Below are 57,671 nucleotides of genomic sequence, written 5' to 3'. Positions count from 1 at the left end.
GAATTCTACGGCGTTGCGTTGGACAATCAGGAATGGACGTCCCTCGGTGAAAAGCAAATGCTTGTTGGAACGGCATCAAATGCAAATGGCGTCGTCATGAAATTGGCGGCCGTCAAGGACTTGGCGCACTGGAACTACAAGCCGGAAGCCGCATTCATCTGGGATTTCTTCCAGAATTATCAAAGAAATACCGAGAACGGCGAACTGATCATCAACAGTTCTGAAGAATGAGCGGTTGAAATAACAGCTTCACTGATTTAAATTGAAAAACAATGGGCAAGCCCTTGAAGTTAGAGTTGGAAAATCCACTCTCTTCAAGGGTTTTTGTCATATTCAAATAACAATTATCGAATATATTGCTGCTTCAGAAATAAAATTCTGTATATATTTTGAAAAGAAGGGTATAATGAAAGCGTTACCTGAACAATGCGGAAGTAACATTACCTTATCCGATCGCTCAGGCTAACAACGACATAGGAGGCGGTTGCGATGACAATGAAGAAATTCCAAGTGGAGCTACCCGAAGACATGCTTGAAAAAATGAGAAAAGGGTATGCCGCTAAAAGAAAACAGGGCGGATACGATGTAAAAGATATCAGCGATGAAGATCTGGCTGAATATTTCATGGGTATGGGCTTAAATTATGTCGACAGAAAAATATCCGAAATCCTTGATAAAGAAAAAAAATAAAGCAATAGAGAAGCGATCCCGCAAAGGATTGCTTCTCTATTTATTTAGTGGTTTTTGATAGTTTATGTTTTTATATTTTATATTTGGAATCACAAGAAAAGAGGATAGGGCTTGCACAATCAAAAAATCCATGGTACAATGACTTTAACATTTTGTGAAGCGCAGAAAAGAATTGTTTCAAAACATTCCGATTCGTAACGTTAGCAACAATGTATCATAAAGTGCAAAACGCACGAGGAGGATTTTCAATTATGGAACAAGGTACAGTTAAATGGTTTAACGCAGAAAAAGGTTTTGGTTTTATCGAACGCGAAAACGGAGACGATGTATTCGTACATTTCTCAGCTATCCAATCTGAAGGTTTCAAATCTTTAGAAGAAGGCCAAGCAGTAACTTTCAGCGTAGAAGAAGGTAACCGTGGACCTCAAGCAACAAACGTTACTAAAGCTTAATTCAAATTAAACTTATAGGAACCTGATCTTCGGATCAGGTTCTTTTTTTCGTTCAACAGAAGTCCGCAGCGCAATCAGCCATTCGTGTCCACTTTGTGAAATGGGAGAGGCGTCCGTAACCACATATTATTCATTGTGATATGATGGCAGTAAGCGCTTGTTAGAATTACCGTTCGTTGCGGATAATAAAATACTGTAAATGAGGAGTGTGTACAAGGATTGGTAAAAGAAACGTTTTATTCCAGATTGGACAAACAAGAGAGGTATATCTTGCTTTGTTGCTTCTTTGTGTTTGCGGTGAATGGGTTGTATGCGATGATTTTGGGATCATTCTTGCCGCTGATAAGCGATGAGTATGGTTTGAGTGACACCATGAGTGGTACCTTGCTCTCAGCCCATTCTTTGGGAAACCTCACTGCAGGCTTCTTAGCCGGGATTATTCCTGTCTATTTGGGCAGAAAAAAAGCAATCATCTTTCTGTGCAGTTTCGTCGTGGTGGGTTTTTCCATCATGATGATCACTGGGAACCCTGTCTTGTTGATATTGGCATTCCTTTTCACAGGCATCAGTCGGGGAAGCATTTCCAATTTTAACAATAGCGTTGTGAATGAAGTATCGGACAGCAGTCCCGCTGCCTTGAGTTTTCTTCACAGCATCTTTGCAATCGGGGCATTGAGCGCGCCATTCTTGGTCATTATATCTTCCCGGTTATTTGGGGAAACGGGCTGGAAAGTCGCTGCTGGAGTGATCGTTGCGCTGGCTCTTCTGTCGATGCTTCTTTTTTCAAAGATGAAGATTGACGATAAAACTGGGGAAAAAGAAAAAGTTACTTCCTATGCCTTTCTTAAACTGAAAAGCTTTTGGACTGGTGCAGGCATACTTTTCTTTTATCTGGCTGCAGAGGCGTGCATCAATGGATGGATGGTCAAATATTTTGTGGATTCAAATCTGATGACGACTGAATACGCCCAAGTCCTTGCTTCGCTCCTATGGGTGGCGATGTTGGCCGGCAGACTTCTTTGTGCCTACTATGGTGATCTCTTCAAGAAGGGGACGCTGTTGTTGCTTACCTGCTCCGGCACAGCAGTTTTCTATTTGTTGCTGCTGTCCACAACTAATGTCCGTCTGATTACATTGGCGATTTTTGGTGTAGGTTTTTCGATGGCCGGCATCTATCCGACGATCATCGCTGCTGTCGGGAAAACAGTCCGGACGTATCCAATGGCTCTGGGCACTTTATTGGTCATCGGTGGATTGGGGTCCATCATCATGCCGATGGTTACAGGGGCTTTATCGGATGCATTCGGCATTTTTGCCGGCATGAGTGCCGTCATCGTATCGATTGTTTTCTTGCTGGGATTTGCGGGGCACTACATCATAGAGGAGAGACGATCGGAAAAAAAAGTCGAAGAAGGCGTAGAACAGTCGATTTAAAACCGAATCACCGGTGAAATCAACGAAATTTAGCGTATCAGATGCTGGTTTTCTTTCTTAAAGCAGTCGCATTTGCGATTTAATGTCTAACTTGATTTGCATTATTGAATAAAGCATGATACAATGAATTTAACATTTTGTTGGGTTAGAGAAACGAATTGCATTACGAAAATTCCGATCCGTAGCGTTAGCAACAATGTATGATATATGTGCAATAGCACGAGGAGGATTTTCAATTATGGAACAAGGTACAGTAAAATGGTTTAACGCAGACAAAGGTTTTGGCTTCATCGAACGCGAAAACGGAGACGATGTATTCGTACATTTCTCAGCTATCCAATCTGAAGGTTTCAAATCTTTAGAAGAAGGACAAGCAGTAACTTTCAGCGTCGAAGAAGGTAACCGTGGACCTCAAGCAACAAACGTAAACAAAGCTTAATTCAAAATTAAACTTATAGGAACCTGGTCTTCGGATTAGGTTCTTTTTTTCGGTTTTTTTCAAACCCAGCTCCAGCGATCTGACCATGATCGTAGAAAACCATACAAATTAGCATCCAGAAATTGAATTCTGGATGCTTGTTTGTGTTCCATTAATATTTCTTTTTCGGGTGACGATCGACGACTTCCGGATATTTTGCTAGGATCTCTTCGCCTTCCGGAGTGATGCGGTATCCCCTCAGCGCGAACTGTGATGCCAGTTGTTCTTCGCTCAATTCCCGTTTCGCAAGTTCCATCAGTTCGGGCTTCTTCATTTTGGAATAGCCGGCCACTTCGTAGTGTTTCAGGATGGCTTTCAGGCTAGCGGCGTTCAGGTGATCCAGCGAATCGGTCGCTGACAGTTCCACCGCATAGCCTTTTTCGATCACTTCATCTAACGCTTGAGGGCCATTGATGCCGTAGTTGTATTCGAAATATTTCGGATAACCGCTCTCGTTCGTGAACGTACCGAATTGGATGCGCCACAACAGGATCAGATGCCCCGGCAGGATATCTTCCTCGAAACGGATCATGTTGCGTTTGGGTACGAGCTGTTCCGATCCTATCCGGACGGCGTTCAGCCAACCTTCCTTATCGCGTTTTTTGGAAATGTAAGGCACTTCAGGATAATCCTGATAAAGCGCGAAAATATCCTGGACCGCTTTATCCTGCAATTCCAAGTGGCTGTTTTGTTTTTCGATGTTGTTTGTGTTCATAGAAATCCTCCTGACTAATTCTGGGAATGGCTTTTCGACCTTATTTATACAGACATTATAACATCCTTTCTGTTTGGACGAAGAATCATACACATCGACCAAATGACGATTGGGTTAATATAATAAAGTTGGAAAAAGACAGCTTCCGCAAAATCGTATTAATTGGAATGCGTTTTGTGTTGCTATATACTGAAATTACGAATGGCACACAAAACAGAGGTGTATGGACATGGAAGAAAGAACTAATCAAATCAAGATGCGGAAACCGGAACTGGTTTTCTATGCGGGTTCGACATTGTTGGAAGGGCCGCACTGGGATGCGGAGAACAGCTTGCTTTATTGCGTTTCGATTGAAAACAACATGATCTACGCCATCGACCCGGAAACAGGTGAGGTGCAGACCTACTTGACCGATGGACCGGTCGGTTGCGCCGTGCTCGATCAGGAGGGGATGATTCTGGAAGCTGAAATGAGCGGTATTTTCCGGAACGATACTCGGACGAAGGAGAAGCAACTGGTGGCCGAGGCTCACAACGACAAACGGATGCGTTACAACGACGGGAAGTTGGATCCGAAAGGCCGCCTACTTGTCGGGACGATGGGCTATAAAGATACCTATGAAGGGGAAGCCGCTTTGTACGCCATCGAAAAGGACGGGACGGTCCACACGGTTTTGGATGGCCTCACGTTGGCCAACGGTATGGGATGGTCACCGGATGGAAAGACGCTCTATTTCATCGACACGCCGACCAAAAAAGTTGGCCGTTATGCTTATGACACAAAAACGGGTGAAGCGAATTTCGAGAAATATGTGGTCGAGATCACCGACGGCAGCAATCCGGATGGCATGTGCGTGGACCAGGACGGCATGATTTGGGTGGCGCAATACGGCGGCGGCAAAGTTTGCCGATGGGACCCGGAGACCGGCAAAAAGCTTGAGGAAATCCTGATGCCGGTGAAGAATGCGACTTCCTGTTGCCTGGGCGGTAAGGATCTGGAGTATCTCTACATCACGACTGCGAAGGACGGCGAAACGGAAGAGGAACTGGCTGGTGGCTTGTTCCGCGTGAAGCTGGGTTGAAAGGCTATTCCAGCCGAAATCAGCAAATTGTTTGAGGGAAATATTTATTCTGTTATAGTGAAAGTGTAAGAAGATTCCAAAATAAGAGAGGCGACGATTGTTATGGTGAAAAAGATCGGGTTCTTAGTTGGTAGCTTGCGGAAAGAGGCTTACAGTAAAAAAGTAGCGGCAGCATTTTCAAAATTATTCCCGGACGGATACGAGGTTTCCTTCATTGAAATCGGCCAATTGCCATTGTACAACCAGGATTTCGATGAGGTGGAAGGAATGCTTCCCGAAGCCTACACGCCGTTCCGTGAAGAGGTCAAGGGCTGTGATGCCTTCGTGCTTATAACTCCGGAATACAACCGATCCTATCCGGCTGTGTTGAAGAATGCCTTGGATGTCGGTTCCCGCCCTTATGAAGCTAACTTGTGGGATGGCAAGCCCGCTGCGGTCATCAGTAATTCTCCAGGAGTGATAGGTGCTTTCGGTGCGAATCATCACCTAAGACAAGTGCTTGTATTTCTGAATATGGTGCCGCTGCAGCAACCCGAAGCTTACATCGGAAATGTCGATACAATATTTAACGAAGACGGATCCGTTAAGGAAGAGAAGGATACGAAATTTTTTCAAACGATTGTGGATGCCTTTACTCAATTGGTTGAAAACACGAAACAATAAAAATAACTGTTCAAAAATGCCTCTCCTGACGACAATAAGTCAGGAGAGGCATTTTTTACGTCTGGACACCAACCGCAAGATATATTTAAAACACGGACATCCCAAAACCTACACAAAGGAACGTATCCAAATTTTTTCATCTTTTGACTTTCTCCCTCTGCTATAATGAGAGCACACATATATCACCAAGAAAAGGACAAACATATGGACAAACAAATAACGCAACTGTCTTTGTTGGACAGACTGAAAGCACATGCGGCGTCCGACAGCATCCCCATGCACATGCCGGGGCATAAGCGGAACACTGCACTGCTCGGCACAGATCTTCCTTACAACATCGACATCACTGAGATAGAGGGCTTCGACAATCTGCACGGCGCGAGCGGCATCCTCAAGGAATATATGGAAGAAATCACAGACTACTACGGCACCAAGCGCTCATTCTACCTCGTGAACGGCAGCACCTGCGGCATCCTGGCAGGAATCCGGGCTGCAACGAAACGCGGCGGCAAGATTGCGGTCGCCCGGAATTGCCACAAATCGGTCTATCATGCGATCGAACTTTTCGGATTGGAGGCCATCTATCTGGTGCCGGAAATGGATGAAGCATTCGGAATCCATGGCGGCATTTCGACGACAAGCATCGCCGATACGCTGAAAAAAAATCCGGATACGCAGCTGGTCGTTCTGACATCGCCGACGTACGAAGGGGTGGTCAGCGACATCGCGGCGATTGCCGATATCTGTCATGCGCACGGAATCCCATTGATGGTCGATGAGGCGCACGGCTCGCATTTCAATTATTCGGAACATTTTCCGACCAGCGCGACTGCACTTGGCGCTGATATCGTGATCCAGAGCTTGCATAAGACTTTGCCTTCGTTGACGATGACGTCGTTGGCCCATCTTACTGGCGACCTGATCAGACCCGAAGAAATGTCCCGGCAACTTGCCATCTTCGAAAGCAGCTCACCATCCTATGTGCTGATGGCTTCGATCGACAGCTGTTTCCGCTTGTTGCGGGACGAAGGGGAGCAGTTATTCGAAAACTACAACCAAAGGTTAACCGACTTCTCGGGAAAAATGAAACAGCTCCAGCATTTGAAGGTGCTTTGCCACGGCAAAGACAATCCACCGCTGCACCCGACCTTTTTCGCCTTCGACCAAGGTAAAATTCTGATTTCGGCGCAAGGGACTGGATTGACCGGACAGAAACTTTCTGAAATGTTGCGAAGCGAATACCATATCGAAATGGAGATGGCTTACGGCGATCATGCGTTGGCGATGACCAGCGTCTGTGATACTGACACCGCTATGGCTGCTTTGGCTGATGCGCTGTTGGCCATCGACGGCACGCTCAACTCTGGGGCTGACGAGCACACCTCAAATGACGTAACTTTAATTTTCGCATTACCTGAAAAGCAATGCGAAATCTGGCAGGCCTTGGAATCAAAAAAAATAGATTGCCCGATTGAAAACGCGATAGGGCAAACGGCAGCCGAATTCGTCTGGGCTTACCCGCCAGGTATCCCGTTGCTTGTCCCGGGGGAACGGATCAACGATGGGTTTATCCGCCAAATCCATTCGCTATTGGAAAAGGAGACAAAGGTCTACAGCGATGCGGATGGGCTTCCGAAAAATATCCGAATTACACATCAAGAAAGACTTGCTCACTAACTTACATTTTGATAGTTAATGGATGAATCACGATATTGATAAAAACGGTCACTATGCTGATAGGTCGGTAGATTGACGGACTAACAATTTGTTGGTAAAATAATTCACAAAGGGAGCATTTTTCTGTCAAGCAATATGCTTCCTTAACCTATTTCAGAGGAGATGTCGTTATGAAAAGAATCGTAACATTAAGCACCCGCAACCTGAAGGATACTGCCAAACATGGCGGCTGCGGAGCATGCCAAACATCTTGCCAATCCGCATGCAAAACTTCTTGCGGAATCGCTAATCAAAGCTGTGTGAACCCTAGACAAGCAGCTAAGTAAAAAAGAGTCCGCCCGATTGATTCCAGTTGGGCGGCAATTTTATGGACAAAAAAGGAGTTTGAAACCGAAATGATTCATCAATATAAACTGAACGGATACAATATCGTAATGGATACCTACAGCGGTGCCGTGCATGTCGTGGACGACCTTGCCTTCGACATCATCGCGCTGTACGAAGCAACGCCTGTCGAAGAAATCGTCACGATGATGCTGGAACAATATGCCAACGACCCTGAAATCAACGAAACGGAGATCCGCGATACGCTGTCGGATGTCGAAGAATTGAAGTCAAATGGGGAATTGTTCACGGAAGACTTGTACCAAGACCTTTCCATCGATTTGAAGAACCGCCAAACATTCGTGAAGGCTCTTTGCCTGAACGTGGCGCATACTTGCAACCTGACCTGCGATTACTGTTTCGCCAGCCAAGGCAAGTACAATGGCGACAGAGCGATCATGAAATTTGAAGTCGGCAAGCAAGCAATCGATTTCCTGCTTGAGAATTCCGGTTTCCACCGCAATCTGGACGTCGACTTCTTCGGCGGCGAGCCGTTGATGGCTTGGCGCGTCGTGAAGCAGATCGTCGAATACGCGCGCAGCAAGGAAGAGGAGTCCAACAAGACTTTCCGTTTCACTTTCACAACGAACGGGATGCTTTTGAACGATGAAATCAATGAATTCCTGAACAAAGAAATGTACAATGTCGTTTTGAGCTTGGACGGACGCAAGGAAATCCATGACCGTCTGCGCCGTACTGTTAACGGAAAAGGCAGCTATGACTACATTTTGCCGAAATTCCAGAAATTCGTGGAAGGGCGCGGCGACAAGGAATACTACGTCCGCGGCACTTACACAGGCAATAACGTCGATTTCACAAATGATATTTTCCACGTCGCCAATCTCGGATTCGACAAACTGTCGATGGAACCGGTCATCTGCGATCCATCCGAACCTTACGCTTTGACGGAGGAACATCTTCCGGCACTGTACAGACAGTATGAAATCTTGGCTGAGGAAATGCTGAAGCGCGGCGAAGAGGGCAACGACTTCACATTCTACCACTACATGCTGGACCTTTCCGAAGGCCCGTGCATCCAGAAACGCATCTCCGGCTGCGGATCAGGAACGGAATACATGGCTGTCACTCCTTGGGGCGAAATATTCCCTTGCCACCAGTTCGTGGGTGATGAAGAATTCAGCCTGGGCAATATCTGGGATGGCGTGACCAAACCGGAACTGCAAAGCCAATTCAAGGAAGTCAACTGCTATTCCAAACCGGAATGCCAGGATTGCTGGGCTAAATTGTACTGCAGCGGCGGTTGCCCTGCAAACTCCCTGCATGCGACCGGGTCGTTGAAAGGCAATTATGAATTCAGTTGCGACCTGTTCCGCAAACGCGTGGAATGCTCGATGATGGTGAAGGTCGCGGAATCGATCCGCGAAATGGAAGCCGAAGCGATGGCGGCTGAGTAAGAAAACAACAAGATAAAAATGAGAGAAGTGCGCGCCGGCTAGTTGCCGTTGCGCGCTTCTTTTTGTTGTTGTGGTGGGCGGAGGGGTGCTCCTCCGGCCAGGGCAGTCTTAGCAGGAGGACAGAACATGATGTCACCCGCATCTCCGGGGAAGACACCCTCCCCGGAGGAGAAATCCAAAAATCAACCGGAACTCCGGCGAGGCCGGCTCTCGCCGGAGCAAACCTTCAGAATGCGGGCCGGACCTCCGGCCAACAAGCAACAAAAAAACCGCACAATCGCCGGATTGTGCGGTTAAACATTTATTCACTTATTTCGCATTCAATTCATCCAGAAATGCAACGATCCGTCGGCAGCCTTCGACGACGTTCTCGTCGCTGGCGGCGTAGCTCATGCGGAAGTAGCCCACTCCGGATTCGCCGAAAGCCGATCCGGGGATGACGCCGACGCCGGCTTTGCGCGCAAGGTCGATGCAGAAATTCCAATCATCGTCGCCGTACTGCTCCGGAATGCGCGGGAAGAGGTAGAAAGCGCCGTCCGGATTGTTCATCTTCAGACCGGCAGCAGTCAGACCTTCCAGTAGGATGTCCCGGCGTTTGAGGTAGGCAGCTTTCATCGTGGCAGTCGCTTCATCGCCGTCGCGGAAAGCAACACCAGCCGCGGTCTGCGCAGGCGTGGAGCCGCAAGTGACCAGGCTTTGGTGATATTTCAAAATTTCGCGGATCAGGTCGGCTTGGGCAGCGACAAAGCCGACGCGCCAGCCGGTCATCGCATAGCTTTTCGAAGTGCCGTTGATGACGATGGACTGCTCAGGGAGGTACTTGGCGATGGATGTATGACTGCCGTCGTAGGTCAGTTCGCTGTAGATTTCATCGCTGAGCACGAAGACGTCGTATTTCTTGATGACCGCGGCCAAAGCTTCGACTTCCGCCTGCGTATAAGTGGCGCCGGTCGGGTTGTTCGGATAGGTGAGCACGATCATTTTCGTTTCCGGATTCGCATCCAGCGCTGCCGTCAGGTCTTCCGGTGTGATCAGGAAACCGGTCTCCGATGTGTCGATCTTGACGCTTTCGCCGCCAGCCAAAAGAGTGACGTATTCATACTGCGGGAAAGCGGGCGATTGGATGATCACCTTATCGCCTGGGTTCATCAAAGCGAACATTGTTGCGGTGATCGCTTCCGTCGCGCCGACCGTCAGGATGATGTCGGTCTCCGCGTTGTAATGCAAGTCGTATTTCCGCTCCATGAATTTCACGATTTCTCTGCGTGTCTCAAGGACGCCAGCAGAAGGGGCGTAATGCGTCTGGTTCTGGTTCAAAGCCTCCACGGCCGCCGCTTTGATGAAGTCCGGCGTATCGAAATCGGGCTCCCCCATCGTGAACCGGATCAAGTCCTTCACATCGCTGATGGCGGCATCGAAGTTGCGGATGGGCGATCCTTTCAGTTGCTTCACAAAGCGGTTCGTTTCTCTGCTCATAGTGTATCTCCTCCGGATGAAATATCCTTAATCATTGTATAGTCGAACGTGCGTCAAGCGATTGCTGACGACTGATATCATGAAAATAACATAACACGATTGCAGCCGTATTTCTATGCAAAGTTGCACACTCTTGGATGAAAATTAGAAAACCGCGAGTTTGATGAGCGTTTTCACATAGGAGTGGCCAATCCTGCCCGGCACTTTCCGATCCGGAGGACAGCCTGTGTCTAGTCGTGCAACCCCCAAACACTGAAAAACCAAGCGGAATCCAGCTTCTGCCACGAATCGGTTGACAGGTTTGCCGGATAAGTGTACGATTAGAAAAATTAAATGAATCGCCAAGCAAAAAGAGGTCGCGGCTGGTCAAGAGTACCGCAAGGGAAAGGGACGGTCGCCGAAGCATGCAGATGCTGGACCCAGGTTGAACAAATGTGGGGCTGTTCCATTGTCGTTGCCCGATGACAATGGATTGCGCTTTAGCTTGGTTGGGCGAATGCAGGTCTCCGTAGCCGTAAGCACTCGCTTACCGCTATTTTTTTTGCATTTCAGGAATAAACGGCCGTCCGCCGCATAGGGCAAACACAGGCTGGCATGCTATAATGGGCATGTTGGAACAGAAAAAATGATTGGGAGGAAACATCAAAATGAGCGAACTATTATTAACAGATGCTTACGAAATCGCGGCTTACATCAAAGCTGCCGAAAAGCAAACACCTATAAAACTATACATCAAAGGGGATTTCGAAAATCCTGCCTACGAAGGCTTGAAGTTCTTCGGAAGCGGAGACAGCTACACAGTCTTCGGCGACGCTGCAGCAATCTATCCTTTCTTGGAAGAAAACAAAGATAAGATCAAAGATCACGTCATGGAATACGACAGACGCAATTCCGCAATTCCATTGTTGGACACTACCAAAATCGAAGCGCGCATCGAGCCAGGTTCTTTCATCCGTGATCACGTGACGATCGGCAAGAGTGCCGTCATCATGATGGGTGCGGTCATCAACATCGGCGCAATCATCGGCGAAGGCACAATGATCGACATGGGCGCGGTTGTCGGCGCACGCGGCACGATCGGCAAAAACTGCCACATCGGCGCAGGCGCAGTAGTTGCCGGCGTTCTTGAGCCACCTTCGAAATCACCAGTCATCATCGAAGACGGTGTTTTGGTCGGCGCGAACGCTGTCATCATCGAAGGCGTGCATATCGGCGAAGGCGCTGTTGTCGCAGCGGGCGCAATCGTATTGGAAGACGTACCGGCTAATGCGGTTGTTGCGGGATCCCCTGCTAAAATCGTGAAGATGAAGGACGCTCAAACTAGCGAAAAAACCCAATTGTTGGCTGACTTAAGAGACTAATAAATACACGCGGAGGGACCAGGTGAACAGCATGCAGATTGCAGAATTATACGATACGGTGAAGACGATCCGAAGGGAGCTCCACCAGATTCCGGAAATCGGCTTCGATCTGCCGTTGACTTCGGAATACGTCCGCCAAAAGCTGGTGTCGTTCGGTTATGAACCGATCAGCACCGCCGAAACGGGCTGGGTAGCCGTCCTGAAGGGCAAGTCCCCGGAAGCTATAGCTTTCCGTGCGGACATGGATGCCCTTGAGGTCACCGAGCAAACAGGAGTGGATTTCGCTTCCCTTCACCCGGGTAAAATGCATGCGTGCGGCCACGATGGGCACATGGCCTTGTTGTTGGGTTTCGCGAAATACCTGAAGTCCCTGCCATTTTTGGAAAAGTCCGTCGTTTTGGTCTTCCAGCCGGCTGAAGAAGGACCGGGCGGCGCGAAATGGATCATGGATTCCGGCATCCTGCAGGAGCTGCAGGTCGAAAAGATCTACGGCTACCACCTGTATCCGAGTCTGGCTGAAGGTATCCTTGGCTTGGCCAAGGGACCTTTGATGGCGCGAAACGGCGAATTCGACATCACGCTTGAGGGCGTCAGCTCGCACGCCGGGCAGCCGCACTTCGGCAAGGATGCCTTGATCGCCGCCGCGCAGATCCTTCTTTCGGTCCAGAACATTCTGGCTCGCGACCTCGATCCGTTGCAACCAGCTGTCGTGAACATCGGCACGCTGCATGCCGGGGAAGCCCGCAATATCGTGGCTGGAAAAGCCGAGATGACCGGAACAATCCGGAGCTACGATAAGGCGGTCTATGCATCCACCAAGGAACGCCTTGCCGACATCTGCGCCGGCATCGAACGCATGAGCGGTGTCATCTGCACGTTGGATATCCGCGATTTCTATCCGGAGGTCACGAACGATGCGGAAATGATCGGCACATTGATGGACGCACTGCCGGCAGATGCCTACGAAGTCGTCAAACCATTGATGCTGGCCGAGGACTTCGCTTTCTACCAAGAAAGCATCCGCGGCGCCTTCATCCTGCTGGGGACCGGCCGTCCCGACATGGGTTGGACGCACCCACTCCACAGCAGCCGTTTCAACTTCGATGAAAAGGTGCTGCTGCAGGGAATCGCCTGCTACGACTTAATCCTGGAAAAGGAAGGGCTGAAGGGCTAAAAGCCAACAGCAAGTTACCGAACACACAACATAAAACCAAAAAGCACCCTCGCCGGGGTGCTTTTTTGCTTTCGGGGCACATAACGATTGCCGTCCTCCGGTGAGGGGTGTTTCGCCGGATGGCAGGACCGCTTTCAAAGGCTCTCATCCGACCAGCAGAAGCTTCCTCGGAGGAGCGCCCATCTATTACCGGTCTCCTCCGGCGAACGAAGCCTCGCCGGAGCTGAGGGCGAGTTTGCACTGCGCATCTCCGGCAGCCGCTTTTTGCCAAATTTGATCGAAGCGGGCAACCCAGATGAGCTGCCGCAATATTGCCCCGCATCCAATAAAATTGTAAAGGTTCGATTAAGTTGATGGATGGGAAAAGCATTTTCTTCGCAAAAAAGGTACAATGGAATCATATATTGGATGGAAGAGGGGAAATTATGCATAAGAAAAGATTATCCGCATTTCTTTTAGGGTCCACAGCATGGCTGCTTGTCGCGTGCCAGAGCCCGGCAACAGAAACGACAACTACCGAGGCAGCGACAAGCACGTCGCAAGTACAATCAGATTCACAGGCGACCAGTCAAGCTGCTTCAAGAGCGAGCAGTCTGGATGCAACTGAGAGCGTGCAGGCACAAACGCCGTCCACGAGCAGCGCCACTGCAGATCCCGCAACAACCACCGATACTGCCCAAACTACTGAAGAGGAACTGCTGATCAACGAAGCGAAACAAACAATCACGCAATTGACAGGCTATGTCGAAAGCGATGTGTACCTGTTCATCGTGGAGTCGGTCGAGGCCAATGAAGTCACCATCAATGTCCGCGAAAACGGCACCGATGTAGCCAGCTCCGCCGGTTTTTACCGTTACAACGGAACGACCGGGGAATTGCTGGAAATGGATATCGTAACAGGGGAATACACCCGCCATCCTGCACAATACTAAGAGGATAGGTTTGAATCAAAAAAGGAGAGGGTGATGACGATGTTCGATTGGGGATTATTGGCGAAAATATTCGCGATCAGTCTGAGCTATGTGACGATGAACACGATCCGGTTCATGTTGACGATAAAAGGCTACCGCATTTTGGCGCCACTATTGAGTATGGTGGAAATCGTCATCTATGTTTTGGGACTGTCGATGGTCATGAACAGTCTGGACAATCCACTCAATCTGGCGGCCTATGCGCTCGGGTACGGCGCCGGCATCGCTATCGGCATCAAAATCGAGGATTTGCTCGCGCTCGGCTACACGATGATCACCGTCATGACGCAGGACGTGGACAGCTCGATGCCAAATCAACTGCGCGATTTTGGTTATGGGGTCTCTTGCTACAGAGCCCACGGGAGAGATGGCGAGCGTCTTGTGCTTGAAATCCTGCTGACGCGGAAAGCTGAACGCCACCTGCAGAACAAAGTGTTGGAAATCGATCCGAAAGCCTTCATGGTTTCATACGATCCCAAGTATATCCACGGCGGCTTCTGGTCCAAACGGGTCCATCTTGGCAAAAAATAAACGAATGAATAAATGAACGGGCAAGGAAAGGGGAAACGATATGACAGAACTTGTGAAATTGGGAAGAACCGACCTACTGATCCATCCGATCGGGCTGGGGGCGAACAAAATTGCCGCAGCCGATCCGGAAACGAACACCGAATACGGCGGCGATGTGCTGCTGAGCGCAATCGGCAAAGGACTTAACTTCATCGATACTGCGTTTATGTATGGAATGGGCACTTCCGAAACGATCATCGGCAAGACGCTGAAGGAACACAACCTGCGCAATAACGTGGTCATCGCCACAAAAGGCGCGCACGAGGTGACCGAAGCCGGCATCGTCTTGAACAACAATCCAGCTTTCCTGACGGAGCAGGTCGAAAACAGCCTGAGACGTCTGCAGACCGATCATATCGACCTTTACTACATCCATTTTCCGGATGAAGCGACACCCAAAGCCGAAGCGGTCGGCGCGCTGCATCGACTGAAGGAACAAGGGAAGATCCGTGCCATCGGCGTCTCCAATTTCAATCTGGAGCAGCTGAAGGAAGGCAACGCCAACGGCTACATCGACGTTGTCCAGGATGAATACAACCTTTTGAACCAGTCGGCCGAAGAAAAGCTGTTCCCGTATTGCCGCGAACAGGGCATCTCCTTCATCCCGTACTTCCCGTTCGCGTCCGGGCTGTTGGCCGGCAAGTACACGGAAGCTTCGGTCCTGTCGGAGAAACAACAGCAGCGTCCGCAGTTCCAGGGCGACACCTACAAAGACATCCTGAAGCGTGTGGATCAGATCCGACCGCTAGCTACGAAGCACCGGACCGGGTTGCAGAATGTCGTTTTGGCCTATTACTTGTCCAAGGATGTCGTCGACGCCGTCATTCCGGGCGCACGCAACCGACAGCAAGTGCTTGAGAACCTTGAAGCCGCAGAAGTCCGTTTGGATGCAGAGGACATCGCATTGATCCAGCAAGCTTTCCCGGCATCTTACCGGTTGCCGAAATGATTTTCTGATCGTTTTAATACCTCTTTATTACAAAATGATGAAAAAAGCATTTGACATTCATTAGATACAGGCATAGAATTACATCATAATCTAACAAACAGAAGGGGGAGAATGAGAATGGATGCGACTTGCGGAATGTGTATGTTACAGAACAAAAAGAAAGCGTCGTTCTCATTTGATGCCCTAGTCATTCTAAAAGTGATTTAGCCCAGGATTCTTACTTACTACAAGTAGAGTCCTATTTCCGTTTCATTGGGCTCTCATTAAAGAATGAGCCTAATCACATGGGCTCATTCTTTTTTTTCATCGTTAATTCTGATAAATAATATAGATATGGAGTGGTTTGGATGACAGAAATGACACAGACAGCAGAACAAAAAGCGTTGAACATCGATTGGGAAAATCTAGGATTCAGTTATATCAAGACGGATTACCGCTTCATTTCTTATTGGAAAGACGGAAAATGGGACGATGGCGAAATGACGACCGACAACAAAGTCCACATCAGCGAAGGGTCTCCGGTTCTGCACTACGGCCAATCCTGCTTCGAGGGGATGAAGGCGTACCGCACAAAAGACGGCAGCATCAACCTGTTCCGTCCGGACGAGAATGCCAAGCGGATGATCAATAGCTGCCAACGCCTGTTGATGCCTGAGTTTCCGGTGGAAAAATTTGTCGAAGCGGCTAAAGCGGTCGTCAAAGCTAATGAAAAATGGGTGCCGCCATACAACACCGGCAGCACACTCTATCTGCGTCCTTACTTGATGGGTGTCGGCGACAACATCGGCGTCAGCCCGGCGACCGAATACATCTTCTCAATCTTCGCGATGCCGGTTGGCCCTTACTTCAAAGGCGGCTTGACGCCGACGAACTTCATCGTGTCCGACTACGACCGTGCCGCTCCACATGGTACGGGTGCAGCGAAGGTCGGCGGAAACTACGCAAGCAGCTTGCTGCCTGGTAAAGAAGCGCATGATCGCAACTTCAGCGACTGCATCTACTTGGACCCAGCTACGCACACGAAGATTGAAGAAGTAGGTTCCGCAAACTTCTTCGGGATCACGAAGGATAACCGTTTTGTGACTCCAAAATCACCATCGATCCTGCCGAGCATCACCAAATATTCCTTGTTGTATTTGGCTGAGCACCACTTGGGCATGGAAGTCGAGGAAGGCGATGTCTTCATCGACAAGCTGGATGGGTTCAGCGAAGCCGGCGCCTGCGGTACAGCGGCAGTCATCTCTCCAATCGGCGGCATCCAGTACGGCGACAATTTCCATGTCTTCAATTCCGAAACAGAAGTCGGACCTGTCACACGCAAATTGTATGAAGAACTGACCGGCATCCAATTCGGCGACATTGAAGCGCCAGAAGGCTGGATCGTGAAAGTAGACTAAGCAAATAGATGACAATGCAGCTCTCCCAAGGCCTTTGTGCTGGAGGAGAGCTGTTTTTTTAGTTGGTGACAACCCGGGGGTGAGTGGGGGACGGCAGCTCCGATAAGCGGGGCTCTGCCCGGAGGACAGCGCGTGCGCAAGCAATCAGCTCCGACGAGCGAATGCTGGCCGGAGGAGGGTCGGTATCGGGCAGGCGACCTCCGGCGAAGCCGATGTGGCCGGAGGTGACATTTTTCTGGGTCACTAGCTCCGGCAAGGACCGGCTTCGCCGGAGCACGGCGTCAGCTCCGATAAGCGGGGCTCTGCCCGGAGAACAGCTTGCGCGCCAACGATCAACTACGGTGAGCGAATGCTGGCCGGAGGAGGGGCGGTATCCGGCAGGCGACCTCCGGTGAAGCCGACGCGGACGGAGGTGGCATTTTCTAGCGGTCACCATCTCCGGCGGGGGAACCTTCATCGGAGCAGACTGATTACTAGCACAAGCATTTTCAATGCTTATCTGTGGCATTCCCAGCCGCTTTTGGCTATGATTAAGCTATAGAGCTTGGCGGGAGGAAAAAGGAATGAACGCATTAAGAAAATACATCAGAAATCCAAAAATGCGCCAAATTGTCGGCTTATTCCAGGAACATTGGGGCCGGATGGAGATCGGGCGGCAGTCGGCTGAGATGGCCTACTATGTGCTGTTGGCGCTGCTTCCGACATTGTTGTTGTTGGGGAACATCATTCCGTTGTTGCCGTTGCCACGGGAGCAGGTGCTGTCCTACGTGGAGATGGCCTTGCCGCTTGAAATCCGCAACACCATCACACCGATACTGGAAGAATACTTGTCCAGCGGCAGTGGCGGGGTGGTTTCATTCGGGCTGGTTCTGTCAATCTGGACGGCTTCGAAAGCATTCAATGTCTTCCAGAACGTTTTGAATCAAGTTTACAATACGAAGATGCGGAAGAACATCATCGTCCACAGGATCTTTTCGTTCGTGATCGCCTTTCTGTTGGTCGCCATGATTTCGCTTGTCGCTGTCCTGTTCATGTTCGGCAGATATATCCGTGATTTCTTCGAAGAATTTTTATCCATCCAGCTGGACTTCATCACCGCCTTCGAAAACGTCCGTTGGATTGGGGCCTTCCTGATCATTTCCGTCATCATGACGGTCATTTATTTCGTGGTGCCGAATGTGCGTTGGTCATTTAAATTTTCGGTGCCGGGTGCGGCGTTCGCAACGATCGGTTTCCTGTTGATTTCGCAACTGTTCTCCTTTTATGTCGGACTCGCCGGCAGCCAGGCCATCGGAAACAGTGCGATCGGGGTCGTGATCACGCTTCTGCTGTGGCTGTATCTGATGGGGACGGTGCTGATATTGGGTGGCTTCCTCAATGTGATGCTGTACCATTATTTCCGGCCGTTACCGATTGTCTTGAAAGAAGAGAGCCGCTATGCGATCCGTTATTCTAAGAACGCATTGGCGTTGACCGTCAATGAACAATCTTTGAAACGGCGCCTGATCCGTAAAAAACTGCGCATCCAAGGGAACAAACAAGCAGACAAGTGATTGAATCCGGAATGACGAGGCAGAGAGGTTTAGGTTTTTTTAAACCTCCTCGCCTTTTTTTTTGGGCGAAGTTTCTATATAATGAATAGATAGCACGCCTATTGTTTTTGAAAGAAAGGATTTAATCATGCGAAATCAACAAACTACGCAGAATGCGGATGTTTCGAAGATCGATTACGGCATTATCCTGTCCGTGTTCCTTCTGGCCATCATCAGCGTCCTGACGATTTATTCAACTACTGTCCTGCAGACGGACGGCGGGATCGATACGACCATCATGCAGCTCGTCTGGTACGGCATCGGCATCATCGCCGCGGCCATCGTGATGCATTTCGATTCCGAACAACTCTGGAAAGTCGCGCCGATTGCATATGGTGCCGGCATCCTGCTCCTGTTCCTAGTTCTCATTTTTTATGACCGCAACACTTATGCGTTGCAAGGAGCGAAAAGTTGGTTCCGATTCGGTTCCGTCACTTTCCAGCCTTCTGAGGTCGTAAAGGTCGCCCTCATCATCATGCTGGCGCGGGTCATCACCGAGCACAATATGCATATCGATGACCGGACCGAAAAAACCGACATGAACTTGCTTCTGAAGATCGCCATGTGGTCGGCACCGCCGCTTCTGCTGGTCATCTTGCAGAATGACCTCGGTACCACGCTCGTTTTCCTGGCGATCATCATCGGCATGACATTTCTTTCCGGCGTATCCTGGAAAATCCTGCTTCCCGTATTCGGGACGATCGGTGCCCTTGGATCGCTGCTCATCTACTTGGTTGTCTACAACCGCGACGTGCTACTGAATTTCGGCTTCCAGAATTACCAATTCGCCCGGATCGATTCCTGGCTCGACCCGTTTGGGGACAGCACCGGGGATGCCTATCAACTGGCGCAAAGCATGAAAGCGATCGGATCAGGCAAACTGTTCGGTAAAGGCCTCGGCGTTTCCGAAGTCTACGTGCCGGTGCGCGTCTCCGATATGATCTTCTCCACGATCGGCGAGAATTTTGGCTTCATCGGCGGGTGTTTTCTCATTTTCATCTATTTCCTGCTGATTTATCAGATGATCCGCATCTGTTTCGATACGAAAAATGAATTTTATGCCTACATGGCGACGGGCGTCATCATGATGATCCTGTTCCACGTATTGGAAAATATTGGCATGACGATCGGGCTGTTGCCGATCACCGGTATCCCATTGCCGTTCATCTCGCAAGGGGGCTCGGCGCTCCTCGGCAATATGCTCGGAATCGGACTGGTCATGTCGATGCGTTACCATTACCGCAGCTATATGTTCTCGGACGAGGACGAACATTTCGGCATCTGACCCTAACTCAAGGAGGAATTGCATGATTACCATCTACCAACATCCCCAATGCTCGACCTGCAAAAAGACGCGTGCTTGGTTCGAGGAAGAGGGCATCGCCTACGAATTGAAGGACATCCGTGAAGAGCGTCCGGACCGGGAAAGCATCCGCCAAGCGATCGCATCAGGCAATCTGACGCTGCGCCGCATCTTCAATACGAGCGGCAACCTGTACAAGGAAATGCAACTGAAGGACAAACTCGACAACATGGACCTGGAGGAAGCGCTGGACCTGCTCGAATCGGACGGCATGCTGATCCGTCGGCCATTCGTCACGGACGGCACGCAGATCACGGTCGGCCACGACGAAGAGAAACTTACGACGACCTGGAAATAAGCGAAGGAGGAAAACAACATGACTGAAAACACAGTGAAATACAGCGAGAACGGCTTCTGGATCAAGAAGGAAGCGGACAAGTACATCATCGGCCTTTCCGAAAAAGGCCATGATGACCTGGGCGAAGTCAGTTTCATCGACCTGCCGGAAACGGGAGCGATTAAAACGACCGATACCTTGATCGGAGTGGAAGCCGCCAAAGCGATGACCGACTTGGCTTCGCCGCTTGCCGGCACGATCACAGCGGTGAATGAAGCATTGGAAAACAATCCTGAGAACCTGAACAGCACCGATGCAACAGTGAACTGGATCGTCGAGCTGACGGATGTTTCTGAGGAAGCTTTCGAAGCTTTGCTGAACGAATCCGGACTTTAGAAGAATGTGAAAAGATTAAAAGGCAAGCATCCGGACATCGAGTCCGAGTGCTTGCCTTTTTGATTTTTTGACTGTGCCCCGGCAAAGGCCGGGTTGGCCGGAGGAGCCGGCCGCGGATTGATCTGTCCTCCTGCGAGAGAATCTTGGCAGGAGGACAGATTGATTATCACGTTCGTCCTCCGGCGAGGTTTGTCTCACCGGAGGACGCGAAACCTTTCCGCCCCCAACTCTGGCGAAGAGATCCTCGCCGGAGCTGAGCCCCGACACCCGACATCCTGCTAGCGCGCTGACCGCGCGACCAGATCCTCAAAGAACAGTCGCATGTTTTTTGCTTCCGGTATCATCGTCTCTGGGTGCCATTGGATGGCAAGGATGCTTTGTTCCGGATCCGTCGCTTCGACGGCTTCAACAAGACCGTCTGGGCTGTATCCGACCGGCTGCAAACCTTTGGCAACGACTTTCAATGCTTGATGGTGGAAGGAATTCACCGACAGCTTTTCGCCGACGAGGCCGTGGAGGTGGCTGCCTTCCGTTAAGATGACGGAGTGGGTCGCATATTTGAAGTCTGTCTTTTGTTGGTGCTGGATGCGCATTTCCGGATATTCATGCGCAAGGTCCTGGTAAAGGCTCCCGCCCATCTGGACGTTCAAAATCTGCAAGCCGCGGCAGACGGCCAGGATCGGTTTCTTCTGTTTCAGAGCTTCCTCCACAAGCGCCATTTCGAAGTCGTCGCGCAGAGGGAAGGTCGCGCCGATGTGCAGGCTCGGTTCTTCGCCGTAAAAGCTCGGGGAAACATCCTGACCGCCCGTCAACAACAGCCCGTCGATTTTGGCGACATAGTCGGCTGCTGTTTCGGGGGCGCCGATCGGAATGATCAGCGGATTGCCTCCTGCGGCCTGGACCCCTTTCACGAATCCGATAGGGGTGTAGGCGACGGAAATCCCTGAGAAAGCAGGGACAGCCTCCAGTAATTGGTTGCCGGTTATGCCGATCAATGGTCTCATATATATTGTCTTCCTTTCGTTCTTGACTGATTTTTACCATTTTACATCATAATTGAGAATATGGGAAAGAATCGTTCTTATAAGTGGACAAAACGGGTTGATAGTTTATAATGATTATAAATTGAAAAAAAATATCGTTGATTAATGGGGTTTTCATAATGATTCCATTGCGAAAGGTTTTCAATTGGGTTAAAATAGTCGTAGTATTAATTATGAAGGTTCGATTAAAATATATAGATTGTGAGGAGTTAATTTATGTCTACTTTAGAAATAATAGATCTGCATGTCTCCATTGAGGATAAACAAATTTTGAAGGGTGTCAACCTGGTGATGAACACAGGGGAAATCCATACCATCATGGGGCCGAACGGAACGGGTAAATCGACTTTGTCACAAGCAATCATGGGTCACCCGAGCTACACGATCACACAAGGCCAAGTTCTCTTGGACGGCCAAGATGTGACGGAAATGGAAGTCGACGAACGCGCACGCGCAGGCCTGTTCCTGGCGATGCAATATCCAAGCGAAATCGCCGGCATCACAAACGCTGAATTCATGCGCGCAGCCATCAATGCCCGCCGCCCGGAAGACGACAAAATTTCGGTCATGAACTTCATCAAAAAATTGGACGAAAAAATGGAAATCCTGAACATGCCGGAAGAAATGGCTGAACGCTATCTGAACGAAGGCTTCTCAGGCGGAGAAAAGAAACGCAACGAAATCCTGCAGTTGATGATGATCGAACCGAAATTCGCCATTCTTGACGAAATCGACTCCGGTTTGGATATCGATGCTCTGAAAGTCGTCTCCAAAGGCGTGAACCTGATGGCAGGTCCTGATTTCGGAGTCCTGATCATCACCCATTACCAACGTCTCTTGAATTATGTACACCCTACATTCGTCCATGTCATGATGGACGGCCGCATCGTGAAATCCGGCGACGCCAGCTTGGCGAAACGTCTGGAAGCGGAAGGCTACCGCGGCATCCGCGACGAATTAGGTCTAGATATCCATTTGGATGAAGAATAGGAGGACGTCACATGCTGAACGAAGAAAAAACGTCCTTGTTGGATGCGGTTCGTCTGTTTTCCATTGAAAAGGAAGAACCGGAATGGATGCGCAGCAAACGTTTGGAATGGCTGGAAAAATACGAAGAGCAGGCTTTCCCATTGATGGAACGCATCAGCTATCACCGTTGGCCGCTCCTTGACACAACCATTTCTGCCGGTGCATACGGCGAGGAATTGGTGAACAGCCAAGGTCTCCAATACGACTTGGGCGACACACCGAAAATCGTGCAATACGGAAATGTGACGCTGATGGAGCAATTGCCGCAGCATTTGATCGATCAAGGCGTCATTTTCACCGACTTATATACAGCCGCTCAGGATTATCCTGAATTGGTCCAAGAATACTACATGACGACTGCTGTGAAACCGGAAGAAGACCGTTTTACCGCTTTCCACACAGCCTTCATGAACAGCGGTGTCTTCCTTTACGTGCCGAAGAACGTCGTCATCGAAGAACCGTTGGAAGCTCTGTTCATCCAGAATTCCCACGTGAAGGAAAGCTTCGTCAAACACGTGCTTTTGGTAGCTGACGTGAACAGCTCCGTCAAATACGTGGAGCGCTACAAAACGGAAGGCAACGAAAAGAACAGCGCCAACATCATCGTTGAGGTCATCACGAAAACCGGCGCGCAAGTCAAATTTTCTGCAGTCGACACCATGGGCGAAAACACATCCGTCTACATCAACCGCCGCGGCCACCTGTTGAAGGATTCCTCCATCGATTGGGCGATCGGCGTCATGAACGACGGCAATGTCATCTCCGATTTCGACTCCGATCTGATCGGCGACGGTTCCCACAGTGAAATCAAAGTCGTTGCTGTTTCCACAGGCAGACAAGTGCAGGGCATCGATACGCGCGTAACGAACTACGGCAAGCACTCGATCGGCCATATCCTGCAGCACGGGGTCATCATGGACCGTTCGACTTTGACCTTCAACGGCATCGGCCACATCATCAAAGGTGCGAAGGGCGCTGACGCGCAGCAAGAAAGCCGCATTCTGATGCTGTCCGATAACGCAAGAGGGGATGCGAACCCGATCCTGTTGATCGACGAGAACGACGTCACAGCCGGCCATGCCGCCAGCGTTGGACGCGTCGATCCGGAAGAGATGTTCTATCTTCTTTCCCGCGGTATCCCTAAGGCAGAAGCAGAGCGTCTGGTCATCCGCGGATTCCTGGGTACGGTCATCGCGGCCATCCCGGTCAAAGAAATCCGTGAAAGCCTAGTAGAGATGATCGAAAGGAAGTTGATGAAGCTTTGATCGATGCACATAAAATCAAACAGGACTTCCCGATCCTTTTCCAGACCGTGAACGACGAGCCGCTGATCTATCTGGATAACGCGGCCACTTCACAAAAGCCGAAACAGGTGTTGGAAGCCATCCAACACTACTATGAATTTGACAATGCCAATATCCACCGCGGCGTGCACACATTGGCGGAACGCGCGACTTCAGCCTACGAAGCCGCCCGCGAAAAACTGCGCCGCTTCATCAATGCCGCTTCGACGAAGGAAGTCCTCTTCACCCGCGGCACGACTACCGGCCTGAACTGGGTCGCTGTCGGCTTTGGCGATCTGATCGTCGAAGAGGGCGACGAAATCTACATCACGCCGATGGAGCACCACTCCAACGTGGTTCCTTGGCAACAGTTGGCGAAACGCAAGAAGGCCAAATTGGTATACCTGCCGTTGACTGCAGACGGCTTCGTCGATGTCGAAAAATCGGCTGAAGTCATCACTGCAAAAGGCAAAATCCTTTCAGTCTGCCATTCCTCGAACGTTTTAGGAATCACCAATCCGATCAAGGAACTGGCCGCATTGATCCACCAACACAATGGCTACATCGTCGTGGACGGCGCCCAATCGACACCGCACATGAAGGTCGATGTGCAGGCCTTGGATGCCGATTTCTACGCTTTCAGCGGCCACAAGATGCTTGGACCTACCGGATCCGGCGTGCTTTACGGCAAGGAAGCTTTGCTTGAAAAAATGGAGCCTGTCGAATTCGGCGGCGAAATGATCGATTTCGTCTACGAACAGGAAAGCACCTGGAATGTCCTGCCTTGGAAATTCGAAGCGGGCACACCGAACATCGCCGGCGGAATCGGCCTTGGGGCTGCCGTCGACTATCTGGAAGCGATCGGCATGGATGCCATCGAAGCCTACGAGAAGGAAATCGTGCGCTACGTGCTGCCGAAACTGCAGGCGATCGAAGGCATCACCGTCTACGGTCCTGCCGATCCGGAAAAGCACACGGGCGTCATCACCTTCAACCTGGAAGGGATCCATCCGCATGACTTGGCCACGGCTTTCGACATGGAAGGCATCGCTGTCCGCGCCGGCCACCACTGCGCGCAGACGTTGATGCGTTATCTGGACGTATCCTCGACAGCCAGAGCGAGTTTCTATTTCTACAACACATTCGAAGAGGCCGATCAATTCATCGCCTCCTTGCACACTATAAAGGAGTTTTTCAAAGATGGCTTTATCTAAACTAGAAAACCTATACCGCCATGTCATTCTTGACCACTCCAGTCATCCGCACAATTACGGCACCTTGGAAAACGCCGACGAACAGATCGAGCTGAACAACCCGACCTGCGGCGACGTCATCACCCTGCAGTTGGCGATGGATGGCGACATCATCAAGCAGGCCAAATTCTCCGGCCACGGCTGCAGCATCAGCACGGCCAGCGCCAGCATGATGACGGACGTGGTCATCGGCAAAACGAAAGAAGAAGCGTTGTGCTTGGCTGAAGAATTTTTCCTGCTTGTGCAGGACAAAATCGAGCCGAACGAGAAGCACCTCGGTGAAGCAATCGTCCTGAACGGTGTCGCAAAATTCCCGGCCCGCATCAAGTGCGCCACTTTGGCTTGGAAGGCTTTGGAAAGAGCGATTCTCCAGGACAAAAAAGAAAAAGGGGAAGTACAAGCGGAATCCCCGCATGAAGGAGAGATCTTATGAGCGAAGTACCAGTAGTTGACGATTATAAATTTGGCTTTCATGACGACGCAAAAATCATCTATTCCACCGGAAAAGGACTGACTGAAGAAATCGTCAGGGAAATATCCGAATCAAAAGAAGAGCCGGAATGGATGTTGGATTTCCGTCTGAAATCATTGGAAGCCTACCATAAATCAACCTTGCCGAATTGGGGACCGGATTTATCCCATCTGAAATTCGACGAAATCACTTATTTCCAGAAGGCAACCGATAAGGTAGCCAGAACCTGGGAAGATGTGCCTGACGAAATCAAGGAAACCTTCGAAAAAATCGGGATCCCTGAGGCCGAGCGCGCTTATCTGGCCGGCGTAACGGTCCAGTATGAGTCGGAGGCCGTCTACCACAACATGAAGGATGAGTTCGAGAAATTGGGCATCATCTTCACCGATACGGACACGGCCCTGAAGGAATATCCGGAACTCTTCAAGGAATACTTCGCCAGCATTGTACCGCCGACTGACAACTTCGAAGCGGCCTTGAATTCGGCTGTTTGGTCCGGTGGCACGTTCATCTATGTTCCGAAAGGCGTCATCTGCGATGTGCCGTTGCAGACATACTTCCGCATCAACAACGAAGGCTCCGGGCAATTCGAGCGCACGCTGATCGTCGTCGACGAAGGCGCCAGCGTCCACTATGTCGAAGGCTGTACCGCACCGACCTATTCGGCAGACAGCCTGCATTGCGCAGTCGTTGAGATCCTCGTGAAGAAGGACGCCTACTGCCGTTACACGACCATCCAAAACTGGTCAGGCAACGTCTATAACCTGGTGACGAAACGTGCCGTAGCCTTGGAAAATGCGACGATGGAATGGATAGACGGAAACTTGGGGTCAAAAGTGACCATGAAATACCCAAGCGTCATCCTGAACGGACGCGGCGCCAAAGGAACGATGCTATCCGTAGCTTTCGCCGGCAAAGGCCAGCAGCAGGATACTGGCGCGAAAATGATCCACAACGCACCGTACACGTCCAGCTCGATCGTCTCCAAGTCGATCGCCAAAGACGGCGGGGCAGTGAACTACCGCGGACAAGTGAAGTTCGGAAAGAAATCGGAAGGATCGATCTCGCATATCGAATGCGACACGATCATCATGGATGACATCTCAACTTCCGACACGATTCCGTTCAACGAAATCCACAACGGCAAAGTCTCCCTGGAGCACGAAGCGAAAGTTTCCAAAATCTCCGAAGAGCAGCTTTACTACCTGATGAGCCGTGGCCTCAGCGAGTCCCAAGCGACCGAAATGATCGTCATGGGCTTCGTCGAGCCATTCACCAAAGAACTTCCGATGGAGTATGCAGTCGAGTTGAACAGACTGATTGCTTACGAGATGGAAGGGTCTGTAGGATAAAACACAAAAGAGGTTCAAAAACGTTTGTATATCAACGTTTTTGAACCTCTTTTTTTTTGCATACTCCCAGCGGTGGTTTTTGTATTGCAACAAATTTCCCCACTTCCTGTAGTTTCATGTACATGAGTGGGGTTCTTTTATTTACCCAGGCAAATTGTCAATTGCATATTGCGCTTGTTCTGCCGAGTAACCTTCGTAAATCAATTGATCATACAGACCTTGGTCGGAGAACGAAGAGAAGTCTAAATAATCAATAGCTGTTTGAAGAGCATTCGCATTCCAATCCGTTACCACATTATCGACAGCGTATTGTACTGCATCTTCAGGAAAACCTTCATATATCAGTTGGTCATAAAGCCCAGATTTAGAAAAACTCGTAAAATTAAGGTAGTCATTTGCGCTACCTAGTGCATTTCTAAATTCTCTTGAAACTTCTGGAGCAGCAGGAGCTGGAGCTACAACAGGTTCGCTTGGTATAGTCGCTACTGGCTCTTCAACGATACTAGGTTCTTCAGCAATAACGCTCTCGGAAGAAGCGACCTCTGGCGCAGTAACTTCAGCAACAACGCTTTCGGAAGAGGCTGCCTCTGGTACAGAAACTTTAGCTGGCTCGGTTTGTGTAGTTGTTGAAGTATTGGCATTATTATCAGCGCTGGATTCGGAATCAGATCCGCCGGAAGTGAGCAGGAAAATGGAGCCGAATAGGCCAATAACCGTAGCCACTACAGAATATTTCATTTTTTGAGGATTTGGCTCTTTCTTTGTATAGTACCAAATACCAAGTCCTCCAATAATTAAAATAATAGGTGAAATTATTGAAAATAAAGCAATTAAAATACTAAAAATCATCAAACCGCCAATCCATTTACCAATCGTTTTCATTTTTTTTACCCCCTAATATTTTTCAGTTCCTTATAGAGAAAAACAACTCCCAACGGCAGACCACTTGCCGTCACTATCATTATACTCTAATGAATAATAAATATTGTGGACAAAATAAAACATTTTATTTGTAGTAAATATATAAATTGATTCTTTGCAAATCAAACAAGACTTCTATAGCCTTTCCATTTATCCGGGCAGGGTTCTTTTCCGTAATAATGTAAGGCGCATAAAAGCTGTTCTCTGCAACCCACATAACAATGAGTGTGATCGGAACTCCGGCCAAGGACCATCCGGCCGAAGTTCAACACCAAAAATGAACCTTCATCCCCGATGAGGACCGCTCAACCGGAGGAGGGGGTCAAAATGGTATCTGATCTGCGGCGAGGACCCGGCAACCGGAGAAGGGCAAAACTCCGAGTCCGCTTCTCCGGTTGCCCAAAAAAAAAAGCAACCCCGTCCAACTATTCCTCACAAAATAATCTAACCATGGTTACGCTTCATTTTTTACTTTCATAATCAAAACCGCGATATTTACGAATTATGTTATAGAAAAGCCACAACATATTGTGGAAGGACGGGACAGTAAGGTATTCTATTGGAAATTCAAGAAGTTCAGAAAGTTCTGGCAGTAATGAATTTAAGAAATGTGAGAGGAGGGAATAAAATGTCAAGTTTCTTTAGTTGGGATCTAGTGTGGGAGTTTTTTCCTAAAATTCTCAGTGCGTTGCCCGTGACTTTGTTGATTGTAGGCATTGCGACTTTTGTAGGCTTGGTGTTAGGAAGTTTTATTGCGTTCATACGGGTGGAAAAAATACCGATATTGAATCAACTAGCCGCAGTATTTGTTTCCTTTATTCGCGGGACGCCGATTCTAGTCCAGTTATACATCGTTTATTACGGTGTGCCCAGCCTCTTACAGGCGATCCAAATTGATGTGTCATCATGGGACAAAATTATTTTCATCTACATTACGTACGGATTGAACACAGCAGCGTTTCAATCAGAAACCATTCGCGCCGCAATCTTGAGTGTACCCATCACGCAGAAAGAAGCCAGCATCGCTTGTGGGCTGACGAAGTCGCAAATGTACTTGCGTGTCATTCTTCCACAAGTTGTCCTCGTTGCGTTACCATCATTCGGTACCACGACCGTCGCGTTGCTGCAAGATACATCGTTGGCATTTACGATCGGGATAGTGGATGTGGTCGGCAAAGCGCGTGCCATTGGTGCCGTGACCTACCACACGCTGGAAGGATATGTAGGCGCGGCAGTTCTGTTCATTACATTGAGCATTATTCTTGAACGAGTCTTTAACGTGTTGGAAAAACGGATGAATTTCGCAGAAGCAAAAAAATCATCATTCCAACTACCAAAATTATTACTAATGAAAAATAAAAAGGTTCAAATCAAAAAGGTTCAAAAAATCGAGACAAATTTGAAGGAGGAATTATTATGAAAAAGACAACAGTGGGATTTGGAGCAAGTTTATTGATGGCAGGGGTTATCTTGGCTGGGTGCAGCAGCGGCTCAGCTGAAACCGAAAGTGCAGCGGACAGCGGCGCGACAGAGGTTAAAGTAGGTACAGGGAATGAAGCTCTACCTTATGCGTATCTGGATGAAAATGGTGAATATGATGGTTACGATGTCGCTGTAGTAAGAGCCATTGATGAAAAATTGACGGATTACACGTTTGTTTTTGAAGGAGCGGACTTCCCGACAACATTGTCAAATTTAGAGAGCGATAAAGTTCAGATGGCAGCCTTCGAACTTGAAGTAAATGCAGAGCGCCAAGAAAAATTTGTATACGGTGATGTCGGTTACGTGGTCTGGGATACATACATTGTCTCTGATCCGGATGCAGGAACGGTTTACGAGTCCTTTGACGATCTTGCCGGTAAAAAAGTATATGCCACAACCGCAACGAACCAGGCAGCAATGGCTGAAACGTATTTAGAAGAAAATCCCGATGCCTTTGAATTAGTTTATGGCGAATACAACAACGAACAGATCGTTCAAGCGATTACCTCTGGAGCCGTGGATGCATCATTAGCACCAAAATATCAAGTGGATAACTGGAACCGTTCCTTTAATGAAAACTTAGCAATCGGTAGCGAACCAGTCCATAAATCGGACGCTTACCTGCTATTCAATAAAGAAACCGATCAAGCCTTCATCGATGCCGTGAACACAGCATTAGAGGAATTAAAAGCGGATGGAACGATTAAAGAACTTTCCGAAGAATACTTAGATGGTGATTACGTTCCAGAATAAGAAAGGATGAGGGCCATGAGTTTCAAATTTGAGGTGATGATCCAATCATTGAAAGTAGCAAGCCAATACATTGGCACAACATTATTTATGGCCATCACAGCGATAGTCATCGGCGTTATTTTAGGATTAGGGATAGCGCTGATCCGGCTTTATCGCATCAAAGGACTTAGCCAGTTTTTCCAAGCGGTGGTCACTTTGTTGAAAGGCATTCCGATGGTATTGATCATTCTCGCTCTGTATCTGGTCGCTTCCAAACAGTTTGATGTTTGGTCGGAATCCATGAATTGGTCGCTGCGGTTCAGAGATTTCAACATGGTATGGATCGCTATTTCCGCATTGAGTCTATTGGCCACGATCAACAGCAGCGAGATTTTTCGTGGGGCATTTGCGGCTATCAAAAAAGGGCAGTTCGATGCAGCCAAATCAATGGGCATGACCAACCTTCAAACGATTCGCCGGGTTCTGTTGCCGCAAGCAATCCCTATCTCATTACCGATGTTCAGTAATTTATTGATCAGCTTGGTTAAGGCTTCGTCCTTAGCCTCGATGGTCAGTGTCGTCGATGTCTTTGCAGCCGCGAAGATCACAGCTCAGCAAAACTACCGGTTCCTGGAAGCCTATGTGGCGGTTGCAGTCATTTATTGGGGAATCAGCCTGGTGATCGAAAAAGGGGCGCAAATCCTTGAACAGCGCATGACCCGTAAATTGAGGAGGGCGATTTTATGATGGAAGTACGCAATATCCACAAGCGCTTCGGCAAGCAAGAAGTCCTCAAAGGCATCGATATGGATGTCGCCAAAGGGGAAGTTGTCACGCTTCTGGGGCCAAGCGGTTCCGGCAAGACAACTTTTCTCCGCTGTCTGAATTTTTTGGAACGGGCAGATGAAGGCAGCATCCTGTTAGGGGAGACTGAAACAATCGTAAACAAAGCCAATCCGAAAGAGATTTTGGCGCATCAACGCCAAACCGCGATGGTCTTTCAAAATTATGCGTTGTTCCATAACAAGACAGCGCGCGAAAATATTGTGATGCCGCTTTTGCTGACGAAAAAAAGGACAAAACAGGAAGCGTATGAAGTGGCGGATGCTTTACTGGAACAAGTGGGCCTGACCGAACGCAGAGATTTTTATCCCAGCCAACTATCCGGCGGCCAGCAGCAGCGGATCGGAATTGCGCGGGCCTTGGCGTTGAATCCGAAAGTGATCTTGTTCGATGAACCGACCTCAGCATTGGATCCGGAATTAGTCGGACAAACGCTGACGCTCCTGCGGGACATCGCAGAAACCGGCGCAACGATGGTGCTGGTGACGCATGAGATGAAATTCGCTTATGAAGTGTCGGACAAGATCATCTTTATGGAGAATGGCCAAATTGTTGAACAAGGAACACCACAAGCAGTGTTTGAACAAACAAAAGAAGAACGGACCAAAGCCTTTTTGGCCCGTTTCACAACTCAAATGGCAAGATAGGGGAGGAAATAAGATGGCATATCGTTTCGCAAATCGTATGAAGGAATTGAAAACATCTCCTTTACGGGAAAATGCAAGTAAAAACATGGAACTCAAAGATGTAATCTCATTTGCTTACGGCTTTCCGCCGGTTGAAGCTTTTCCAATGGAGACTCTGAAAAAAATTTCCCAAAAATTATACACAGAAGTCGATCCGGAAACGTTTTTGCAATATGGTGCGTCAGAAGGCTATCCCTTGCTGCGTAAGCTGGTCAAAGAAAGGCTGGTGGCAACCGCCAATCTTCAGAATGAGGAACAGGTGTTGATTACATCGGGTTCCACCCAAGCGATGGATATCGCCGTGAAAGTCCTTTGTGATGAGGGAGACGTCGTGCTCTGCGAAGAACAAACCTTTTCAGGGGCGGTGAATGCGATCAAAGGCTACGGAGCCATTCCCGTACCGATCCCGATGAACGTCGCAGAAGAATCCGTCGATTTGGAAGCACTGGAAGAACTGTTGCGTTTTGATCAACGCATCAAGTTCATCTACCTCATTCCCACGTTTCAAAATCCATTGGGGACATCGATTCCTCTGGAAAAACGCCAAGCGATTTACAGCTTGGCCCAAAAATATGATGTGCTGATTTTCGAAGATGACCCTTATGGTGATCTCTTGTACTACGGGGAGCCAATCATGAAGCTGAAGGAGATGGATACGGACGGGCGCGTCATGTATGCGGGTTCGTTCTCCAAAATTTTGGCACCCAGCGCACGGTTAGGCTTCATTATGGCGCCGGATGAAATCATGGAAAAACTGGCTTTGGCCAAGCAAGTTTCTGATTCCCATACCAATTTTTATTGGCAAGTGATGCTGGCGGAATTTATGCAGAATCATCAGTTTGAAGAACATGTCTCGGAGTTGAAACTGTATTATAAGGGGAAATTTGAAGCGATGATTGCGGGTCTTGAAGCATTGCCTGAAGACAAAATTCAGTTCATCAAACCGACAGGCGGCTATTTTATCTGCTGCAAAATGGCGGATGAATTGGATCCGGAAACATTCTATACGGCATTGGACGAAGCCAAGGTCGCTGTTATCCCTGGAAATGTGATGAGCGTGGCGCAAGAAGGATATGAACGTTATTTCCGCTTGAATTTCACCAAACCTACACTTTCGGAAATCGTGGACGGGGTAAAAGTAATCGGTGAAGCTTTGAAACAAGCGACACCTGCATCATCCAAACAAGTGATTTAAGGAGGATATTTATGAGATTGATTTACTATGGGGTCAGTGCTGACGAAGAAAAATTCATTAAGCGGTGGAGTTTCAGCAACAAGATACCCGTGACCATCATCAACGAAGGCATATCCAGTGAAAATGTCCATTTCGCCGGCCCCCACGACGGGGTCTGCCTGTATCCGAGTCCGGAAATGCGCCAAAGCGAGCTGCTTTACCGTAAATTGAGGGAACAAGGGATCCACCAATTGTCGGTCAAATCGACAGGTGTGGATGGAATCAACTTCGAATGGGCCCAGAAATACGAATTGACCGTGACGAACGTTCCTTCCTACAGTCCCACTTCAGTCGGTCATTTTGCGATCATGTCGATTTTGATGGTCCTGCGGAATATCCCGACCGTCCTGCAAACTAATTCATCCCGTAAAACAACGATCGGCCGGGAACTGCAGGATGTAACTGTCGGAATCTTAGGGACTGGCCGGATCGGTTGTGTGGTAGCGGAAGGCATCCATGCTTTGGGCGGTCGCGTGATCGCCTCAAGTTCAAAAGAAAATCCGTGCTTGAAAGGGAAAGTCAGCTATGTTTCTTTTGAAGAACTATTGAAAGAATCGGATGTTCTTTCCATACACATCCCCTTATCCGAAAAGTCCATGCATCTTTTTTCTGAAGAAAATTTTGCGGAAATGAAACCCGGAAGTTGTCTTGTGAATACGGCCCGCGGAAAAATCGTCGATACTGAAGCGCTGATCCAAGCTTTGGCAACCGGAAAACTGGCTGGTGCAGCATTGGATGCGTTAGAGGACGAGGAAAAATATTTTTCCGTCGGTTGGGAAAATAACCCATACTATTCCCGCTTGATGGACTTCGCGAATGTGATGATCACACCCCATATTGCCTACCATACAGAATTGGCCGTGCAAGAAATTGTTGAGACCTCGTTATCCAATGCGCGGGATATCATAATAGCAGGAAGTTCGCGCAACACGATTTCACTTTGAAAACCAAAAAGAAGGAGGAGATGACGATGATCCAGGCGCAAATCAGTGGATTGAAAAAAAGTTTCGGCAAGAACGAAATATTGAAAAACGTAGGTTTGACCATCAACAAAGGCGAAGTTGTCTGCATTATCGGCCCGAGCGGCTCCGGAAAAACCACCTTCTTGCGTTGTTTGAACCTCTTGGAACAGCCGGATGCTGGCATGTATGAACTCGGCGACCTTCGTTATGACCTGAGTCGCATCGGCACACATCAGAGCCGCGAAATTGCCAGGAAAACAGCGATGGTTTTTCAATCCTATGAATTATTCAGTCATATGACGGTTCTGCAGAATGTGATGGAAGGATTGGTTACACCACGAAAAGTCCCTAAAAAGCTGGCTGAAACGATTGCCACTGCCGTCCTTGAAAAAGTAGGGATGGCGGACAAAGCAGGGATGTATCCGATTCAACTATCCGGGGGACAGCAGCAACGGGTCGGCATTGCCCGCGCGATGGCGCTGTCTCCAGAACTTCTGTTATTCGATGAACCCACATCGGCCCTCGATCCGGAACTTGTCGGGGATGTGCTGAATGTGATGAGGCAATTGGCCGACTCAGGTCAAACGATGATCATCGTCACCCATGAGATGCAATTTGCGCAAGAAGTGGCGGATAAAGTGGTATTCATGGCTGATGGGGTAGTCGTTGAAGCAGGAACACCTGCTGAAGTCTTTGATCACCCTAAACAAGAACGGACAAAACAATTTTTAATGCAAGTCCGTTTCAATACAGCAGTCTGAGAGGGATGACACGTGGAATTTACGGAAACAAAAAGCAAACTTTGGACCAAAGATTTCCTCTTGGTGAACAGCATCACGTTTTTGGCAATGACGGCAATCACGACCCAAATGGGAACGTTGCCCCTCTATGTGACAGCCTTGGGTGGATCAAAAGCGGTGGCTGGAAGCATCGTAGGCATTTTAGGCATCTCGGCTTTATTTTTCCGCTTGCCGATCGGAATATTATTGGATCGGTACGGTCGCAGGCTGTTGCTGACTATCGGATTAGGGATTCTTTTTCTCGATTTCGCCTTGTTGAACGTACTGCAAACGCTGTTGATGCTGTTCTGTTTGCGGTTGATTCAAGGAATCGGCAACAGCATCCAAGCGACAAGCGCTGCGACCATGGCGGCAGATTTGATTCCAAAGGAACAGCTATCTGTCGGCTTAGGCTATTTCAGCATCGCGCAGGCGGTCCCTGGCGCAATCGGTCCTTTGCTGGGGTTGGCGGTGGTGGAAAATTACGGATTCGAGGCCTTGTTTCGGGTAGCGCTTTTGCTGACAAGTGTCGCTTTTGCATTAAGCTTTTTATTAAGTACGGAGTCGCCAAGAACGCTTTTTTTCGGAGAAAAGCCAAAGACGAAGGGCGGAGCGGCGGAAGCCTTGTCCGTCATGAAGAATAGGGGCGTGACGTTTCCGAGCCTAATCATGTTTCTGATTTGCTTTGCGAACTCCGGCGTTATCGCTTTTATCGCACAGTTTGCGATCGAAAAGAAAATAAGCGGGGCTGGCTACTACTTTACCGTGATGACGGTCGTCACGGTTCTGATCCGTTTTCTCTTCCCCCAAATGTTAAAGCGCGTCAATCAAACGTTTTTGATTTGCGGGAGCATATTGAGTATCAGTGCAGCATTCGGACTGCTTGCTTATGCCGATGATCTTGTCCATCTTCTTTTAGCGGCTGTCCTATATGGAATCGGGTTCGCCAGTTTGCTGCCGGTCATGAATACGATTGTTTTGCAAAGCATTTCCGACCATGAGCGCGGACGTGCGATAGCGATTTTCTCGGCTGCTCTGGACGTAGCGTACGGAGGTGGTGCAATGCTTTGGGGCATCATCGCCAGTTTGTTCGGGTTTCAAGTCATGTACCTGTTCTGTGGAGGATTTGGATTAGCAGCCCTATTTGCTTACATTCTGTTTGATGGCAAGAAGAAACAAATGTCATAAAGCATGACACATCTTGTGAGCCCATCCTTGCAACTCTTATCCTTTCTTACTAAAATTAAGAATATGATGAGAGAATGGAGGGGCCATTATGGATGTTTTAGATCGGAAAATTTTAAATATAATGCAAAAAAATAGCCGGATTACTGTCAAACAGATTGCTGAAGACTGTTTCATCTCGTCTCCATCCGTATCCGTGCGTTTACAGAATTTAGAGAGTATGGGGTACATTCGTACGTATCAAGCTGTTCTTGACCATCAGAAATTGGGCTTTTTGATAAAGGCTTATGTGAATTGCGCGGTAAATGCAAAGGATAAACAAGAGTTTTACCGTTACATCGAAGAAATCCCCAACGTCGTTGAGTGCGATTGCATTACGGGTGATTTCTCGATGTTATTGAAGGTCTATTTTACAAACACGATCGAGCTTGATGAATTTATAACTGATTTACAACGCTTCGGCGACACCAAAACGCATATTGTCTTTTCAACAAATGTCGGTCCCCGTGGCCTGCAAATCCAAATAAACGAATAAGCAAAGACGCCGAGAGTCATTTTCGGCGTTTTTGCTTATTTTTGTCATCCCAAACCAATCGAATCCAGATCTCCGACGAAGGTTCCATCAATCGGATGGTGCCGATTATCCGGTGAGGGCTGCCTCACCGAGAAAAACTGAAGTTACCGGCTTCGATTATCCGGCGAACGCCGGTTCATCGGTAACTTTCGGAGTGTTCATTGTCGGATACCCGACGAGAGGTGGCTCACCGGGTAAAATCGAAGTTTCTGATCGTAGTTAAACGTTGAAATATCAACGTTTGTATGATTCTGGTGATATCAATAATCTGGAAGTTGGCACATATAAAGGTTTGACAGATATTCACAAATATTTGTTTGATGATATTTATGATTTTACGGGCAGGACCCGTGCTTTAAATATCTCGAAGGGAGATTTCAGATTTGCACCAGTCATGTTCTTGGAAGTTTCTTTGAATCACATTGACAGTATGCCACAATCCACTATCGAGGAAAATGTGGCGAAATATGTGGAAATGAATATTGCACACCCTTTTCAAGATGGAAATGGACGGAGTACACGCATCTGGTTGGATTTGATTCTAAAGAAAGAACTGAGGAAAGTTGTAGACTGGAACCTGATCGACAAAGATAATTATCTGTCTGCCATTGAACGCAGCCCCGTCAATGATCTGGAAATCAGATACTTGATCAGTAATGCCTTGACTACGTCAATTGATGATAGGGAAGTGTACATGAAAGGCATTGATGTCAGTTATTATTACGAGGGATATGCAGAATATACTGTTGATGATTTATAGAGGTGAAGCGGAAAATTGGTGAGACTATATTTTTTAAAAACGGAGTGCATGGCCTCATCTCCGACGAAGGCTGCCTCGTCGGAGATGGACGGGAAAATGGAATCTGATCTCCGATGAAGGTCGCTTGACCGGAGGAGACTACGAAAAACAGTGCTGTTCCCCGGCAAGAACCGTCTCGTCGGAGAAAAATGAGCAAACCCAAAAATCCGAAAGCAATATAAAGAATTTTTGATTTTTTAGGTGCTCAAATTCTCTAAGAGTTAAGGAACTTTCCAATACTCATGGTATGATGAAGTTACTATGTAAAACAGGAGGCGATAAAGTGGTAAAGACAAATCCAGTATTGATTGTTTTATTCGGCGCGACAGGTGATTTAGCCCAAAGAAAGTTATATCCTTCATTTTTCAGATTATTCCGAAGCGGTGCGTTGGCAGAACGTTTCGCAGTGATTGGGACGGCAAGAAGAGAGTGGAGCGACGAGCATTTTCGGGACGTGGTTTCAGAATCGATTCAATCATTCCAGCCGACAGAAACGGAAAAAGCTGCTTTTTTAAGCCACTTTTATTATCGTGCGCATGATGTTTCAGATGTGGAGCATTATATTCATCTCAAAGAGCTGGCTGACAAATTGGATGCCCAGTATGATCTGGTTCAGAACCGGATGTACTATCTGGCGATGGCCCCGCAATTTTTCGGACCTATCGTGACTCATTTAAAAGGTCAGCAGATTGTGACGGACAAAGGATTCAACCGTGTCGTCATCGAAAAGCCATTCGGGATGGATTATGCATCAGCTGAAGAATTGAATGACCAAATCACGCAAGTGTTCCCGGAGGAGGATATTTTCAGGATCGATCACTATTTGGGCAAAGAGATGATCCAGAATATTTTGGCCGTGCGTTTGACGAATCCGTTCCTGGAATCTTCGTGGAATCGTGATTATATCGAAAATATTCAGATCACTTTTGCCGAGGAATTGGGCGTGGAAGATCGCGGCGGCTACTATGACCATAGCGGGGCTTTGAAAGATATGGTCCAAAACCATATTCTGCAAGTGTTGTCCTTGCTGGCGATGGAACCTTTAACTTCCGTATCCGAAGCGAATATCCAAACAGCCAAAATCAAAGCACTGAATGATGTGCGTATCTATACCCCGGAAGAAGTTCATGAAAACTTTGTCAGAGGGCAATATGCGGCAGGTCATTTGGGCGATAAGGGATTTGTCGCTTATCAAGAAGAGCCGAATGTCGCAAGCGATTCGAGGACTGAAACGTTTGTGGCCGGAAAATTCATGGTGGACAATCCGCGCTGGAACGGGGTGCCATTCTATGTGCGAACCGGAAAACGCCTGACGGAAAAAGGAACGCGCGTCAATATCGTTTTCAAAAAAGTTCCCGTCAATCCGTTTGATGCTGAGAAGGATATCCCAGCATCAAACGATCTGACCATTTATATCCAGCCAACAGAAGGCTTTGCTTTGACCATGAACCGCAAAGAAATCGGGCAGGGATTCAATACGCAGCCAATCAAATTGGAGTACCGCCATGACAGCGAAATGATGGCCAATACGCCAGAAGCTTATGAACGCCTGACTTATGATGTTATTTTGGGCGATGCGACCAACTTTGCGCGTTGGGAAGAGGTCGCGCAATCCTGGAGAATCATCGATGCGATCCGGGAAACGTGGGACCGCGACAATGAAGAAATTCCGAAGTATGCCGCAAGAACAATGGGACCAAAAGAAGCATTTAATCTGTTGAGAAAAGAAAACCACGAGTGGGTTTGGACACCGGATGAGTGGTACCGCGAACGCGGGTTGTTGAAGGGGTAAATCCGGTGTCGCAACTTTTGTTGTTGTGACCGGGCAGGCTCTCCTCCGGGGAGGGTCTGCTGGCCGGAGGAGAGCCAAGATAACGATGCTGGTCTCCGGTGTGGACCGGTTAACCGTAGGACAGCATACTGAACAAGATCTCATCTCCGGCCAAAGCTGCTTCACCGGAGAACAACGAAGTAAACGATCATCACCAAACTACAAAAAGGAGTGCTCACGAACCAGCTGAGCACTCCTTTTTTTGGTTTGCGGTAATAATAATGGTTTCAAACATGAAGCCGAATTCCCGGCGAGAGCCTGTTCACCGGAGATTACCATTCTGAGGTTAGGTGAATTTTCTGAATTTCCGATTACTCAACCTTGACTTCACCTCAAGGTTAAGGAGTAAGGTTCTGATAAGCCTATAACAGGTACCCGGTGGTATAATAAAAATGGACAAGCAGTTGGCAGATGCAGAAAACCGTTTTTCGATTCTTTATTATTGGATACTCCGGGTCAGAATGGAAAGGATGAAGATAATGGCAATCAAAGACAAAGTAGTGATCATCACGGGAGCTTCTTCAGGGATCGGCGAGGCGACAGCCCGATTGTTGGCGAGCAAAGGCGCCAAGTTGGTTTTGGGAGCGCGCAGAGAAGAAAAATTACAGAAATTGGTTGATGAAATCGTTCAGGCTGGCGGGGAAGCTATTTATCACGTTACGGACGTCACCAAAATCGAGGACAACAAAAAAATGGTTGATCTGGCAAAAGAAAAATTCGGCAGAGTGGATGTCATTTTTCTGAATGCCGGCGTGATGCCGAATTCGCCTTTGTCGAAGCTGAAATCAAAGGATTGGAATCTGATGGTGGATGTCAACATCAAAGGCGTGCTGAACGGAATCGAAGCGGTCCTTCCGGAATTCGTAAAACAAAAATCCGGTCATGTCATCACCACCTCGTCAGTTGCGGGCCTTAAAGCATATCCAGGCGGAGCCGTATACGGCGCGACGAAATGGGCAGTCCGCGATCTGATGGAAGTGTTGCGCATGGAATCCGCTATGGAAGGCACCAACATCAGAACAGCCACAATCTATCCGGCCGCCATCAACACGGAATTGCTGGAAACGATCAGCGACGATAAGATCGCCAAAGATATGGGGATCATTTATAAACAATACGGCATCAGCCCGGATCGCGTAGCCAATGTGGTCGCCTTCGCGATCGACCAGCCTGAGGATACCAACGTCAACGAATTTACGATCGGACCGACCATCCAACCTTGGTAGATAAATTAGAATAAAAGAGAGCCAACTGCACCGAAATATCCGGTGCAGTTGGCTCTCTTTTTGTGTCTTCTGAATGTTACCGTGGTACTCTCCTCCGGTGAAGGAATCCTTGGACGGAGGAGAACAGCGAAACCGAATCCGTTCTCCTCCCAGAGTCTCCCCGCCGGAGCAGAGCGACGTCACCGGTATCGTATCTCCTGCCACACCCGCTTGGCCGGAGGACAGTACCAGAACGGATTACCACCTCCGGCTGCTACCCAACTCCACCCACAAAAGCCAAACCAACAATTCAACAAGAATGAAAGTAAGCAGAAAATATTTCACAAATTAATTGACAACCCTCCATGATTCTTGTATATTTATTAAAAATATATGAAACTTTGATGAGATAAGTAGTTGGGAAAGAAACCACAGAGAGTCTGCGGATGGTGAGAGCAGATGTTTCGGAATCAGCGAAAATGGTCTTTGAGTTATCGCTTGTGAGGGAAACTTAGCAAGAGACGGGTACGCCCGATAGAGCGTGAAGGGATGACAGTCCCTTGCTGAGATAATCTTTATGATTATGAACAAAGGTGGTAACGCGAGCATTCGCCCTTTCAATAGGGGGAGTGCCTTTTTTTATATATTTTTAAAACATTTTTGGAGGCGAAAATATGGAGCAATCATTTGTAAGGGAAATGACATCAAAGCATTTAGTTATGCTTTCATTGGGTGGCGTAATAGGAACCGGAATCTTTTTGAGTTCGGGGTATTTGATTCAAACGACGGGTTCGATCGGAACCATCATTGCGTATCTGATCGGAGCGTTTTTGGTAACGTTGGTCATGATGTGTTTGGGCGAATTGTCGGTCCATGAGCCTAGTACGAGTTCGTTCCACAACTACGCTTCAAAATATATCCATCCCGGAGCAGGTTTCGTGGTGGCGTGGCTTTATTGGTTAACGTGGACAGTGGCATTGGGATCGCAATTCATCACTTTGGCGATTTTATCGCAACGCTGGTTTCCGGGCATTCCCACATGGCTTTGGTGCATCTTTTTCATAGGCATTATTTTACTCTCAAATATTATTGATGTGCATTGGTTTTCCGTCAGCGAATTTTGGATGTCATTGATCAAAGTGCTGGCACTGGCAATTTTCCTTATCCTGGGTCTGGGTGGTATTTTTGGATTTATACCGATTGAAGGAAATTCGTCAGCACCACTTTTCAGCCATTTGACGGAAAATGGTTGGTTCCCGAAAGGCGCAGGATCCGTATTCTTGGCGATACTGTCGGCTAACTTCGCTTTTTCCGGAGCGGAATTGATCGGCGTAGCCGCTGGCGAAACGACAAACCCCAAGAAAAATATCCCGAAAGCAATCCTGCAGACAATTGTCATTTTGGTGGTCTTATTCATTGGGACGATTGTTGTGATCGGTGTGCTTCTGCCGGATTCTGCGGCTAATTTGGATGAAAGTCCAGTGACCGTTATCCTGAATTTGATGGGTATCCCTTACGCCGCAGACATCATGAACCTCGTCCTGATTACTGTAGTTCTTTCCGGCGCAAACTCAGGTGTTTACGCAGCATCAAGAATGCTTTGGTCGTTGGCCAATGCAGGAACGCTGCCGAAACGATTCGCCAAATTATCCAAGCGCGGATTGCCAATCTACGGGTTGCTGCTGACCATTTTGGGCGGACTCCTCTCCCTGTTTTCCAGTATTTATTCCGCGGACACTGTTTACCTTGCTTTGGTATCCATATCCGCATTCGCTGTCGTGGCGGTCTGGCTGAGCATCGCTTGGGCACAACTGAATTTCCGTAAAGACTATCTGAAATCGGGGCATAAGCTCGATGAGCTGGATTACAAAACACCATTCTATCCAATCGTTCCGTGGCTCGTCATTATCCTTTGTTCCGTATCGATCATCGGCATCGCTTTTGATCCGAACCAGCGGATTGCCTTGATCATCGGCATTCCATTCACAATCTTGTGCTTTTTTTATTACCAATTATTCTTCAGCAAAAAGGCCTCCGTAGCAGTCGGAAATCAAGAGGTAGGTGAGTTTACCGATGAATTTTAAAGAGTGGCAAAAGAACCAAAAAGTGATCCTTATCGATGGTTCGATGTCCTTGGGGCTTGAAGAGCAAGGCTTGGACCTGAATGATAAGTTATGGACTGCGAAAGCATTAGTGAATGAACCGGATAAAATTGAAAAAGTGCATCAGAACTATTACGATGCAGGGGCAAACATCGCCATTACCAGCAGCTATCAAGCGACGGTAGTCGGATTTGAGCGTTTGGGCCATACAACCGAAGAAAGCCGGACTTTGATCAAAAGAACGGTCCAACTTGCAAAACAGGCCCAGGTAAAAAGCCAAGGCACCCAAGAAAAATGGGTGGCAGCTTCGGTCGGCCCGTATGGTGCTTACTTGGCGGACGGCTCCGAATACCGGGGCAATTACGGTCTGTCGCAAACCGAATTGGTTGATTTTCACCGCGAAAGGCTTGAATTGTTGCTGGAAGCAGGAGCTGATCTGCTAGCCATCGAAACCATTCCGGACATAACGGAAATCCAGGCCCTGATTGAATTGCTGGCTCAACATCCCAAGGCGATAGCCTGGCTGACGGTAACCTTGAAAGACGCCCACCACTTATGTGACGGGACCGATCTGCGTGTATTCCAACTATTGGCAGAGTCGTCCGAGCAAATCATTGCCTACGGCGTCAATTGCGTGCAGCCTGATTTAGTCTTGCTTGCCTTGGAATATCTGAAGGAGATTGCGACAAAGCCATTGGTCGCTTATCCGAATTCGGGAGCGATCTACGATGCCACCACCAAAGTATGGACGCACAGTCATGCAGTGGATGAAGTGTTCTCAAACGATGCATTGAAATGGCACGGATTGGGCTGCAAATGGATCGGCGGGTGTTGTTGCACATCATCCAAAGAAATCAAGCTGTTGAAGGAAACCTTTTCCGCAGTTCTTTAGTTGGAATTAACATAATAAAATAAACCCATCATCCTTTATGTGAAAAACTAAGGATGGTGGGTTTTGTGTCTTTTAGTAGTGGGTGGTCATACCTCATGTATTTCTTTCAAGCCTTGTTTATGACTTTTGTACTACTTTTATATACAGTTTGCTGTATACAAATCAAATAAAGTGGTGAGTACAGTGACGGCAAATCAAAACAAAACATTGAAATGGCAAGGCGGCGGCTGCTGAATATCCTCAAAAGAACTCAAGCCGAGTGACAGGAATCGATTTCAACCAAGGTGACTGTTTTATCCGGATACTTTCTCTCCAAAACATCCACCGCAGTTGCTTCAGGCAAATCTTGCTTACCATCTAATGCCAAGCCCAATACTTCTTTCGCCTTGGCGTGTGCTTCTTGGGCAGTTGCACCTTGTGTCATTGCTTCGGGTATATCTGGGAATTGGACGAATATATAGTCGCCGTCTTCATTTTTCAAACCGTTGTTTTCCTACATTTTACTACCGGCGTTAACAATTTGTACTGGAAATCCATCTGTCTCCGTATGATATTTGCTTGTTCGATATCCAAAAAGTGTCAGATTAGTTAAGAATGTGCCATACAAATTTATGCAAAAATAAAAGATGGCGTTTTCTCGTTATGGAAGTACCATGAATTTAAACGCTACCAAAGTAGAGGGAAATTCCGTCCAGGTTTAAACTATTTGTGTAACCGATTACAAGAGGTCTTATAATTTACAATCAGTAGAAAGACAAATGGAAAATAGAGGAATCTTGAATTTAGAAATGAAACTACAAATAGCGAAGAAGCTGCGGGATAATGTCAGAATTTATCTGATCAGTTGATACGGAAAATAACTATCTTGGCTTTCAGCTCAATTAAGAAAGATGAAGAAAGGAAATACAGCTATTATGAAAATCGAAAAAATTAATTTAAATGAAGAGGATACGAATGTTACATTAACAACTTATTTATTGGATGACTCAGAAGAAATGTTAATCGGAAAGAGCAGACCCGCAGTTTTAATCTGTCCTGGCGGTGGATATATGTTTACCTCTGATCGAGAAGCAGAGCCACTTGCTTTACGGTTCGCTTCTATGGGCTATCATGCATTCGTCTTAAGGTACTCGGTATTCAGTAACAGTGGCCTTGCTTTTCCTGATCCCAAAAAAGATGATATATATACGAATAGCACGTACCCTAATCCTATCAGAGAAATCGGGAAAGCACTCCTTATCATTAATGAACATGCTGAAGAATGGAAAGTTCGTAGTGATCAGATCGTTCTCTCTGGTTATTCTGCCGGGGCGCATAATTGTGCCCTCTACTGCGTAAATTGGAATAAGCCAGTCATAACGGACTATTTCAATAGTCCTCAAGAGGGACTTAAACCAGCAGCCGCAATTCTAGGTTACGGTGTTTATGATTTTGAATTACAGAAAGATTTTAAGACTGAAAGTGCTGATGAATGGCAAGTAAAGTTGAATGATGCCTTCAACTTTGCGTATTTTGGAAAAACAAAGGTGACTGATGATTTAATATTATCCAGCAGCCCAGCTCAATTAGTAGACAAAGATACACCACCAATGTTTCTTTGGGCCACACGTGAAGATAATGTTGTCAGCGTTACTCAAACGACAGGAATGGCTCACGCTCTTGCGATGAAGGGGATTCCTTTTGAGACACATATATATGAAAAAGGACATCATGGTCTCTCGCTATCCACACAGGCTACTGCTAAATCTAAAGAAGATATTATTCGTGAAGTAGATAATTGGATTGGACTCGCAGAAACTTGGTTGAATAATCGATTCCCTTTAGATTTGGTAGAGAAAACACCTATATTTAATTTTGAGCAGCTACTATAATAAATTGGAGGGTTTTTATGTTTAACTTAAACACATTGAAGAGCTTATTGAAATGTTGACGGATGGCCCATCTGTGATAATGAAACCATAAGAAAAAAGAATCTATACAGAAATGAAGTGATCACCATCATAGCAATTACAGAAGAACAAATGAACCACATTTCCCAATTGATCCAATCGATGACCATTGATGAGAAAATCGGCCAGATGAATCAGGCCGCTGTATCTATAGTCGGAGGGTTTGAAGTACCTTTTGAAGAATTGATTGAAATGCTTACGGATGGCCGGATCAGCCATGCCGAATTTGAGAAAATCATGTCAACCGCGGAGCAGGACTATCACGAAGATGAAATCCGAGCGGGAAAAGTCGGATCCTTGATGTTGCAGGATGCAAAAAAGGCGAATGAACTGCAGAAAATTGCAGTCGAAGAAAGCAGATTAGGGATTCCCTTGATTATCGGTTTGGATGTGATTCATGGATTCCGCACCGTGTTTCCGATCGCATTGGCCGAAGCCTGTTCCTTTGAAGACGAGTTGTTCGTAAGAACCGCAAGAATGGCGGCAAAAGAATCCCGCAAGCAAGGGGTGAACTGGCATTTTGCGCCGATGATCGATGTATCGAGAGACGCTAGATGGGGCAGAGTATCCGAAGGTCCGGGAGAAGACCCGTATTTAGTTTCCCAATTTGCAAAAGCAAAAATCCAAGGACTGCAGGGAGATCAGAGCAGCACAGAGAATTATGTCGCCGCCTGCCTGAAACATTTCGTTGCTTACGGCGCAGCGGAAGGCGGTAAGGACTACAACACGACTTCCATGGCGGATTCATTGCTGAATAATGTGTATCTGGCGCCTTTTAAAGCCGCAATTGAAGAAGGTGCTGCCACGGTTATGGCTGCCTTCAATGATTTGAACGGCGTCCCCTGTACAGTGAACCAAGACATGCTGCGAGCGGTGCTGAAAGAGGAGTATGGTTTCGAAGGTTTTGTCGTCAGTGATGCGAATGGCATCAGGGAATGTGTCACTCACGGAATTGCTGAGGATGAAAAAGCTGCAGCAAGGCAGGCAGCTACAGCTGGCTTGGATATGGATATGGGGACAGGCTTGTACAGTGCGCATCTGAAAACGCTGATTGAGGAAAAACTAGTGGACGAAAGTCTCCTTGATGAGGCTGTAACCCGTATTCTTACAATAAAAATGTGGTTGGGCTTATTCGCTGAGCCTTATGTGGAAATCGAGGAAGAGGCTGAAGTTCCCCAGAACAATACCCAGTTAGCTTTGGAAGCAGCCGAGAAAGCCATTGTTTTGTTGAAGAACGAGAATAACCTTTTGCCTTTGGACAGAACTGCTAAAATCAGTGTCATCGGCGAGCTCGCTGATATGGCCACTGAAGTTGTCGGTGCCTGGTCGATAAGTTGGAAAGCGGAAGATTGTGTATCGGTGCTATCCGGCCTGTCGGCACAAGGGGAGCGGGTCAAATACTTTGCCACAGGTGGTCTAACGTCTCCTATGGATGAGAATAAGTTGAAAGAAGCCCTCGCTTACGGTGATGTTATCGTCGCTGTGGTGGGTGAAACAGTGTCGATGTCCGGAGAAGCAGCCTCACGTGCGACGATTACTTTACCAGGCTCTCAGAAACGGATGCTTGAGAAGGTCAAAGAAGCAGGAAAGCCTGTCGTTGCCGTTTTGATGAATGGCCGTCCACTGGCCTTGGAATGGGAGCACCAAAATGTTGATGCTATCCTGGAAACGTGGCACTTGGGGGTTCAGATGGGGACTGCCGTTGCGAATGTCATTTTTGGCTCCGCAAATCCCAGCGGTAAATTATCAGTATCGTTCCCAAGAGTGACTGGACAATGCCCAATCTATTACAATCACCCGAATACAGGAAGGCCCGGCGGAAAGAGCAAGTTTACGTCGAAATACATGGATGTAGAAAACGGGCCGCTGTATCCATTCGGATTCGGTCTATCCTACACCGAATACACATACAGCAACCTTATTTTGGAAAGGTTCACTGACAGCATCCGTGTGTCCGCTGATATCCAAAATACAGGAAAGAGACCAGGAACAGAGATTGTTCAATTATATGTCCGCGATATTGTTGGATCAATTGTTCGTCCTGTGCTTGAAATGAAAGATTACCAAAAAGTAACGCTGCTCCCAGGAGAAGTGCGGACGGTCAGCTTTGACCTTCCGAAGCAGAAACTGGGATTCTATGACAATAAAGGTGACTTCAAATTTGAAGACGGGGAATTTTTGATTTGTTTGGGCAAAAACTCTCAGGAATACTTAGAAGAGAAAATCACCCTGACATTTGATTGATCCGCTGGCGATACTTCGGACAATAATAGGGCAAGGACATGGATTTTGAACATCCAAGTCCTTGCCCTATTGTCTATGATGCTGGATTTGCCGAGGGGATACCCATCAATATCTTACCTTTCTGAACTGCTCTGGAGAATACCCGACATTCTTTTTGAAAACTTTACAGAAATAACTCGAGTCCCGGAACCCGCAAGAGTCTGCAATTTGATGGATTTTCTTTTCTGGGAATTGCAACAATTCCACTCTGGCGTGGATAATTCTTACATTCGTCAGAAAGTGATTGATTGTTTGGTTCATATTTTTTTTGAAAACCCCACAAATATGTTCCTTTGTCATTCCGCATGATGAAGCGATATCATCAAGATTGATAGGCTGGTGATAATTCTCTTCGATAAACGAAATGATACTGTTAACTGTTCTGTTTGTTCCAAATTGATTTTCTCCAATAATCAACCTTACTGCATTGGCCAAATTTAATAGAAGTTTATAACAATAGGTCGAAAGTTCAATTTTAAAATTCGCACTAGTCTTATAATTGTTTATCATTTCAACCACAGATGTTGAAAAAATCTGCGTATCAGATAAGTGGTAAGCGCCTGATTGTGTCATGTCCAGATTTTTTAAGAGTTCAAGACAAATATCTCCATTGAATCCTACAAAATCAAGCAGCCATTCATCGGATAGTGCATGGTACTCGTGAGCAGTGTTTGGATAAATCAGGAATCCTTGACCCTCATTGATGATCATTTTTTTCTCATCAATGATAACTTCTCCTTGGCCTTTTTCACAAAAAAACCATTGGAAATGGGAGACGCCTTCTATCCGGTTAATGGATTCTTGATTATGTTTAAATCCTAGGGTCAATACCATCATCGGAATGTTCGTGGAACGATAATCCAGATTATTTATGGTGATTATCATGTGTTTTTTCTCCTCGTCTTAATATTTTACTATGATTATAAATATATTAAGATGGACGATGATTGTCAATAGGCACTATACTAAGCGTAGATAGAAAAGGAGGAATATCAATGACAAAAATACCTGAAATCAGAAACGAAAAGGGATTTCCAACACTTTACGTAAAGGGAGAACCATTTTTTTCATTAGCCGGTGAACTTCATAATTCGAGTACCAGCGATCTAAAATACATGGAGGAAAACGTGTGGCCGAATTTGAAACCGCTTAATATGAATTCTGTAATTGCGCCAATCTATTGGGAGTTGATAGAACCTGTAGAAGGGGAGTTTGATTTTACTTTGTTGGATGGACTCATCAACCAAGCTAGAGAGCAAAAGATGCACCTCATCTTGATCTGGTTTGGACTATGGAAAAATGCTGAGAGCATGTATACGCCCAAGTGGATGAAGCAGGACTCCAGCAAATACAGCAGAGCGCAAACTGCTAAAGGAGAAAAGCTGCATTCCATTTCGCCTTTATGCGAACTGGCTGTCGAGAAAGATGCCTACGCTTTTTCCAAAGTGATGAAGCATATTAAGGAGACAGACCAAGAACATTCAACTGTTATCATGGTTCAGGTCGAAAATGAAATCGGTTTATTAGGGACGGACAGAGACTATAGTCCCCTAGCAAATGAACTCATCAGCAAAGAGATCCCCAAAGATTTAGCGGATAATCTTAACTTAGTTGGCACATGGGACGAGGCTTTCGGGAAAGATGCTAATGAAAGCTTTATGGCCTATCACTACGCAAGTGCGGTTGAAAAAATTGCCTCAGCCGGAAAATACGAATATCCAATTCCATATTTCACAAACGCTTGGCTAAAACAGTATCCATGGTATCCTGGTTCGTATCCTAGCGGCGGCCCTGTAAAAGAAGTTCATAAAATTTGGAAATCCGTTGCGCCATCCTTATTTACTTTGGCCCCAGACATCTATGTTCCCTATGTGGCACAAGTATTGGATGAGTATGCATATGAAGGAAATCCGATGTTGGTTCCGGAAGTCAGAAAAGATGCAGTCACTTCTTCCTACTGTTTGTATGCTTTTACGAAGCATAATGCGATTGGTTATTCTCCATTTGGGATTGAAGAATTGGTGCTCCCTCCAGAAAGTATCAATAAGCCTCCAATGGATGTGATGCTGGCTCTAAATATAGATCCATCCGCTTTTGATATCGAAGGCAGTAAGAACTATTTGGCCAAAACATACTCTATAATCGAAAACATAAAACCACTCTTGATGGAGTATCGAGGAACGGGTAGAGTGCATAGTTATGTTAAAAAACACGAAACCGATTTTGGTGCTTTCATCAGCCTGACTAATTATGATGTAGTTGTTTCTTATGCACCGAGAATGGACAAGAAGCCTGTTGCTTCAGGGGCGATTTTTGAACTTGAAGAAAACAAATTCTTACTTGTAGGAATGATGAGCAAGCTTAGCTTCCGGGCTAAGCCAGGTGAAAATTATAAAGTAGAAGTGATCAAATTTGAAGAAGGCGATTTAAAAGATGGGGAATTTATATCCGGTAGAGTTCTGAACGGTGATGAAAAAATGTTAGTTGGTTTTGATGCAATGCCAAGTTGCTACAGCATTGAATTGTTTAAATATTAAGGTGGCATTCGAATTGAACTAGAATTGATTATACGTCAGTCGGTTCAGTTTTCCCTTTATGCTTCTCCAAAGCAGTCAGTCCTTTTTAGTGGTCTAGGATGAGTATTCTGACAAACCATTATAAAGGACTTTTTAATGTTGTCTTAAAATCCAGCTTGTTATTTTAAGTGCAGCACTGTTTTTATTCTGTATGCTCTTGTGAGGAGCTGCCTGAATAGCATATAGTAATACCTGAAAGAGGTGATTGTATGAAACTCATCAATCCATGGGAAAACATCAAGATTAAAAAAATCGGAAACAAGGAAGTCATCCAAAATTTTGATGATGATATCCATCTGCTGTATGTGTTGGTCGGGGAACTGTCGGTAGAATCCGAAGGCAGTTATTTGACTTTGCAAAAGGACGATTTTTTCATTCTGCATAAATCCAAATCGTATACATGCCATACCGGCGACTCAAAAGTTTTTCAGTTGTCGCTGCAGTATTTTTATTCCGAAGAGGATGAGTCCGACCCGTACAGCTACTATTTTACCGGCGATTCAGTCAAAAATACCCACAGCTCGGATATGCAGGTAACCTATCTGTTGAACCAATTGGTGGAACTGTATATTTTCAAGGAACAGAAACGGATATCGGAAATCTTTGAGGTGTACTTCAACCTCATCAATACGTTGGAAAAGAAGTATTTTGTGAAAGTGCAACTTGAGTCGGACAGGAGCATCAAGCAAAAAGTCGAGGAAGTCAAATTTTACATCGATAATAACTTTGATAAAGAGATCCGCTTATCCGATTTGGCGGGGAAATTGTTCGTATCGGAACAATACCTTTCCAAACTGTTCTCGAACGAAATCGGCTTGTCACTGAGCGAGTATCTGATCAGAAAGCGCTTGGAAAAAGTGCGGAAAGATTTGTTCGAAACAGAAAAATCCGTGACCAACATTGCATTCTCAGCTGGATTTTCCAACATCAATTCCTTCAACCGGTTGTTCAAAAAATATCAAGGGCTGACTCCCAGCGAGTACCGCAGAGAATCAAAAAAAGGCATCGAAATCCAATCTTCACCTTTTGCGATACCGAATGAAGAATTGACGGATCTGCAGAAGTACTTTGTGGAAGAGGAGGAAGGCAATAGTGCCGACAAGCTGAAAATCGATGTTTCAGAGTCGGAAGATTTCGATTACGACAAATATCTGATCAATCTCGGTTACGCCGGTGACCTGCTCCACACGTCGTTCGCCCAACAGATCCGATACACGCAAGAGCAGAACGCTTTTCGCTATGGCCGGATTTGGGGCTTGTTCAACAATGTATTATTTGAACAAGTTGGCGATGAATTCGACTTCACAAAAGTTGATGAAATCCTGCAGACGGTTCTCGATGCCGGGATGATTCCGTTTTTGGAACTCGGATTCAAAGGCAAACTGATACATGAAACCCATACAAAAATCATTAAGAAAGAACCGTTTGAGCTGAAGACCAACAGAATGGACGGGATTTTGCTCAGGTTCACAACCTTTCTCAACCATTGCATCGATAAGTACGGCGATGAGGAAGTCTCAAAATGGATCATCGAAATATGGAAACCTAACGCATTGGTCCTTAAGAACACGGATCAGGAACAGCTATCCCTGATCGAGATGGGCGACGGACAGGTGGATATTTCGCAGTATCCGCACTATATCCGTTACTTCAGTAAAATCAGCGAATCTATCAAGCGTATCGTTCCGGGAATGCAAGTAGGCGGCTGCGGATTGAGTTTGGACATCGAGCGGGGAGACATGCGGAATTTTCTGCGCAAATGGAAACATGAAAAAGTCAAACCGGACTTCATCAGCATCGGCATCTATCCGATCGATGAAATCAAACATGGCTATGTTGTAGAGAAGCGTGCGAATCCGATTTCCCATGATGAAGATTATATGCTGAATAAAATCAAGGACATCCGCACCTTACTGGATGAATTGGATTTGGGTACGAAGTTGTACGTGACGGAGTTCAACGTGACCATCCTGAACAGGGAAATCGTCAATGATACGGCCTTCAAAGGCGCCTATATCCTGAAGAATATCCTTTCGATCCTTTCCTATTGCGATCTGATCGGGTATTGGCAAATGTCGGATTTGACGGTGACCAGTTTCGATACAGCCAAAAAAGAAATCTTTGGCGGAGCCGGTATCCTATCCAAAAACGGAGTCCCAAAAATCGGTTACTATGCTTTCAAATTTCTGAAGAAATTAGGTCCGAAAAGAATCTTCGCTTCCGAAAATCTGATTGTGACCAGAAAAGAAAAGCAATATCAGTTGCTGTGCTACCACTACAGCCATTTGAATGCGACCTATTACTACGACACCATCGGAGGATTCCACAAAAACAATGCCTACGCCATTTTTGACAATGAACAGCCGATCGATTGGACAATTGAACTGAATGGCTTTGAAGCAGCCGGGAAATACCGGATCACCAAGTACAGCATCGGGAAGAACAACGGCAATTTTTTGGAAGAAGTCAATGCGATCAGCCAAATCGATCATTTTGATAAAGAAATGATCCAATACCTGAAGCAAAAATGCGTTCCGAAGATCGAAATACTGACACAAATCATCAGCGATGATAAATTAGTACTGGAAATCCATCTGTCCCCGTATGATATTTGCTTGTTTGACATCCAAAAAGTATCAAATTAGTTAAGAATGTGCCACACAAATTTACACAACAATAAAAGGTAGCGTTTTCTTGTCATGGAAGTACCATGAATTTAAACGCTATCAAAGTAGAGGAAACTTCCGTCCCGGTATAAACTATGTATGTAATCGATTACAAGCGGTCTTATAATTTACAATCAGGAGGAAGACAAATGGAAAAACAGGTGGATATGAATTTTGAGGTAGCTAGTCAAAAAGTGCAAATTCAAGAAAAAACAAGTAAAAAGATAGCTGTTTTTTACAGCTTCGGTGAAGTTGGAAGTCAATTGAGTTGGTATATGATCAATACCTATCTGATGATTTTTTACACTGATATTATTGGGCTTTCTGCTGCTGCGATTTCAATGATCATGCTTGTTGCTCGTATCTGGGATGCTGTGAACGATCCAATGATGGGCATCATAGCTGATAGAACACATACTAGATGGGGTAAATTCAGGCCATATCTCATTTTTGCTCCACCATTCCTAGCTATATTTAATATTCTTACGTTTACGGTTTTCCCTGTAGAAGGTCTAACGAAAGTAATTCTTTGCTTAGTTTTATATATTGGCGCAGGAATGTCTTATACTGCACTTTCGGTTGGGTATGCCAGTTTAGTAAACCGAATTGCAAAAGACTCACAAGTTCGAATGAATTATACGTCAGCAAGAGCAGTTGGTGGCAGTATCATTCAAATGATTTTATCCATAGCAGTAATGCCAGCCATCTTATTTTTCAGTAACAGTGATGTTGCTAATTCTCGAGGCTACTTTTGGGTCACTGTTATTTGTTCCCTGATTATGATTCCAGCTTTTTGGCTAACAGCATATCATTGTAAGGAAACAGCAAGAACGGATTCAAGGAAGAGAGAGAAACAAAAAATTTCTGTTACGACATCTTTGAAAGCGCTATTTAAAAACAAAATGCTGTTGATCACAGTTTGGAGTGTTTTCTTGGGGGCAATGTCCGTTATTGGAAGAATGACCTTACTTGCATACTATGTAATTTATGTAGTCGGATCTTTTACAATGATTGCACCAATTTTTACAAGTATGACTGTTTTTCAATTGATAGGTAGTATGTTGTTGCCAGTGGCTACAAAGAAATTTGGTAAGAGAAATTGGTTGCTGATACTAAGTCTGATCAGTATTATATCTATATTCGTTCTTTTTCTTTTCCCATCCGGTAACACCGCCTTCTTGCTGACGACTGCTGCATTTATTGGACTTGCGAACTCAGCTGGCAGTGTTTCCACAGGAATGTTATCTGATTGTGTGGAATATGGAGATTGGAAATATAGAGTGCGAGATGAAGGATTGACATTCTCGTTCTTAGGATTTGGTGTAAAACTTGCATCAGCGATAGCCGGAGCCGGGGGAGTGCTGATGCTTTCAGCAACCGGTTATGTACCAGGAGCAGTACAGTCACAAGCCTCTATCACAGGAATAAATGTTGTAGTAAACTTAGTCCCTGCGATTTTAATGGTACTCAGCATTCTTCCCTTGTATTGGTACAAACTTGATAAAAAACAAATGGATCAAATCGCAGTCGAATTGGAAATCCGAGAACTAGAAGAAGATTAATGGATTGAGGCAAGGTATTTTGTAAGGAAATCTGTTTCAGAAACATTAGCTTTAAGAATCAACACCAAGAAATGAGTGGGAAATATGATTGAAAATCCTATACTTCCGGGATGTTATCCGGATCCATCAATAGTGCGTGTGGAAGATGATTTTTATTTAATTTCATCCAGCTTCAGTTTTTTTCCAGGGATTCCTATTTTTCACAGTAAAAATCTCGTCAACTGGGAACAAGTCGGCAATGTTCTTGACCGTAAAAGTCAACTGCCTTTGACCTATGAAATGATTTCCGGGGGGATTTTTGCACCCACTATCCGTTACCACGATGGGATGTTCTACGTCATTACCACCAACGTAACGATGCAAGGAAATAACTTCATTGTTACGGCTAAGGACCCAAAAGGGCCTTGGTCTGAAATTAATGTGATCCATGGGGCTGACGGAATAGACCCCTCATTATTTTTTGATGATGACGGCAAGGCATATTATACGGGTACTACCGGTTTCGGAGAAGAACCCAGAATTTGGTGCAGCGAAATTGATTTAGAAACCATGAAACTTGTTGGGGAAAGAAAAGTGTTGTGGAGCGGTGCTTTGAAGAATGCCGCTTCTCCCGAAGGCCCCCACCTGTATAAAAAAGACGGTTGGTATTATCTTATGATCTCTGAAGGAGGAACAGAACACTTTCATGCAATCACAATCAGCAGGAGCAAGGAGGTCATGGGGGAATATGAGGGGTACAAAGGCAATCCTATCTTAACCCACAGGCACCTTGGCAAAAATTATCCGATATGCAATGTTGGACACGGTGATCTTGTGGAATTAGCAAATGGATCTTGGTATATGGTAATGCTGGGCTCAAGACTGATGGGTGGTTACCATAAAATATTGGGCCGGGAAACGTTTATTGCTCCGGTCATATGGGAAGATGGCTGGCCGATTGTGAGCTACGGAACCGGTAAGGTCGAATTTACCTATCCGAACCCCACCGATCTCCCTGTCGGACCAAAAAAGACTGAGGAATTCTTTGATGACTTCAATGATGAAAAAATCGGATTGCAATGGAATTATCTGGGAACGCCATACGAAGATTTTGCTGACATCGAAGATGGGCACTTAAGATTGAAACTTTTACAAAAGCAAGTCACGCCTTGGGAGCTTCAGGGCCTCAGCGCTGATATGATGGAACGATATCAAGAGAGCGGTAAGACAAAAGAATGTGTCAGTTTCATCGGCAAAAGACAACAGCATTTGAAGTTTGAAGCAATCACTAAAATGATATTCAAACCCGAGCAGGAAGAAACAGCGGGATTGGTTGTGCTACAAAACAATGCCCATCAGCTGCGACTGGAAGTTTTTCAAAATAATGCCGGGAATACTTGCGTTAGATGCATCACTGCTGATACTTATGTTGAGAATAAGAAGCTCTATTACAGAGAGAGCAGCCACAATACGATCGAAATTAACAATTCCCTGGACAATGTATTGTTCTTGAAAATAGCGTCTGATGAAACGAAATACAGCTTCTATGCGGGAGCTGATGAAAAAAACATGGCGACAGTTTCAGAAAATATCGATGGTAGTTTCCTGGGGTCAGAGACGGCCGGTGGATTCGTTGGAGCGTATATTGGTATGTTTGGCAGCGGGGTGAGCGAGCCGAAGAATAAGCAAGTCTTATTCGATTGGTTTTCCTATAATCCTATCCACTAGTAATTAGTCAAAGAAAAGAAGGCAAGCGGATGTTTACCTATAAGATTTCATTGCAATCGCAGTGGGATCTTTTTTTTGCACTTTGGATTAAATTTGTGTGATTCATATTTAACCAGAGGCTAACTTGGTTTGTTTTGTGATAAAAATGTGTGATTTAGTTTTATTCATAAAGTTGAGAGCAAAAGCGCAATTCATAATAGAATAATCTTGTAAGCGATAACCAAAAGGAGGAAATAACATGAATAAATTAAAATTCGGCATCATCGGCTGCGGAGGAATCGCCAACGGGAAGCATTTCCCGGCATTGGCTAAATTATCGGATAAAGTGGAAATCGTGGCTTTCTGTGACACGGTCATCGAACGGGCTGAAAAAGCGGCCAAGGAATATGGTATTGCGGATGCTTTAGTGACGGAAGACTACAAAGCGCTTTTGGCTAGAGAAGACATTGATGTCATCCATGTGTTGACGCCGAATATTTCCCACTCATACATCACGGTTGATGCCTTGGAAGCAGGGAAACATGTCATGTGCGAAAAACCGATGGCGATCAACTATGCAGAGGCAAAAGAAATGCTGGATGCTGCTGAACGCACCGGCAAAAAATTGACGATCGGCTACCAGAACCGCTTCCGTGCCGATTCCTTAGCTACTTACGATGCTTGCAGCAAAGGCGAATTGGGCGATATCTATTTCGCAAAAGCGCATGCCATCCGCCGCAAAGGCGTTCCTACCTGGGGAGTCTTCCCGGATAAATCAAAACAAGGCGGGGGCCCACTGATCGACATTGGCACGCATGCCTTGGACTTGACGCTTTGGTACATGAACAACTACAAACCAAAATCAGTACTAGGATCAACTTATCAAAAACTGAAGGACAATCCGATGGCGAACATGTTCGGTCCTTGGAATCCGGATACTTTCGAAACGGAAGACTCGGCATTCGGACTGATCAAAATGGAAAACGGCGCGACCATCTTCCTGGAGGCTGCTTGGGCGCTCAACATGATCAACCCGAAAGAAGCCCAGGTTACGCTTTGCGGAACTGAAGGCGGAGCAGAAATGTTCGGAAAAGCTTTCATCGATCAGGGCTATGTCGTCTTCAATAAAGCGGCCCATAACCAATTAGAGCAGACGCAACCATCCGATGCAGGCGGTGTGTTCGGATTCGAAGGAGCTACCTTGGAGCAACGTGATGCTGAAGCCAAACAGTGGGTGGATGCAATCCTGAATGACACGGACCCAATGGTGAAGCCTGAACAAGCGATCGTCGTGACCCAAATCCTGGAAGCAATCTACAAATCAGCTGAGACAGGACAAGTCGTTGAATTTGATTAATCTTGGGAGGAACAATAGTGGAGCATAACATTAAGCGTGGAGTTTCTGCATATAGCTACAACAAAGTATTCGGAGTCTCAATGGATCTTGACGACATCATGCAAGACATCTGCGACACGGGAGCTACTGGAATTGAGATCTTGGCAAATTCTCATATCGTTAAGTATCCTGATGTAACTGAAGCTTGGATTGATGACTGGCACCAAAAATTGAATCACTTTAAATTGGAACCAGCGGAATATGGTCACTGGGTTGAATCCAGGTTATATAAAGGCAGGGAACTCACTACTAAAGAAAGTATCGATATGCTTGAGCGAGATTTCAAAATTGCAAATAAGCTGGGATTTAAGGTTTTAAGAACAAAATTAGGCGTTATTGATGATACCCTTACCCCTGTATCCAACTGGCGTGAATTCAT

52 protein-coding genes, 1 pseudogene, 1 riboswitch and 1 other annotated feature (2 of these 55 cut by a window edge) are annotated in these 57,671 nt (G+C 46.7%); of the genes and pseudogenes, 47 read left to right on the top strand and 6 right to left on the bottom strand.

Going from position 1 to position 57,671, the window contains the following annotated elements; genetic code table 11:
- The 5 genes from C7R73_RS06550 to C7R73_RS06530 form a co-directional block, all read left to right on the top strand.
- A protein-coding gene (locus C7R73_RS06550; RefSeq protein WP_106449708.1) for a CE1 family esterase crosses the window boundary here: on the top strand, nt 1-231 show its 3' portion. Its footprint begins 1,515 nt before the window's first position; only the last 231 of its 1,746 coding nucleotides appear in the window; its start codon lies off the left edge, out of view; its stop codon occupies nt 229-231.
- Between the two features lie 258 nt (nt 232-489).
- Nucleotides 490-690: a hypothetical protein gene (locus tag C7R73_RS06545; protein WP_086627496.1), complete on the top strand. Its 201-nt coding sequence runs from the start codon at nt 490-492 to the stop codon at nt 688-690.
- Between the two features lie 251 nt (nt 691-941).
- The gene (locus C7R73_RS06540) at nt 942-1,142 is read left to right on the top strand and encodes a cold-shock protein (RefSeq protein ID WP_086629031.1); all 201 of its coding nucleotides are present in this window, start codon (nt 942-944) and stop codon (nt 1,140-1,142) included.
- A gap of 219 nt (nt 1,143-1,361) precedes the next feature.
- Nucleotides 1,362-2,576, top strand: coding sequence for an MFS transporter (locus C7R73_RS06535; RefSeq protein WP_106449707.1), 1,215 nt, complete (start codon nt 1,362-1,364; stop codon nt 2,574-2,576).
- A 238-nt stretch (nt 2,577-2,814) separates the two neighbouring features.
- Nucleotides 2,815-3,015: a cold-shock protein gene (locus tag C7R73_RS06530; protein WP_086629034.1), complete on the top strand. Its 201-nt coding sequence runs from the start codon at nt 2,815-2,817 to the stop codon at nt 3,013-3,015.
- 151 nt (nt 3,016-3,166) lie between these two features.
- On the opposite strand, the gene C7R73_RS06525 is transcribed toward C7R73_RS06530, so the two are convergent.
- Nucleotides 3,167-3,769: a hypothetical protein gene (locus C7R73_RS06525; RefSeq protein ID WP_106449706.1), complete on the bottom strand. Its 603-nt coding sequence runs from the start codon at nt 3,767-3,769 to the stop codon at nt 3,167-3,169.
- A 229-nt stretch (nt 3,770-3,998) separates the two neighbouring features.
- On the opposite strand from C7R73_RS06525, the gene C7R73_RS06520 reads away from it, so the two are divergent.
- The 5 genes from C7R73_RS06520 (at nt 3,999) to scfB (ending at nt 8,989) form a co-directional block, all read left to right on the top strand.
- On the top strand, nt 3,999-4,850 hold the full coding sequence (locus tag C7R73_RS06520) for an SMP-30/gluconolactonase/LRE family protein (protein WP_161525882.1): 852 nt from the start codon (nt 3,999-4,001) through the stop codon (nt 4,848-4,850).
- Between the two features lie 102 nt (nt 4,851-4,952).
- Nucleotides 4,953-5,513: an NADPH-dependent FMN reductase gene (locus C7R73_RS06515; protein WP_192875244.1), complete on the top strand. Its 561-nt coding sequence runs from the start codon at nt 4,953-4,955 to the stop codon at nt 5,511-5,513.
- A 204-nt stretch (nt 5,514-5,717) separates the two neighbouring features.
- On the top strand, nt 5,718-7,190 hold the full coding sequence (locus C7R73_RS06510; RefSeq protein WP_161525881.1) for an aminotransferase class I/II-fold pyridoxal phosphate-dependent enzyme: 1,473 nt from the start codon (nt 5,718-5,720) through the stop codon (nt 7,188-7,190).
- 170 nt (nt 7,191-7,360) lie between these two features.
- A complete protein-coding gene (scfA, locus tag C7R73_RS06505) occupies nt 7,361-7,516 on the top strand; it encodes a six-cysteine ranthipeptide SCIFF (protein ID WP_084253821.1) in 156 nt (51 codons plus the stop codon).
- 69 nt (nt 7,517-7,585) lie between these two features.
- The gene (scfB, locus tag C7R73_RS06500; protein WP_106449703.1) at nt 7,586-8,989 is read left to right on the top strand and encodes a thioether cross-link-forming SCIFF peptide maturase; all 1,404 of its coding nucleotides are present in this window, start codon (nt 7,586-7,588) and stop codon (nt 8,987-8,989) included.
- Between the two features lie 309 nt (nt 8,990-9,298).
- Here scfB and C7R73_RS06495 read toward each other — a convergent pair whose 3' ends face one another.
- Entirely contained in the window at nt 9,299-10,465 is a 1,167-nt protein-coding gene (locus C7R73_RS06495; RefSeq protein WP_106449702.1) for an aminotransferase class I/II-fold pyridoxal phosphate-dependent enzyme, read from the bottom strand.
- 342 nt (nt 10,466-10,807) lie between these two features.
- Nucleotides 10,808-10,953, top strand: a riboswitch (Lysine riboswitch).
- A gap of 159 nt (nt 10,954-11,112) precedes the next feature.
- Between C7R73_RS06495 and dapD the strand changes: the two genes are divergently transcribed.
- The 10 genes from dapD (at nt 11,113) to C7R73_RS06445 (ending at nt 20,515) form a co-directional block, all read left to right on the top strand.
- Nucleotides 11,113-11,826 carry a 2,3,4,5-tetrahydropyridine-2,6-dicarboxylate N-acetyltransferase gene (gene dapD / locus C7R73_RS06490; protein WP_106449701.1) on the top strand — a complete coding sequence of 238 codons (714 nt, stop codon included), beginning with the start codon at nt 11,113-11,115 and terminating at the stop codon, nt 11,824-11,826.
- Between the two features lie 31 nt (nt 11,827-11,857).
- The gene (locus C7R73_RS06485; RefSeq protein WP_106449733.1) at nt 11,858-13,000 is read left to right on the top strand and encodes a M20 metallopeptidase family protein; all 1,143 of its coding nucleotides are present in this window, start codon (nt 11,858-11,860) and stop codon (nt 12,998-13,000) included.
- Between the two features lie 425 nt (nt 13,001-13,425).
- Nucleotides 13,426-13,932, top strand: a complete 507-nt coding sequence (locus C7R73_RS06480; RefSeq protein ID WP_106449700.1) for a hypothetical protein — start codon at nt 13,426-13,428, stop codon at nt 13,930-13,932.
- A gap of 39 nt (nt 13,933-13,971) precedes the next feature.
- Nucleotides 13,972-14,502: a DUF2179 domain-containing protein gene (locus tag C7R73_RS06475; RefSeq protein WP_106449732.1), complete on the top strand. Its 531-nt coding sequence runs from the start codon at nt 13,972-13,974 to the stop codon at nt 14,500-14,502.
- A gap of 40 nt (nt 14,503-14,542) precedes the next feature.
- Nucleotides 14,543-15,490: an aldo/keto reductase gene (locus C7R73_RS06470; RefSeq protein ID WP_106449699.1), complete on the top strand. Its 948-nt coding sequence runs from the start codon at nt 14,543-14,545 to the stop codon at nt 15,488-15,490.
- Nucleotides 15,491-15,846: 356 nt separating this feature from the next.
- Nucleotides 15,847-16,887, top strand: a complete 1,041-nt coding sequence (locus C7R73_RS06465; RefSeq protein ID WP_106449731.1) for a branched-chain amino acid aminotransferase — start codon at nt 15,847-15,849, stop codon at nt 16,885-16,887.
- Nucleotides 16,888-17,450: 563 nt separating this feature from the next.
- On the top strand, nt 17,451-18,440 hold the full coding sequence (locus C7R73_RS06460) for a YihY/virulence factor BrkB family protein (RefSeq protein WP_106449698.1): 990 nt from the start codon (nt 17,451-17,453) through the stop codon (nt 18,438-18,440).
- A gap of 127 nt (nt 18,441-18,567) precedes the next feature.
- The gene (locus C7R73_RS06455) at nt 18,568-19,764 is read left to right on the top strand and encodes an FtsW/RodA/SpoVE family cell cycle protein (protein WP_106449697.1); all 1,197 of its coding nucleotides are present in this window, start codon (nt 18,568-18,570) and stop codon (nt 19,762-19,764) included.
- Nucleotides 19,765-19,786: 22 nt separating this feature from the next.
- Nucleotides 19,787-20,140: a Spx/MgsR family RNA polymerase-binding regulatory protein gene (locus tag C7R73_RS06450; RefSeq protein WP_106449696.1), complete on the top strand. Its 354-nt coding sequence runs from the start codon at nt 19,787-19,789 to the stop codon at nt 20,138-20,140.
- Nucleotides 20,141-20,158: 18 nt separating this feature from the next.
- A complete protein-coding gene (locus C7R73_RS06445; RefSeq protein ID WP_106449695.1) occupies nt 20,159-20,515 on the top strand; it encodes a glycine cleavage system H family protein in 357 nt (118 codons plus the stop codon).
- A 278-nt stretch (nt 20,516-20,793) separates the two neighbouring features.
- Here C7R73_RS06445 and C7R73_RS06440 read toward each other — a convergent pair whose 3' ends face one another.
- Nucleotides 20,794-21,519 carry a gamma-glutamyl-gamma-aminobutyrate hydrolase family protein gene (locus tag C7R73_RS06440; protein ID WP_106449694.1) on the bottom strand — a complete coding sequence of 242 codons (726 nt, stop codon included), beginning with the start codon at nt 21,517-21,519 and terminating at the stop codon, nt 20,794-20,796.
- Between the two features lie 255 nt (nt 21,520-21,774).
- On the opposite strand from C7R73_RS06440, the gene sufC reads away from it, so the two are divergent.
- From sufC to sufB, 5 genes are read left to right on the top strand one after another with little or no spacing between them, the layout of a single operon-like run.
- Complete coding sequence (sufC, locus tag C7R73_RS06435; RefSeq protein ID WP_106449693.1) at nt 21,775-22,548, top strand: Fe-S cluster assembly ATPase SufC; 774 nt, start codon at nt 21,775-21,777, stop codon at nt 22,546-22,548.
- An 11-nt stretch (nt 22,549-22,559) separates the two neighbouring features.
- Nucleotides 22,560-23,852, top strand: coding sequence for a Fe-S cluster assembly protein SufD (gene sufD / locus C7R73_RS06430; RefSeq protein ID WP_106449692.1), 1,293 nt, complete (start codon nt 22,560-22,562; stop codon nt 23,850-23,852).
- Nucleotides 23,849-25,084, top strand: coding sequence for a cysteine desulfurase (locus C7R73_RS06425; protein WP_106449691.1), 1,236 nt, complete (start codon nt 23,849-23,851; stop codon nt 25,082-25,084). Before sufD ends, C7R73_RS06425 begins: the two co-directional genes overlap by 4 nt.
- On the top strand, nt 25,071-25,556 hold the full coding sequence (gene sufU / locus C7R73_RS06420; RefSeq protein WP_106449690.1) for a Fe-S cluster assembly sulfur transfer protein SufU: 486 nt from the start codon (nt 25,071-25,073) through the stop codon (nt 25,554-25,556). Before C7R73_RS06425 ends, sufU begins: the two co-directional genes overlap by 14 nt.
- Complete coding sequence (gene sufB / locus C7R73_RS06415) at nt 25,553-26,947, top strand: Fe-S cluster assembly protein SufB (protein ID WP_106449689.1); 1,395 nt, start codon at nt 25,553-25,555, stop codon at nt 26,945-26,947. Before sufU ends, sufB begins: the two co-directional genes overlap by 4 nt.
- A gap of 141 nt (nt 26,948-27,088) precedes the next feature.
- Here sufB and C7R73_RS06410 read toward each other — a convergent pair whose 3' ends face one another.
- Nucleotides 27,089-27,829, bottom strand: a complete 741-nt coding sequence (locus C7R73_RS06410) for an Ltp family lipoprotein (protein ID WP_106449688.1) — start codon at nt 27,827-27,829, stop codon at nt 27,089-27,091.
- 667 nt (nt 27,830-28,496) lie between these two features.
- Here C7R73_RS06410 and C7R73_RS06405 point away from each other — a divergent pair.
- From C7R73_RS06405 to mmuM, 14 genes and pseudogenes are all read left to right on the top strand, one after another.
- Entirely contained in the window at nt 28,497-29,288 is a 792-nt protein-coding gene (locus C7R73_RS06405) for an amino acid ABC transporter permease (RefSeq protein WP_106449687.1), read from the top strand.
- Nucleotides 29,285-30,103, top strand: coding sequence for a transporter substrate-binding domain-containing protein (locus C7R73_RS06400; RefSeq protein WP_106449686.1), 819 nt, complete (start codon nt 29,285-29,287; stop codon nt 30,101-30,103). The genes C7R73_RS06405 and C7R73_RS06400 overlap by 4 nt, the downstream gene beginning before the upstream one ends.
- 15 nt (nt 30,104-30,118) lie before the next feature.
- A complete protein-coding gene (locus C7R73_RS06395; protein WP_106449685.1) occupies nt 30,119-30,829 on the top strand; it encodes an amino acid ABC transporter permease in 711 nt (236 codons plus the stop codon).
- On the top strand, nt 30,826-31,572 hold the full coding sequence (locus C7R73_RS06390; protein WP_106449684.1) for an amino acid ABC transporter ATP-binding protein: 747 nt from the start codon (nt 30,826-30,828) through the stop codon (nt 31,570-31,572). The genes C7R73_RS06395 and C7R73_RS06390 overlap by 4 nt, the downstream gene beginning before the upstream one ends.
- 13 nt (nt 31,573-31,585) lie before the next feature.
- Complete coding sequence (locus C7R73_RS06385) at nt 31,586-32,806, top strand: aminotransferase-like domain-containing protein (protein WP_106449683.1); 1,221 nt, start codon at nt 31,586-31,588, stop codon at nt 32,804-32,806.
- 11 nt (nt 32,807-32,817) lie between these two features.
- Nucleotides 32,818-33,789 carry an NAD(P)-dependent oxidoreductase gene (locus tag C7R73_RS06380; RefSeq protein ID WP_106449682.1) on the top strand — a complete coding sequence of 324 codons (972 nt, stop codon included), beginning with the start codon at nt 32,818-32,820 and terminating at the stop codon, nt 33,787-33,789.
- Between the two features lie 26 nt (nt 33,790-33,815).
- Nucleotides 33,816-34,568 (top strand): amino acid ABC transporter ATP-binding protein, encoded by a 753-nt coding sequence (locus C7R73_RS06375; RefSeq protein WP_106449681.1) that lies wholly within the window; start codon nt 33,816-33,818, stop codon nt 34,566-34,568.
- 12 nt (nt 34,569-34,580) lie between these two features.
- A complete protein-coding gene (locus tag C7R73_RS06370) occupies nt 34,581-35,774 on the top strand; it encodes an MFS transporter (RefSeq protein WP_106449680.1) in 1,194 nt (397 codons plus the stop codon).
- An 88-nt stretch (nt 35,775-35,862) separates the two neighbouring features.
- On the top strand, nt 35,863-36,306 hold the full coding sequence (locus C7R73_RS06365) for an Lrp/AsnC family transcriptional regulator (RefSeq protein WP_106449679.1): 444 nt from the start codon (nt 35,863-35,865) through the stop codon (nt 36,304-36,306).
- Between the two features lie 268 nt (nt 36,307-36,574).
- Nucleotides 36,575-37,105: pseudogene (fic, locus tag C7R73_RS06360) on the top strand (protein adenylyltransferase Fic); the annotation flags it as partial.
- Nucleotides 37,106-37,427: 322 nt separating this feature from the next.
- Nucleotides 37,428-38,936 (top strand): glucose-6-phosphate dehydrogenase, encoded by a 1,509-nt coding sequence (gene zwf / locus C7R73_RS06355; protein ID WP_239992587.1) that lies wholly within the window; start codon nt 37,428-37,430, stop codon nt 38,934-38,936.
- A gap of 518 nt (nt 38,937-39,454) precedes the next feature.
- The gene (locus C7R73_RS06350) at nt 39,455-40,201 is read left to right on the top strand and encodes an SDR family oxidoreductase (protein ID WP_106449729.1); all 747 of its coding nucleotides are present in this window, start codon (nt 39,455-39,457) and stop codon (nt 40,199-40,201) included.
- A gap of 371 nt (nt 40,202-40,572) precedes the next feature.
- Nucleotides 40,573-40,800: a binding site (T-box leader), on the top strand.
- 54 nt (nt 40,801-40,854) lie between these two features.
- A complete protein-coding gene (locus C7R73_RS06345; RefSeq protein ID WP_106449677.1) occupies nt 40,855-42,264 on the top strand; it encodes an amino acid permease in 1,410 nt (469 codons plus the stop codon).
- Nucleotides 42,254-43,174, top strand: coding sequence for a homocysteine S-methyltransferase (gene mmuM / locus C7R73_RS06340; RefSeq protein WP_106449676.1), 921 nt, complete (start codon nt 42,254-42,256; stop codon nt 43,172-43,174). Before C7R73_RS06345 ends, mmuM begins: the two co-directional genes overlap by 11 nt.
- Nucleotides 43,175-43,424: 250 nt before the next feature.
- Here the strand turns inward: mmuM and C7R73_RS06335 are convergent, their stop codons facing one another.
- Entirely contained in the window at nt 43,425-43,655 is a 231-nt protein-coding gene (locus C7R73_RS06335; protein WP_106449675.1) for a type II toxin-antitoxin system HicB family antitoxin, read from the bottom strand.
- A 433-nt stretch (nt 43,656-44,088) separates the two neighbouring features.
- Here C7R73_RS06335 and C7R73_RS06330 point away from each other — a divergent pair, with 433 nt between their 5' ends.
- Nucleotides 44,089-45,045 (top strand): alpha/beta hydrolase, encoded by a 957-nt coding sequence (locus tag C7R73_RS06330; RefSeq protein WP_106449674.1) that lies wholly within the window; start codon nt 44,089-44,091, stop codon nt 45,043-45,045.
- A 117-nt stretch (nt 45,046-45,162) separates the two neighbouring features.
- A complete protein-coding gene (locus C7R73_RS06325; RefSeq protein ID WP_205076482.1) occupies nt 45,163-47,367 on the top strand; it encodes a glycoside hydrolase family 3 N-terminal domain-containing protein in 2,205 nt (734 codons plus the stop codon).
- Nucleotides 47,368-47,472: 105 nt separating this feature from the next.
- Here C7R73_RS06325 and C7R73_RS06320 read toward each other — a convergent pair whose 3' ends face one another.
- Nucleotides 47,473-48,291, bottom strand: coding sequence for a helix-turn-helix domain-containing protein (locus C7R73_RS06320; RefSeq protein WP_106449673.1), 819 nt, complete (start codon nt 48,289-48,291; stop codon nt 47,473-47,475).
- A 110-nt stretch (nt 48,292-48,401) separates the two neighbouring features.
- On the opposite strand from C7R73_RS06320, the gene C7R73_RS06315 reads away from it, so the two are divergent.
- From C7R73_RS06315 to C7R73_RS06290, 6 genes are all read left to right on the top strand, one after another.
- Nucleotides 48,402-49,943 (top strand): DUF5597 domain-containing protein, encoded by a 1,542-nt coding sequence (locus C7R73_RS06315; RefSeq protein ID WP_106449672.1) that lies wholly within the window; start codon nt 48,402-48,404, stop codon nt 49,941-49,943.
- A 248-nt stretch (nt 49,944-50,191) separates the two neighbouring features.
- Nucleotides 50,192-52,627 carry a GH39 family glycosyl hydrolase gene (locus C7R73_RS06310; RefSeq protein WP_106449671.1) on the top strand — a complete coding sequence of 812 codons (2,436 nt, stop codon included), beginning with the start codon at nt 50,192-50,194 and terminating at the stop codon, nt 52,625-52,627.
- 170 nt (nt 52,628-52,797) lie between these two features.
- Complete coding sequence (locus C7R73_RS06305) at nt 52,798-54,210, top strand: MFS transporter (RefSeq protein ID WP_239992586.1); 1,413 nt, start codon at nt 52,798-52,800, stop codon at nt 54,208-54,210.
- An 84-nt stretch (nt 54,211-54,294) separates the two neighbouring features.
- Entirely contained in the window at nt 54,295-55,917 is a 1,623-nt protein-coding gene (locus C7R73_RS06300; protein ID WP_106449670.1) for a glycoside hydrolase family 43 protein, read from the top strand.
- A 238-nt stretch (nt 55,918-56,155) separates the two neighbouring features.
- Nucleotides 56,156-57,253: a Gfo/Idh/MocA family protein gene (locus C7R73_RS06295; protein WP_106449669.1), complete on the top strand. Its 1,098-nt coding sequence runs from the start codon at nt 56,156-56,158 to the stop codon at nt 57,251-57,253.
- Between the two features lie 17 nt (nt 57,254-57,270).
- Nucleotides 57,271-57,671 carry the 5' end (the start) of a sugar phosphate isomerase/epimerase family protein gene (locus C7R73_RS06290; protein WP_205076481.1) on the top strand. The gene runs 475 nt beyond the window's last position, so only the first 401 of its 876 coding nucleotides appear in the window; it begins with the start codon at nt 57,271-57,273; its stop codon lies off the right edge, out of view.

The sequence above is a fragment of the Trichococcus alkaliphilus genome (assembly GCF_003008695.1).
Classification (GTDB): domain Bacteria; phylum Bacillota; class Bacilli; order Lactobacillales; family Aerococcaceae; genus Trichococcus; species Trichococcus alkaliphilus.
This window is presented reverse-complemented; position numbering and strand designations above follow the sequence as displayed.

Excerpts from the sequence above, each read along its gene's own strand:
- C7R73_RS06545 (WP_086627496.1), top strand. The coding sequence starts at position 490 with ATGACAATGAAGAAATTCCAAGTGGAGCTACCCGAAGACATGCTTGAA.
- C7R73_RS06540 (WP_086629031.1), top strand. The coding sequence starts at position 942 with ATGGAACAAGGTACAGTTAAATGGTTTAACGCAGAAAAAGGTTTTGGT.
- C7R73_RS06530 (WP_086629034.1), top strand. The coding sequence starts at position 2,815 with ATGGAACAAGGTACAGTAAAATGGTTTAACGCAGACAAAGGTTTTGGC.
- C7R73_RS06525 (WP_106449706.1), bottom strand. The coding sequence starts at position 3,769 with ATGAACACAAACAACATCGAAAAACAAAACAGCCACTTGGAATTGCAG.
- C7R73_RS06520 (WP_161525882.1), top strand. The coding sequence starts at position 3,999 with ATGGAAGAAAGAACTAATCAAATCAAGATGCGGAAACCGGAACTGGTT.
- C7R73_RS06515 (WP_192875244.1), top strand. The coding sequence starts at position 4,953 with ATGGTGAAAAAGATCGGGTTCTTAGTTGGTAGCTTGCGGAAAGAGGCT.
- C7R73_RS06510 (WP_161525881.1), top strand. The coding sequence starts at position 5,718 with ATGGACAAACAAATAACGCAACTGTCTTTGTTGGACAGACTGAAAGCA.
- scfA (WP_084253821.1), top strand. The coding sequence starts at position 7,361 with ATGAAAAGAATCGTAACATTAAGCACCCGCAACCTGAAGGATACTGCC.
- scfB (WP_106449703.1), top strand. The coding sequence starts at position 7,586 with ATGATTCATCAATATAAACTGAACGGATACAATATCGTAATGGATACC.
- C7R73_RS06495 (WP_106449702.1), bottom strand. The coding sequence starts at position 10,465 with ATGAGCAGAGAAACGAACCGCTTTGTGAAGCAACTGAAAGGATCGCCC.
- dapD (WP_106449701.1), top strand. The coding sequence starts at position 11,113 with ATGAGCGAACTATTATTAACAGATGCTTACGAAATCGCGGCTTACATC.
- C7R73_RS06485 (WP_106449733.1), top strand. The coding sequence starts at position 11,858 with ATGCAGATTGCAGAATTATACGATACGGTGAAGACGATCCGAAGGGAG.
- C7R73_RS06480 (WP_106449700.1), top strand. The coding sequence starts at position 13,426 with ATGCATAAGAAAAGATTATCCGCATTTCTTTTAGGGTCCACAGCATGG.
- C7R73_RS06475 (WP_106449732.1), top strand. The coding sequence starts at position 13,972 with ATGTTCGATTGGGGATTATTGGCGAAAATATTCGCGATCAGTCTGAGC.
- C7R73_RS06470 (WP_106449699.1), top strand. The coding sequence starts at position 14,543 with ATGACAGAACTTGTGAAATTGGGAAGAACCGACCTACTGATCCATCCG.
- C7R73_RS06465 (WP_106449731.1), top strand. The coding sequence starts at position 15,847 with ATGACACAGACAGCAGAACAAAAAGCGTTGAACATCGATTGGGAAAAT.
- C7R73_RS06460 (WP_106449698.1), top strand. The coding sequence starts at position 17,451 with ATGAACGCATTAAGAAAATACATCAGAAATCCAAAAATGCGCCAAATT.
- C7R73_RS06455 (WP_106449697.1), top strand. The coding sequence starts at position 18,568 with ATGCGAAATCAACAAACTACGCAGAATGCGGATGTTTCGAAGATCGAT.
- C7R73_RS06450 (WP_106449696.1), top strand. The coding sequence starts at position 19,787 with ATGATTACCATCTACCAACATCCCCAATGCTCGACCTGCAAAAAGACG.
- C7R73_RS06445 (WP_106449695.1), top strand. The coding sequence starts at position 20,159 with ATGACTGAAAACACAGTGAAATACAGCGAGAACGGCTTCTGGATCAAG.
- C7R73_RS06440 (WP_106449694.1), bottom strand. The coding sequence starts at position 21,519 with ATGAGACCATTGATCGGCATAACCGGCAACCAATTACTGGAGGCTGTC.
- sufC (WP_106449693.1), top strand. The coding sequence starts at position 21,775 with ATGTCTACTTTAGAAATAATAGATCTGCATGTCTCCATTGAGGATAAA.
- sufD (WP_106449692.1), top strand. The coding sequence starts at position 22,560 with ATGCTGAACGAAGAAAAAACGTCCTTGTTGGATGCGGTTCGTCTGTTT.
- sufU (WP_106449690.1), top strand. The coding sequence starts at position 25,071 with ATGGCTTTATCTAAACTAGAAAACCTATACCGCCATGTCATTCTTGAC.
- sufB (WP_106449689.1), top strand. The coding sequence starts at position 25,553 with ATGAGCGAAGTACCAGTAGTTGACGATTATAAATTTGGCTTTCATGAC.
- C7R73_RS06410 (WP_106449688.1), bottom strand. The coding sequence starts at position 27,829 with ATGAAAACGATTGGTAAATGGATTGGCGGTTTGATGATTTTTAGTATT.
- C7R73_RS06405 (WP_106449687.1), top strand. The coding sequence starts at position 28,497 with ATGTCAAGTTTCTTTAGTTGGGATCTAGTGTGGGAGTTTTTTCCTAAA.
- C7R73_RS06400 (WP_106449686.1), top strand. The coding sequence starts at position 29,285 with ATGAAAAAGACAACAGTGGGATTTGGAGCAAGTTTATTGATGGCAGGG.
- C7R73_RS06395 (WP_106449685.1), top strand. The coding sequence starts at position 30,119 with ATGAGTTTCAAATTTGAGGTGATGATCCAATCATTGAAAGTAGCAAGC.
- C7R73_RS06390 (WP_106449684.1), top strand. The coding sequence starts at position 30,826 with ATGATGGAAGTACGCAATATCCACAAGCGCTTCGGCAAGCAAGAAGTC.
- C7R73_RS06385 (WP_106449683.1), top strand. The coding sequence starts at position 31,586 with ATGGCATATCGTTTCGCAAATCGTATGAAGGAATTGAAAACATCTCCT.
- C7R73_RS06380 (WP_106449682.1), top strand. The coding sequence starts at position 32,818 with ATGAGATTGATTTACTATGGGGTCAGTGCTGACGAAGAAAAATTCATT.
- C7R73_RS06375 (WP_106449681.1), top strand. The coding sequence starts at position 33,816 with ATGATCCAGGCGCAAATCAGTGGATTGAAAAAAAGTTTCGGCAAGAAC.
- C7R73_RS06365 (WP_106449679.1), top strand. The coding sequence starts at position 35,863 with ATGGATGTTTTAGATCGGAAAATTTTAAATATAATGCAAAAAAATAGC.
- C7R73_RS06350 (WP_106449729.1), top strand. The coding sequence starts at position 39,455 with ATGGCAATCAAAGACAAAGTAGTGATCATCACGGGAGCTTCTTCAGGG.
- C7R73_RS06345 (WP_106449677.1), top strand. The coding sequence starts at position 40,855 with ATGGAGCAATCATTTGTAAGGGAAATGACATCAAAGCATTTAGTTATG.
- mmuM (WP_106449676.1), top strand. The coding sequence starts at position 42,254 with ATGAATTTTAAAGAGTGGCAAAAGAACCAAAAAGTGATCCTTATCGAT.
- C7R73_RS06330 (WP_106449674.1), top strand. The coding sequence starts at position 44,089 with ATGAAAATCGAAAAAATTAATTTAAATGAAGAGGATACGAATGTTACA.
- C7R73_RS06320 (WP_106449673.1), bottom strand. The coding sequence starts at position 48,291 with ATGATAATCACCATAAATAATCTGGATTATCGTTCCACGAACATTCCG.
- C7R73_RS06315 (WP_106449672.1), top strand. The coding sequence starts at position 48,402 with ATGACAAAAATACCTGAAATCAGAAACGAAAAGGGATTTCCAACACTT.
- C7R73_RS06310 (WP_106449671.1), top strand. The coding sequence starts at position 50,192 with ATGAAACTCATCAATCCATGGGAAAACATCAAGATTAAAAAAATCGGA.
- C7R73_RS06305 (WP_239992586.1), top strand. The coding sequence starts at position 52,798 with ATGGAAAAACAGGTGGATATGAATTTTGAGGTAGCTAGTCAAAAAGTG.
- C7R73_RS06300 (WP_106449670.1), top strand. The coding sequence starts at position 54,295 with ATGATTGAAAATCCTATACTTCCGGGATGTTATCCGGATCCATCAATA.
- C7R73_RS06295 (WP_106449669.1), top strand. The coding sequence starts at position 56,156 with ATGAATAAATTAAAATTCGGCATCATCGGCTGCGGAGGAATCGCCAAC.